General features: G+C 67.1%; 53 protein-coding genes, 6 tRNA genes, 1 pseudogene and 1 riboswitch (1 of these 61 only partly in view). Of the genes and pseudogenes, 24 read left to right on the top strand and 36 right to left on the bottom strand.

The features are described 5' to 3' along the window. The 4 genes from C5F75_RS36290 to trxB all read right to left on the bottom strand — a co-directional run. Positions 1–491, bottom strand: the 5' portion of a protein-coding gene (locus tag C5F75_RS36290; protein ID WP_146075204.1) for a PAAR domain-containing protein. It extends 79 nt beyond the left edge of the window; 491 of the gene's 570 nt are visible here — the first part of the coding sequence; it begins with the start codon at positions 489–491; the stop codon falls past the left edge of the window. 166 nt (positions 492–657) lie between these two features. Next, on the bottom strand, positions 658–1,308 hold the full coding sequence (locus C5F75_RS14330) for a trimeric intracellular cation channel family protein (RefSeq protein WP_059574124.1): 651 nt from the start codon (positions 1,306–1,308) through the stop codon (positions 658–660). Further along, on the bottom strand, positions 1,268–2,047 hold the full coding sequence (locus C5F75_RS14325; RefSeq protein WP_059574123.1) for a Smr/MutS family protein: 780 nt from the start codon (positions 2,045–2,047) through the stop codon (positions 1,268–1,270). The genes C5F75_RS14330 and C5F75_RS14325 overlap by 41 nt, the downstream gene beginning before the upstream one ends. 136 nt (positions 2,048–2,183) lie before the next feature. Then, positions 2,184–3,146 carry a thioredoxin-disulfide reductase gene (gene trxB, locus C5F75_RS14320; protein ID WP_059574122.1) on the bottom strand — a complete coding sequence of 321 codons (963 nt, stop codon included), beginning with the start codon at positions 3,144–3,146 and terminating at the stop codon, positions 2,184–2,186. A gap of 387 nt (positions 3,147–3,533) precedes the next feature. On the opposite strand from trxB, the gene C5F75_RS14315 reads away from it, so the two are divergent. The 3 genes from C5F75_RS14315 to C5F75_RS14305 all read left to right on the top strand — a co-directional run bounded on the left by C5F75_RS14315 (position 3,534) and on the right by C5F75_RS14305 (position 8,206). Continuing rightward, complete coding sequence (locus C5F75_RS14315) at positions 3,534–5,843, top strand: DNA translocase FtsK (RefSeq protein ID WP_059574121.1); 2,310 nt, start codon at positions 3,534–3,536, stop codon at positions 5,841–5,843. Positions 5,844–5,889: 46 nt separating this feature from the next. Further along, positions 5,890–6,579: an outer membrane lipoprotein chaperone LolA gene (gene lolA, locus C5F75_RS14310; protein WP_059574120.1), complete on the top strand. Its 690-nt coding sequence runs from the start codon at positions 5,890–5,892 to the stop codon at positions 6,577–6,579. A gap of 316 nt (positions 6,580–6,895) precedes the next feature. After that, the gene (locus tag C5F75_RS14305; RefSeq protein ID WP_059574119.1) at positions 6,896–8,206 is read left to right on the top strand and encodes a replication-associated recombination protein A; all 1,311 of its coding nucleotides are present in this window, start codon (positions 6,896–6,898) and stop codon (positions 8,204–8,206) included. Between the two features lie 52 nt (positions 8,207–8,258). On the opposite strand, the gene C5F75_RS14300 is transcribed toward C5F75_RS14305, so the two are convergent. Then, on the bottom strand, positions 8,259–8,528 hold the full coding sequence (locus C5F75_RS14300) for a DUF2164 domain-containing protein (protein ID WP_059574118.1): 270 nt from the start codon (positions 8,526–8,528) through the stop codon (positions 8,259–8,261). Between the two features lie 248 nt (positions 8,529–8,776). Here C5F75_RS14300 and serS point away from each other — a divergent pair, with 248 nt between their 5' ends. Both serS and C5F75_RS14290 read left to right on the top strand, forming a co-directional pair. Further along, a complete protein-coding gene (gene serS / locus C5F75_RS14295; protein ID WP_059574117.1) occupies positions 8,777–10,078 on the top strand; it encodes a serine--tRNA ligase in 1,302 nt (433 codons plus the stop codon). A gap of 115 nt (positions 10,079–10,193) precedes the next feature. Beyond that, positions 10,194–10,284 (top strand) — tRNA-Ser (locus tag C5F75_RS14290). 159 nt (positions 10,285–10,443) lie between these two features. Here the strand turns inward: C5F75_RS14290 and C5F75_RS14285 are convergent. Continuing rightward, entirely contained in the window at positions 10,444–11,604 is a 1,161-nt protein-coding gene (locus tag C5F75_RS14285) for an alkane 1-monooxygenase (RefSeq protein ID WP_059574116.1), read from the bottom strand. A gap of 316 nt (positions 11,605–11,920) precedes the next feature. Here C5F75_RS14285 and C5F75_RS14280 point away from each other — a divergent pair, with 316 nt between their 5' ends. The 6 genes from C5F75_RS14280 to C5F75_RS14255 all read left to right on the top strand — a co-directional run bounded on the left by C5F75_RS14280 (position 11,921) and on the right by C5F75_RS14255 (position 15,441). Then, complete coding sequence (locus tag C5F75_RS14280) at positions 11,921–12,196, top strand: hypothetical protein (protein ID WP_226093717.1); 276 nt, start codon at positions 11,921–11,923, stop codon at positions 12,194–12,196. Next, positions 12,159–12,782: a GNAT family N-acetyltransferase gene (locus C5F75_RS14275; protein ID WP_226093718.1), complete on the top strand. Its 624-nt coding sequence runs from the start codon at positions 12,159–12,161 to the stop codon at positions 12,780–12,782. Before C5F75_RS14280 ends, C5F75_RS14275 begins: the two co-directional genes overlap by 38 nt. 169 nt (positions 12,783–12,951) lie before the next feature. After that, a complete protein-coding gene (gene minC, locus C5F75_RS14270) occupies positions 12,952–13,737 on the top strand; it encodes a septum site-determining protein MinC (RefSeq protein ID WP_059574115.1) in 786 nt (261 codons plus the stop codon). Between the two features lie 59 nt (positions 13,738–13,796). Next, a complete protein-coding gene (gene minD / locus C5F75_RS14265; RefSeq protein WP_006476635.1) occupies positions 13,797–14,612 on the top strand; it encodes a septum site-determining protein MinD in 816 nt (271 codons plus the stop codon). 12 nt (positions 14,613–14,624) lie between these two features. After that, entirely contained in the window at positions 14,625–14,879 is a 255-nt protein-coding gene (gene minE, locus C5F75_RS14260; RefSeq protein ID WP_006476634.1) for a cell division topological specificity factor MinE, read from the top strand. 160 nt (positions 14,880–15,039) lie between these two features. Continuing rightward, the gene (locus tag C5F75_RS14255) at positions 15,040–15,441 is read left to right on the top strand and encodes a YXWGXW repeat-containing protein (RefSeq protein ID WP_059574114.1); all 402 of its coding nucleotides are present in this window, start codon (positions 15,040–15,042) and stop codon (positions 15,439–15,441) included. A gap of 116 nt (positions 15,442–15,557) precedes the next feature. Here the strand turns inward: C5F75_RS14255 and C5F75_RS14250 are convergent, their stop codons facing one another. Then, the gene (locus tag C5F75_RS14250) at positions 15,558–17,093 is read right to left on the bottom strand and encodes a chloride channel protein (RefSeq protein ID WP_059574113.1); all 1,536 of its coding nucleotides are present in this window, start codon (positions 17,091–17,093) and stop codon (positions 15,558–15,560) included. Between the two features lie 191 nt (positions 17,094–17,284). Between C5F75_RS14250 and waaC the strand changes: the two genes are divergently transcribed. Further along, entirely contained in the window at positions 17,285–18,283 is a 999-nt protein-coding gene (gene waaC, locus C5F75_RS14245; protein WP_059574112.1) for a lipopolysaccharide heptosyltransferase I, read from the top strand. Between the two features lie 19 nt (positions 18,284–18,302). On the opposite strand, the gene C5F75_RS14240 is transcribed toward waaC, so the two are convergent. From C5F75_RS14240 to rph, 9 genes are all read right to left on the bottom strand, one after another. Continuing rightward, a complete protein-coding gene (locus C5F75_RS14240; protein ID WP_059574111.1) occupies positions 18,303–18,482 on the bottom strand; it encodes a hypothetical protein in 180 nt (59 codons plus the stop codon). A 104-nt stretch (positions 18,483–18,586) separates the two neighbouring features. Continuing rightward, a complete protein-coding gene (locus C5F75_RS14235) occupies positions 18,587–19,897 on the bottom strand; it encodes an MFS transporter (RefSeq protein ID WP_059574110.1) in 1,311 nt (436 codons plus the stop codon). A gap of 305 nt (positions 19,898–20,202) precedes the next feature. Continuing rightward, a complete protein-coding gene (locus C5F75_RS14225; protein ID WP_059574109.1) occupies positions 20,203–20,694 on the bottom strand; it encodes an energy transducer TonB family protein in 492 nt (163 codons plus the stop codon). A gap of 310 nt (positions 20,695–21,004) precedes the next feature. Beyond that, positions 21,005–21,298 carry a hypothetical protein gene (locus C5F75_RS14220; protein ID WP_059574108.1) on the bottom strand — a complete coding sequence of 98 codons (294 nt, stop codon included), beginning with the start codon at positions 21,296–21,298 and terminating at the stop codon, positions 21,005–21,007. A 294-nt stretch (positions 21,299–21,592) separates the two neighbouring features. After that, complete coding sequence (locus C5F75_RS14215) at positions 21,593–21,982, bottom strand: hypothetical protein (protein WP_059574107.1); 390 nt, start codon at positions 21,980–21,982, stop codon at positions 21,593–21,595. A 142-nt stretch (positions 21,983–22,124) separates the two neighbouring features. Beyond that, positions 22,125–22,212: transfer RNA gene (locus C5F75_RS14210), tRNA-Ser, on the bottom strand. Between the two features lie 44 nt (positions 22,213–22,256). Further along, positions 22,257–23,471, bottom strand: a complete 1,215-nt coding sequence (hemW, locus tag C5F75_RS14205; RefSeq protein WP_059574106.1) for a radical SAM family heme chaperone HemW — start codon at positions 23,469–23,471, stop codon at positions 22,257–22,259. A gap of 34 nt (positions 23,472–23,505) precedes the next feature. After that, positions 23,506–24,135 carry an RdgB/HAM1 family non-canonical purine NTP pyrophosphatase gene (rdgB, locus tag C5F75_RS14200; RefSeq protein WP_059574105.1) on the bottom strand — a complete coding sequence of 210 codons (630 nt, stop codon included), beginning with the start codon at positions 24,133–24,135 and terminating at the stop codon, positions 23,506–23,508. Further along, positions 24,128–24,868 carry a ribonuclease PH gene (rph, locus tag C5F75_RS14195; protein WP_059574104.1) on the bottom strand — a complete coding sequence of 247 codons (741 nt, stop codon included), beginning with the start codon at positions 24,866–24,868 and terminating at the stop codon, positions 24,128–24,130. The genes rdgB and rph overlap by 8 nt, the downstream gene beginning before the upstream one ends. 173 nt (positions 24,869–25,041) lie before the next feature. On the opposite strand from rph, the gene C5F75_RS14190 reads away from it, so the two are divergent. The 4 genes from C5F75_RS14190 to C5F75_RS14175 all read left to right on the top strand — a co-directional run bounded on the left by C5F75_RS14190 (position 25,042) and on the right by C5F75_RS14175 (position 29,411). Continuing rightward, the gene (locus C5F75_RS14190) at positions 25,042–25,965 is read left to right on the top strand and encodes a YicC/YloC family endoribonuclease (protein WP_059574103.1); all 924 of its coding nucleotides are present in this window, start codon (positions 25,042–25,044) and stop codon (positions 25,963–25,965) included. A 70-nt stretch (positions 25,966–26,035) separates the two neighbouring features. Further along, complete coding sequence (gmk, locus tag C5F75_RS14185; RefSeq protein WP_059574102.1) at positions 26,036–26,719, top strand: guanylate kinase; 684 nt, start codon at positions 26,036–26,038, stop codon at positions 26,717–26,719. 58 nt (positions 26,720–26,777) lie between these two features. Continuing rightward, a complete protein-coding gene (gene rpoZ, locus C5F75_RS14180) occupies positions 26,778–26,981 on the top strand; it encodes a DNA-directed RNA polymerase subunit omega (RefSeq protein WP_006025620.1) in 204 nt (67 codons plus the stop codon). Between the two features lie 63 nt (positions 26,982–27,044). Continuing rightward, entirely contained in the window at positions 27,045–29,411 is a 2,367-nt protein-coding gene (locus C5F75_RS14175; RefSeq protein ID WP_027783823.1) for a RelA/SpoT family protein, read from the top strand. 185 nt (positions 29,412–29,596) lie between these two features. Here C5F75_RS14175 and C5F75_RS14170 read toward each other — a convergent pair. From C5F75_RS14170 to C5F75_RS14160, 3 genes are all read right to left on the bottom strand, one after another. Then, positions 29,597–29,673: transfer RNA gene (locus C5F75_RS14170), tRNA-Arg, on the bottom strand. Positions 29,674–29,739: 66 nt separating this feature from the next. Beyond that, positions 29,740–29,816 (bottom strand) — tRNA-Arg (locus tag C5F75_RS14165). 66 nt (positions 29,817–29,882) lie between these two features. Next, positions 29,883–29,959, bottom strand: a tRNA-Arg gene (locus C5F75_RS14160). A 129-nt stretch (positions 29,960–30,088) separates the two neighbouring features. Here C5F75_RS14160 and greB point away from each other — a divergent pair. Then, a complete protein-coding gene (gene greB, locus C5F75_RS14155) occupies positions 30,089–30,652 on the top strand; it encodes a transcription elongation factor GreB (protein ID WP_006486618.1) in 564 nt (187 codons plus the stop codon). An 82-nt stretch (positions 30,653–30,734) separates the two neighbouring features. Here the strand turns inward: greB and C5F75_RS14150 are convergent, their stop codons facing one another. Next, positions 30,735–31,880 carry a porin gene (locus tag C5F75_RS14150; protein ID WP_059898421.1) on the bottom strand — a complete coding sequence of 382 codons (1,146 nt, stop codon included), beginning with the start codon at positions 31,878–31,880 and terminating at the stop codon, positions 30,735–30,737. Between the two features lie 497 nt (positions 31,881–32,377). Continuing rightward, positions 32,378–32,644 carry a hypothetical protein gene (locus C5F75_RS14145; RefSeq protein WP_059574101.1) on the bottom strand — a complete coding sequence of 89 codons (267 nt, stop codon included), beginning with the start codon at positions 32,642–32,644 and terminating at the stop codon, positions 32,378–32,380. Between the two features lie 394 nt (positions 32,645–33,038). On the opposite strand from C5F75_RS14145, the gene C5F75_RS14140 reads away from it, so the two are divergent. Beyond that, complete coding sequence (locus tag C5F75_RS14140) at positions 33,039–33,242, top strand: cold-shock protein (protein ID WP_006476615.1); 204 nt, start codon at positions 33,039–33,041, stop codon at positions 33,240–33,242. Positions 33,243–33,383: 141 nt separating this feature from the next. After that, complete coding sequence (locus C5F75_RS14135; protein ID WP_059574100.1) at positions 33,384–34,511, top strand: exonuclease domain-containing protein; 1,128 nt, start codon at positions 33,384–33,386, stop codon at positions 34,509–34,511. A gap of 33 nt (positions 34,512–34,544) precedes the next feature. On the opposite strand, the gene C5F75_RS14130 is transcribed toward C5F75_RS14135, so the two are convergent. Further along, positions 34,545–35,135 carry a chorismate mutase gene (locus C5F75_RS14130; protein WP_059574099.1) on the bottom strand — a complete coding sequence of 197 codons (591 nt, stop codon included), beginning with the start codon at positions 35,133–35,135 and terminating at the stop codon, positions 34,545–34,547. 223 nt (positions 35,136–35,358) lie between these two features. Continuing rightward, on the bottom strand, positions 35,359–35,463 hold the full coding sequence (locus C5F75_RS36765) for a chorismate mutase (RefSeq protein WP_162484450.1): 105 nt from the start codon (positions 35,461–35,463) through the stop codon (positions 35,359–35,361). 239 nt (positions 35,464–35,702) lie between these two features. Between C5F75_RS36765 and C5F75_RS14125 the strand changes: the two genes are divergently transcribed. From C5F75_RS14125 to C5F75_RS14115, 3 genes and pseudogenes are all read left to right on the top strand, one after another. After that, positions 35,703–36,092, top strand: a complete 390-nt coding sequence (locus C5F75_RS14125) for a DUF2946 domain-containing protein (RefSeq protein ID WP_059574097.1) — start codon at positions 35,703–35,705, stop codon at positions 36,090–36,092. 128 nt (positions 36,093–36,220) lie between these two features. After that, positions 36,221–38,584, top strand: a complete 2,364-nt coding sequence (locus C5F75_RS14120; RefSeq protein WP_059574096.1) for a TonB-dependent receptor — start codon at positions 36,221–36,223, stop codon at positions 38,582–38,584. A 92-nt stretch (positions 38,585–38,676) separates the two neighbouring features. After that, positions 38,677–38,859: pseudogene (locus tag C5F75_RS14115) on the top strand (TlpA family protein disulfide reductase); the annotation flags it as partial. Between the two features lie 80 nt (positions 38,860–38,939). On the opposite strand, the gene C5F75_RS14110 reads toward C5F75_RS14115, so the two are convergent. The 5 genes from C5F75_RS14110 to pepN form a co-directional block, all read right to left on the bottom strand. Next, complete coding sequence (locus C5F75_RS14110) at positions 38,940–39,194, bottom strand: GlsB/YeaQ/YmgE family stress response membrane protein (RefSeq protein ID WP_006476609.1); 255 nt, start codon at positions 39,192–39,194, stop codon at positions 38,940–38,942. 137 nt (positions 39,195–39,331) lie between these two features. Beyond that, the gene (locus C5F75_RS37525; protein WP_316252116.1) at positions 39,332–39,673 is read right to left on the bottom strand and encodes a hypothetical protein; all 342 of its coding nucleotides are present in this window, start codon (positions 39,671–39,673) and stop codon (positions 39,332–39,334) included. A gap of 394 nt (positions 39,674–40,067) precedes the next feature. Continuing rightward, a tRNA-Thr gene (locus tag C5F75_RS14100) sits at positions 40,068–40,143 on the bottom strand. A gap of 206 nt (positions 40,144–40,349) precedes the next feature. Further along, positions 40,350–41,363 (bottom strand): class 1 fructose-bisphosphatase, encoded by a 1,014-nt coding sequence (locus C5F75_RS14095; RefSeq protein WP_059574095.1) that lies wholly within the window; start codon positions 41,361–41,363, stop codon positions 40,350–40,352. A gap of 285 nt (positions 41,364–41,648) precedes the next feature. Next, the gene (gene pepN / locus C5F75_RS14090) at positions 41,649–44,342 is read right to left on the bottom strand and encodes an aminopeptidase N (RefSeq protein ID WP_060011451.1); all 2,694 of its coding nucleotides are present in this window, start codon (positions 44,340–44,342) and stop codon (positions 41,649–41,651) included. Positions 44,343–44,529: 187 nt separating this feature from the next. Between pepN and C5F75_RS14085 the strand changes: the two genes are divergently transcribed. Continuing rightward, positions 44,530–45,240: a DUF4136 domain-containing protein gene (locus C5F75_RS14085; RefSeq protein ID WP_059574093.1), complete on the top strand. Its 711-nt coding sequence runs from the start codon at positions 44,530–44,532 to the stop codon at positions 45,238–45,240. A 50-nt stretch (positions 45,241–45,290) separates the two neighbouring features. Here the strand turns inward: C5F75_RS14085 and C5F75_RS14080 are convergent, their stop codons facing one another. From C5F75_RS14080 to C5F75_RS14040, 8 genes are all read right to left on the bottom strand, one after another. Beyond that, entirely contained in the window at positions 45,291–45,863 is a 573-nt protein-coding gene (locus tag C5F75_RS14080; protein ID WP_059574092.1) for a TMEM165/GDT1 family protein, read from the bottom strand. A gap of 94 nt (positions 45,864–45,957) precedes the next feature. Next, a riboswitch (yybP-ykoY riboswitch) is annotated at positions 45,958–46,079 on the bottom strand. A gap of 134 nt (positions 46,080–46,213) precedes the next feature. Beyond that, complete coding sequence (gene guaD / locus C5F75_RS14070) at positions 46,214–47,533, bottom strand: guanine deaminase (RefSeq protein ID WP_059574091.1); 1,320 nt, start codon at positions 47,531–47,533, stop codon at positions 46,214–46,216. Beyond that, a complete protein-coding gene (locus tag C5F75_RS14065; protein WP_081066589.1) occupies positions 47,530–47,874 on the bottom strand; it encodes a hypothetical protein in 345 nt (114 codons plus the stop codon). The genes guaD and C5F75_RS14065 overlap by 4 nt, the downstream gene beginning before the upstream one ends. Positions 47,875–47,901: 27 nt before the next feature. Further along, on the bottom strand, positions 47,902–48,927 hold the full coding sequence (locus C5F75_RS14060; RefSeq protein WP_059574090.1) for an adenosine deaminase: 1,026 nt from the start codon (positions 48,925–48,927) through the stop codon (positions 47,902–47,904). An 18-nt stretch (positions 48,928–48,945) separates the two neighbouring features. Continuing rightward, positions 48,946–49,950, bottom strand: coding sequence for a xanthine dehydrogenase accessory protein XdhC (gene xdhC, locus C5F75_RS14055; RefSeq protein ID WP_059574089.1), 1,005 nt, complete (start codon positions 49,948–49,950; stop codon positions 48,946–48,948). A gap of 624 nt (positions 49,951–50,574) precedes the next feature. Continuing rightward, positions 50,575–51,087 carry a disulfide bond formation protein B gene (locus C5F75_RS14050; RefSeq protein WP_059574088.1) on the bottom strand — a complete coding sequence of 171 codons (513 nt, stop codon included), beginning with the start codon at positions 51,085–51,087 and terminating at the stop codon, positions 50,575–50,577. A gap of 136 nt (positions 51,088–51,223) precedes the next feature. Continuing rightward, entirely contained in the window at positions 51,224–52,600 is a 1,377-nt protein-coding gene (locus C5F75_RS14045) for an amidase (RefSeq protein WP_059574087.1), read from the bottom strand. A gap of 6 nt (positions 52,601–52,606) precedes the next feature. Beyond that, positions 52,607–53,287: a GntR family transcriptional regulator gene (locus tag C5F75_RS14040; RefSeq protein ID WP_059574086.1), complete on the bottom strand. Its 681-nt coding sequence runs from the start codon at positions 53,285–53,287 to the stop codon at positions 52,607–52,609. A 287-nt stretch (positions 53,288–53,574) separates the two neighbouring features. Between C5F75_RS14040 and C5F75_RS14030 the strand changes: the two genes are divergently transcribed. Then, on the top strand, positions 53,575–54,756 hold the full coding sequence (locus tag C5F75_RS14030; RefSeq protein ID WP_059574085.1) for a gamma-glutamyl-gamma-aminobutyrate hydrolase family protein: 1,182 nt from the start codon (positions 53,575–53,577) through the stop codon (positions 54,754–54,756). Position 54,757 lies beyond the last annotated feature (1 nt).

The following is a 54,757-nucleotide window of genomic DNA, read 5'->3' as shown; positions in this document are numbered from 1 at the left end:
CGTCCGTATTCAAACGCCCCGGTGTCTCGCTGCAATGCGTAAGCGACGTCGCTCAGCGGGGTACCCGCGGTGTCCCGAAGAATGAAGCGATCGGTGTAGACGAGCTGGGCCGTTGGCGTGACCGTATCTGTTGCGACGAGCACGGATTCGATGCCAATGTTGCAATCCGAAGCGTCTATTTTCCATCGACGGCCGTATCGGGAAATGATGCGGGGAGGGCGCTCACAGCCACATCTGACCCAATCGTTGCTCAGGGCTTGAACTCGTCCCGCGGAAGTGAAGTCGCGCAGTCGCTTTTTGCTCGGCGCGCCAGGGGCCGCCTCAATTGTCCCGACGCTCTCGCATGTGCTGCACCACGCGCGTTGTCCGACGAACGTGATTTTCCGGCGTTTGCCGTCGTCATCGACGATCGTTCCGCACTTACCGCCATCGAGTACGTAGCCGCCGCTATCCAGCGGATCGCCTTCAACTACCGCGTAAAAAATAGTCATGCCGCACCCGTTCGCGTTTGTCGGGCGAAACGTAGCACGGGGTTGTCGATTGCGAAAGGGAATTGTAAAAAACTGTGTCCGATCGATCGGGCGTTTTCGGATCACCGGCGTGCGGCGACGAGAAGCCGGTTTCGACGGCCCCTCGTGCCTCAAACAATGCCCGGATTCAATGCGGCAACCGCACGTCGAACTTGAACGTCGCGAGCCGCGCGGCGAGGATGAAGCCGGTCGCGAGCAGCACGCTGTACACCGAGTCGAACTGCAGCCACACGAGCAGCAGGTAGAACCAGCAGCCGACGAACGCGCAGGTCGCGTACGGCCGCGAATCGCGCAGGATCAGCGGGATGTCGTTGCACAGCACGTCGCGGACGATCCCGCCGACCACGCCGGTAATCACGCCCATCATCACCGCGATGAAGCGCGGCATTTCGGCGTCGAGTGCGATCGACGTGCCCGAGATGCTGAAGATGCCGAGCCCGATCGCGTCGGCAATCAGCAGCAGCCGTTCGGCCGACAGCCGCGACAGCATCCGCAGCACGAACGGCGCGAACAGCGCGAGCACGAAGATCGCGATCACGTAGTCGTCGTGCACGACCCAGTAGAACGGCCGGCGCTCGAGCAGGATGTCGCGCAGCGTGCCGCCGCCGAAGGCGGTCGCGAGCGCGACGACGAACGTGCCGACCGAGTCGAGGCGGTTCTTGCGTGCCTCGATGAACCCCGAAATCGCGAATGCGAGCGTGGCGATCGCCTCCAGTACTGCGATCGCGAGCGTCAGCCTAGGATGCGGCACGCGGCCCCCGGTCGGCCGGCGTCGCATGCGGCTGCAGCAGCACGAGCACCGCGCCCGCGCCGCCGTCGTGGCCGCGCGCCTCGCAGAATGCGATCACTTCCTCCTTCTGCACGAGCCAGGCGCGCACCTTGCCCTTCAGCACGGGTTCCTTGCCGATCGAGCCGAGCCCCTTGCCGTGGATCACGCGCAGGCAGCGCAGCCCTTTCTTGCCGGCTTCGCGGATGAATTCGGCGAGCGCGTCGCGCGCCTCGTCGCGCCGCATGCCGTGCAGATCGATCTGTGCCTGCACGATCCACGCACCGCTCCTCAGCCTGCGCACGACGTCGCGGCTGATGCCGGGGCGGTGGTAATACAGCGAGTCGTCGCTGTCGAGCAGCGTCTCGGGATCGAACTCGTCGGACAGCGTCGCGTTCAGCACGGCTTGCTCGTCGCGCTGCGTCTGCTTCGGCACCGGGTCGGGCGGCGTGCGGCCCGACGACGCGCGCGGCGGCGCGTTCAGCGGCCGGATCGCGCCGATCTCGTTGCGGAACAGATTCGCGTCGGCTTCCGCCTTGCGCTCGGCCTTCTCGGTTTCGATGCGCGCGCGTTCGCGACGATCGGCTTCGCCTTGCAGCGACTTGCGCAACGCGCCGAGGCCCGCGAGGCCCTGGCCGCGCAACGCGGCCGCGTCGAGGGCGGGCGGCGGCGCCTCGGGCGCCGGGGTCACGGGGCGGGCGGCGATCTTCCGCTTCGCGGGATCGCTCGGGTGGGGCTGGTTCTTCGCCATGATTCGGTAACGGGGCAGGCGCGTTCGGGCGCGCGGGCAGAAAAAAAGCCGCTGCGCGGCGGCAGCGGCTTTCCGGTCGAGCCCGCTTCGCGGCAGCGGACGCCATTGTAGCGCCCGCCGCGGCGAGGCTCCCGGCTTACTTCTTGTCGTGCAGGCTCTCGAGGTAGCGCTGCGCGTCGAGCGCGGCCATGCAGCCCGTGCCCGCGCTGGTGATCGCCTGGCGATACACGTTGTCCTGCACGTCGCCTGCCGCGAACACGCCCGGCACGCTCGTCGACGTCGCGTTGCCTTGCAGGCCGCTCTTCGTCAGGATGTAGCCGTCCTTCATTTCGAGCTGGCCCTGGAACAGGTCGGTGTTCGGCTTGTGGCCGATCGCGACGAACACGCCCTGCACGTGCAGGTCTTCCGTCGCGCCGGTCTTCACGTTCTTGATGCGCAGGCCCGTGACGCCCGACTCCTCGCCGGTCACTTCGTCGAGCACGTGATCCCACTTGATGTCGACGACGCCTTCCTTCTGCTTCTCCAGCAGGCGGTCGATCAGGATCGGCTCCGCGCGGAACTTGTCGCGGCGGTGGATCACGGTGACCTTCTTCGCGATGCCGGTCAGGTACAGCGCTTCCTCGACGGCCGTATTGCCGCCGCCGATCACCGCGACTTCCTGGTTGCGGTAGAAGAAGCCGTCGCAGGTCGCGCAGGCGGACACGCCCTTGCCCATGAACGCTTCCTCGGACGGCAGGCCGAGATACTGCGCGGATGCGCCGGTCGCGATGATCAGCGAGTCGCACGTGTATTCGCCCGAGTCGCCGATCAGGCGGATCGGCTTTTCGTGCAGCTTCGCGGTGTGGATGTGGTCGAAGACGATTTCGGTGTTGAAGCGCTCCGCGTGCTCCTGGAAGCGCGCCATCAGTTCCGGGCCTTGCACGCCCTTCGCGTCCGCCGGCCAGTTTTCGACATCGGTCGTGGTCATCAGCTGGCCGCCCTGCGCGATGCCGGTGATCAGCACCGGGGACAGATTGGCGCGTGCTGCGTAGACGGCGGCCGTGTAGCCGGCGGGGCCGGAACCGAGAATCAGGACTTTGGCGTGTTTGGGCGTGGACATATGCGAATCCGTAAAAGGCGGCCGCGGCGGGCGGGGTAGGGCTCGCCGTACGATCCGGGTTGACCGGGATGCCGTCATAGATGGGTATCAGACGCGCATTATAAAGGCCCCGTTGCTGCGCTGCCGAACGAGAGTTTCAATCGTGGCGATAGCGTTTGGCGGCCTGTCGTCCGTACCGGGGCGGCGGGGCGGGCGGCGGTTTGCCATGTGGCGGCGCGTTGTCGCAGGGGCGGGCATCCGGCCGGCTGGCAGCCGCCGGCCGCGCCGGTTGGGCGCCCCGTTTCCGTCATGTAACCGTCATTTACACTTGGCGGCGCGATGCAGCGTTTACAATAAGCGCGATCGAACGACAGGCGGGCGCACGGCCCGTCCTCTTTATACGGATTCATGGCAAAAGCTCCTTATTCCGCCCAGGCACAGGCGTTGCCGCACCGGATGTCGAAGCTCCTCACGGAGATCCGCTGGATTCTCCAGGTCGCGCTCTGCGCCTTTCTGGTGATGGCCCTGCTGAGCTACAGCCGGCGCGATCCGAGCTGGACGCATGCCGCCCAGGTCGATCACATCTCGAACTGGGCCGGCCGCGTCGGCGCGTGGACGGCCGACATCATCCTGCTGCTGTTCGGCCTGTCGGCCTACTGGCTGATCGTGCCGCTCGGGCGGCGCATCGCCGTCAACTACCGCCGCATCACGCGTCACGAGGCGATTCCCGACGAACCGGAGCGGCCGATCGGCTGGCTCACCGAAATCTTTGCGTTCGTGCTGGTCGTGCTCGCCTGCGACGGCATCGAGGCGTTGCGCATGTGGTCGCTGAAGGTGCAGTTGCCGCGCGCGCCGGGCGGCGTCGTCGGCGAGGCCGTCGCGGGCGCGATGTCGCATGCGTTCGGCTTCACGGGCGGCACGCTGCTGCTGCTGATCGCGCTCGCGATCGGCCTGTCGCTGTATTTCCGCTTCTCATGGCTGTCGGTCGCCGAGCGCGTCGGCGGCGCGATCCTGTCCGCCGTCAACGTCGCGAAGCTGCGCCGCGAGGCCGAGCGCGACCGCAAGCTCGGCGAGGCCGCGGCGGTGCGCCGCGAAGGCAAGGTCGAAGAGGAGCGCGTGCGCATCGAGGATCACGAGCCGGTGACGATCGTGCCGCCGGTCGTCACGCCGGCGAAGTCCGAGCGCGTCGAGCGCGAGCGCCAGGTGCCGCTCTTTACCGACCTGCCCGGCGATTCGACGCTGCCGCCGGTGTCGCTGCTCGACCCGGCGCCGAAGACGCAGGAAGCGATTTCCGCCGATACGCTCGAATTCACGTCGCGCCTGATCGAGAAGAAGCTGAAGGACTTCGGCGTCGAGGCGAGCGTCGTCGCCGCGTATCCGGGCCCGGTCGTCACGCGCTACGAAATCGAGCCGGCCACCGGCGTGAAGGGCAGCCAGATCGTCAACCTCGCGAAGGATCTCGCGCGTTCGCTGTCGCTCGTGTCGATCCGCGTGGTCGAGACGATTCCCGGCAAGAACTACATGGCGCTCGAGCTGCCGAACCAGCGCCGCCAGACGGTGCATCTGTCCGAGATCATCGGCTCCGAGGTGTATGCGGCCGCGCCGTCGGCGCTGACGCTGAGCCTCGGCAAGGACATCGGCGGCAAGCCGGTGTGCGCGGATCTCGCGAAGATGCCGCACTTGCTCGTGGCCGGCACGACCGGCTCGGGCAAGTCGGTCGGGATCAACGCGATGATCCTGTCGCTGTTGTACAAGGCCACCGCCGAGCAGGTGCGCCTGATCCTGATCGATCCGAAGATGCTCGAAATGAGCGTCTACGAAGGCATTCCGCACCTGCTGTGCCCGGTCGTCACCGACATGCGCCAGGCCGGCCATGCGCTGAACTGGACGGTCGCGGAGATGGAGCGCCGCTACAAGCTGATGAGCAAGCTCGGCGTGCGCAACCTCGCGGGCTACAACAACAAGATCGACGATGCGGCCAAGCGCGAGGAGAAGATTCCGAACCCGTTCAGCCTGACGCCGGACGATCCCGAGCCGCTCGGCCGCCTGCCGAACATCGTCGTCGTGATCGACGAGCTGGCCGACCTGATGATGGTCGTCGGCAAGAAGGTCGAGGAACTGATCGCGCGGATCGCGCAGAAGGCGCGTGCGGCCGGCATCCACCTGATTCTCGCGACGCAGCGCCCGTCGGTCGACGTGATCACGGGCCTGATCAAGGCGAACGTGCCGACGCGGATCGCGTTCCAGGTGTCGTCGAAGATCGACTCGCGCACGATCCTCGACCAGATGGGCGCCGAATCGCTGCTCGGCATGGGCGACATGCTCTATCTGCCGCCGGGTAGCGGGTTGCCGGTGCGCGTGCACGGCGCGTTCGTCGCCGACGACGAAGTGCATCGCGTCGTCGAGAAGCTCAAGGAGCAGGGCGAGCCGAATTACGTCGAGGGCCTGCTCGAGGGCGGCACCGCCGACGGCGACGAGGGCTCGGCCGGTGCGGGAACCGGCGAAGGCGGCGGCGAGTCTGATCCGCTGTACGACCAGGCGGTCGAGATCGTCATCAAGAACCGCCGCGCGTCGATCTCGCTCGTGCAGCGTCATCTGCGGATCGGCTACAACCGCGCAGCGCGGCTGCTCGAGCAGATGGAGCAATCGGGGCTCGTGTCGGCGATGTCGTCGAGCGGCAACCGCGAAATTCTTGTGCCGGCGCGCGACGCGGAATGAGTCCGCGGCGCCCGCAGCGCCGGCCACCCAGGGAGAAAACCGCAATATGCAGCAACTTTCGTTCGTCCCTTCCCTTCGTTCGACGCGGCGCTGGCTCGGCGCGGCGCTCGCCGGCGCATCGCTGATGCTCGCGGCGACGCACGCGTTCGCGGGCGGCACCGAGCAACTGAAGGCCTTCGTGTCGCAGGTGCGTTCGGCGAAGGGCGATTTCACGCAGCAGATCGTCAAGGCGCCCGCCAAGGGCGCGAGCGCCGCGCAGGCCGCGCCGAAGCCCACCGACAATTCGAGCGGCACGTTCGTGTTCGCGCGGCCGGGCAAGTTCATCTGGACGTATCAGAAGCCGTACCAGCAGGTGCTGCAGGCCGACGGCGACAAGCTCTACGTGTACGACCGCGACCTGAACCAGGTCACCGAGCGCAAGCTGAACGGCGCGCTGGGCGCGAGCCCGGCCGCGATCCTGTTCGGCAGCAACGATCTCGACAAGAGCTACACGCTGCGCGATGCGGGCGAGAAGGGCGGCATCGAGTGGCTTGAGATGCTGCCGAAGGCGCAGGACACGCAGTTCCAGCGGATCGGCATCGGCTTCCGCAACGGCACGCTCGCCGCGATGGAGTTGCACGACGTGTTCGGCAACGTCACGCTCTTGACCTTCACGAACATCCAGACGAACCCGTCGCTGAAGGGCGATACGTTCAAGTTCGTGGTGCCGAAGGGTGCGGACGTGATCAACGGCTGACGTTCGTTGCGCCGTTTTCCCGACACGGGCCTGCCGTCAACGGCAGGCCCGTGTTGTTTGGGGGCGCGTGCAACAGACGCGTGTAACGGGCGCGTGCAACAGACGCGTGCAACGGACGCGTGCAACGGACGCGTGCAACGGACGCGTGTAACGGACGCGTGTAACGGACGCGTGTAACGGGCGCGTGCTACAGACGCGAGTACCGGCGCGGGCACCAGACGCGTGTACCAGCCCCGGCGGCGCGCTCGCTCGGCTGTCATAATGTCGGGTCCGGCGGCCGGTTCGGCCGCTACCGTTTGATGTGGAGCGAGGGTTCATGTCCGACCTGTTTCAAGTCGAGCCGCGCCGCCCGCTCGCCGAGGCGCTGCGGCCGAAAACGCTCGCCGAGGTGATCGGCCAGACGCATTTGCTGGGCGAAGGCAAGCCGCTGCGGCTCGCGTTCGAATCCGGCAAGCCGCATTCGATGATCCTGTGGGGGCCGCCCGGCGTCGGCAAGACGACGCTCGCGCGGCTCACCGCGCTCGCGTTCGACTGCGAATTCATCGCGCTGTCCGCGGTGCTCGGCGGCGTGAAGGACATCCGCGAGTCGATGGAGCAGGCGAAGGACACGCTGAACCGCACCGGCCGCCACACGATCCTGTTCGTCGACGAGATCCACCGTTTCAACAAGGGGCAGCAGGATGCGCTGCTGCCGTTCGTCGAATCGGGCCTCGTGACCTTCATCGGCGCGACGACCGAAAACCCGAGTTTCGAGGTCAATTCGGCGTTGCTGTCGCGGGCGCAGGTGTACGTGCTGAAATCGCTGAACGACGACGAGATGCGCCAGTTGCTCAAGCGCGCGCAGGAAATCGCGCTCGACGGCCTCGCGTTCGACGACAAGGCGGTCGATACGTTGATCGGCTATGCGGACGGCGACGCGCGCCGCTTCCTGAACCTGCTCGAACAGGCGCAGACGGCGGCGACGTCGGCCGGCGTCGCGACGATCGATGCCGATTTCGTCGGCAGCGCGATGACGCTGAATGCGCGCCGCTTCGACAAGGGCGGCGACAACTTCTACGACCAGATTTCGGCGCTGCACAAGTCGGTGCGCGGCTCGAGCCCGGACGGCGCGCTGTACTGGTTCTGCCGGATGATCGACGGCGGCGCGGATCCGAAGTATCTCGCGCGGCGCATCGTCCGGATGGCGTGGGAAGACATCGGTCTGGCCGATCCGCGCGCGTTGCAGGTGGCGAACGACGCGGCCGAAACCTACGAGCGGCTCGGCTCGCCGGAAGGTGAACTCGCGCTCGGGCAGGCCGTCATCTATCTCGCGTGCGCGGCGAAGAGCAACGCCGGGTACAACGCGTTCAACCAGGCGATGGCGTTCGTGAAGCAGGACAAGTCGCGCGAGGTGCCCGTGCATCTGCGCAACGCGCCGACCAAGCTGATGAAGGAACTCGGCTACGGCCACGCCTATCGTTACGCGCACGACGAGCCGAACGCGTACGCGGCCGGCGAGACGTATCTGCCGGACGGAATGCGCGAGCCGCGCTGGTACCAGCCGGTGCCGCGCGGGCTCGAATCGAAGATCGCCGAGAAGCTCGCGTGGCTGCGCGAGCTCGATCGCGAGGCCGGCAAGAAGGACTGATCGGACTGATGGCGCCGCGCGGGCCGGTTCGATCCGCGCAGCCGTGGACGCATCAGCGCTTGCGGCCCGGCTGCTGTTTCTTCCAGTATTCGAACGGCTCTTCGTGGCATTCGATATCGAGTTCGGCGACCCGCGCATGCAGGCGTTCCTGCGCGTCGGCGATCGCGAGGTTGTAGATCGCCGGTGCGATCTCCTGAATGAAGAAATGGAGCAGCGCGCCGGCCTGGATGTTGCCGATCGGCTCGTCCATGTTTTCCGTGAAATAACGTTGCAGCGACGTGATCGCGCGGTCGCGCACGTCCTTGTCGAGTTCGATGGTCATCGGATTCCTTCGCGTGCTGTGACGCGGAGCCGGCGCTCCGCCTGATACGGTTGCCGCCCGCCGGGGCGGACATGTTGCGATCCGTCATGACGACGCGCGCGGCAATTCGCCGTCCGCCGATGCGGCGGCCCGGCAATGCGATACTGCCATGGCCGGCCGTTTGCGGCATTGTCCGTCCGGCCAACGCCGTGGCGGCCGCGGGGTGCGTTAGAATTCCCGTCTTACACAACGATTTTCCAAGTCCTCCCATGCTCGACATCCAGTTGCTGCGCAAAGACCTCGACGGCGTCGCCAAGCGCCTCGCCGATCGCGGCTACACCCTCGACGTCGCCGCGTTCTCCGCACTCGAAGCGGAACGCCGTGCGATCCAGACCCACACCGAAGAGCTCCAGGCGCGCCGCAACAGCCTGTCGAAGCAGATCGGCGCGATGAAGGGGAAGGGCGAGGACACGTCGGCCGTGATGGCCGAGGTCGGCGGGATCGGCGACGCAATGAAGGCGTCGGAAGCCAGGCTCGGCGACATCCAGGCGCGCCTGTCCGAGCTGATGCTGGGCATGCCGAACGTCGCGCACGAAAGCGTGCCGGTCGGCAAGGACGAAGCCGACAACGTCGAGGTGCGCCGCTGGGGCACGCCGCGCCAGTTCGACTTCGCGGTGAAGGATCACGTCGACGTCGGCACGCCGCTCGGCCTCGATTTCGAGACGGGCGCGAAGCTCGCCGGCGCGCGCTTCACGATGCTGCGCGGCCCGATCGCGCGCCTGCATCGCGCACTCGCGCAGTTCATGATCGACACGCACACGCAGCAGCACGGCTATACCGAAACGTACACGCCGTACATCGTGAACCCGGAGATCCTGTACGGCACGGGCCAACTGCCGAAGTTCGCGGACGACATGTTCCGCGTCGAGAAGGGCGGCGAGGAGAACAAGGTCACGCAATACCTGATCTCCACGTCCGAGATTTCGCTGACGAACACCGTGCGCGAATCGATCGTCGACGCATCCGCGCTGCCGATCAAGCTCACCGCGCATTCCCCGTGCTTCCGCTCGGAAGCCGGGTCGTACGGCCGCGACACGCGCGGGATGATCCGTCAGCACCAGTTCGACAAGGTCGAGATGGTGCAGGTCGTCGCGCCCGAAACGTCGTATGCGGCGCTCGACGAGATGGTCGGCCACGCGGAAGCGATCCTGCAGAAGCTCGGCCTGCCGTACCGCGTGATCACGCTTTGCACGGGCGACATGGGCTTCTCGGCCGCGAAGACGTTCGACCTCGAGGTGTGGCTGCCCGCGCAGAACACCTATCGCGAAATCTCGAGCTGCTCGAACACCGAGGCGTTCCAGGCGCGCCGGATGCAGGCGCGGTTCCGCAACGCACAGGGCAAGCCCGAACTCGTGCACACGCTGAACGGTTCGGGTCTGGCGGTCGGCCGGACGCTCGTCGCGGTGCTGGAGAACTACCAGAACGCGGACGGCTCCGTCACGGTGCCGGAAGTGCTGCGTCCGTACATGGGCGGCATGGAGCGTATCGACGCGCCGGCGCAGGCGTCGTAACGCGGCCGTTCGGCGCCTTCGCAAAAAATTTGCAAAAAGGGCTTGTCGGCCACGAAGAGATCGTCTTATAATCTTTTTCTCGCGGAAACGACCAGCCGCGAAATGCAGTAGGGAAGGAGAGGTGGCAGAGTGGTCGAATGTACCTGACTCGAAATCAGGCGTACGGTTTCCCCGTACCGTGGGTTCGAATCCCACCCTCTCCGCCAAAATACGAAGCCCCTTGATCCGGAAGGATCAAGGGGCTTTTCGTTTTGGGTCGCCGGTGCAATGTGCCGATTGCCGATGCAGTGACAGCGGGCGGGCTACCGGCGCATCGACCGTTTCAAGCGGTGCCCGCCGGTTTCCACACCGTCCTCGCCGAACCGTCACGCCCCAGCCGGATACTGCGCCAGCACCTTGTCTCGGATCGACGGCTTGATGTTCGATTGCGCCATGTCGCCGCGATAGTGCGCGCGAACGCGCGGGTTCATCACGCGATACCAGAGCGGCGGCACGTACGCGAGCAGGATCATCGTCGCGTAGCCGGCCGGCAATTGCGGCGCATCGTCGAAGTGGCGCAGCGCCTGGTACGAGCGCGTCGGATTCGCGTGATGGTCGGCGTGTCGCTGCAACTGGTACAGGAACAGGTTCGTGACGACGTGATTGCTGTTCCACGAATGCTGCGGCGTGCAGCGTTCGTAGCGGCCGCTCGGCAGCTTGCGGCGGCCGAGCCCGTAGTGCTCGACGTAGTTCACCACTTCGAGCAGCGAAGCGCCGTAGACGGCCTGGATCACGAGGAACGGGATCACGATCTTGCCGGCCATCGCGATCGCGATGCCCCATACGACCGCGGTCATCGCCCACGCGTGCAGCACTTCGTTGCGCCACGTCCAAGGCGAACGCCCGAGGCGCTCGAGGCGGGTTTTTTCGAGTCGCCATGCCGAGCGGATGCTGCCCGTCACCGTGCGCGGCAGGAACGCCCAGAACGATTCGCCATAGCGCGCGCTGGCCGGGTCCTCGGCGGTCGCGACGCGCACGTGATGGCCGCGGTTGTGCTCGACGTAGAAGTGGCCGTACGCGACCGGTGCGAGCGTGATCTTCGCGAGCCAGCGTTCGAAGCGGTCGGTCTTGTGCCCGAGCTCGTGCGCGGTATTGATCGAGATGCCCGTCGCGGCGCCGAGCGACAGCGCGAAGCCGACATAGTCGTACCAAGCGAGCGCGTGCGTGCCGACGATCCACACGCACATGAAGAACGCCACGTATTCGACGAAAGTCGCGAGATAGACGATGTACCGGTAATAGCGTTCGCGTTCGAGATGCGGCACGACGGCTTCGGGTGGATTGTCGCGATCGTCGCCGATGAGCGTGTCGAGAATCGGGATCACGCCGAACGCGAACAGCGGACCGAACCACCAGAACACATGGAAGCCCGTCGACAGCGCGAGCTGCGCGGCGAGGATCGGCAGCGTGATCGTCAGCGCGCCGAGCAGCCACAGGTAACGCTTGCCATCCGACCAGCCCGAAGCCGATCCGTCGGTCGTTGCCATTGTCTCCCTCCAGCCGGCCGGCCCGCAGGCGACCGCATGCAAGATCTTCGAATCCTCGTGGTCCGCGACGCGCGCGGCGGCCCCCGGATCGTCGCCCGGATCTGCCTGTTATACGACCGGCGTGCGCGCTTGCCAAACCCCCGCGCTAGGCGTGACGCTCCAAACGCCGGAGCATGCACCACGCGCGTATCGAAGCGCCCAGGCGCGCCGATTGAAACATGCAGGTAGGGGCGAATCTGTCCGTGGGTTGGCGCGTTCGTCAGATGAATGGCCCGGCGCGTGATGCGCGCATGCCGATGTGATGCGGCGGCAACAAATGTTGCATCGCAATAAAAAGGCCAGCGAAGTATTGCTGCAGCGCGTGTTTCGTTTGCTTGTATTACGTCGCATTACGGCCGCGGCAAGGCAATGCAACGCGGCTCGAAACCGGGGGGCCGCGCATCGCAAGGAGAACGAGGCGAAGCGCTGGATCACGACAGCACATTTACCGTCCAACAATCTGCGCCGATGCGCCGATGCTGCACGTGCACACCGATCGGTGCGGGTCGTCGCCGATGACCTCCGCCGCCTTTCGATCCGCGCCGCCGTTTGAAAATTACGATTTGACTCATGCCCCGCTTTCGGTTGAAGCTACTAGCTTGCTGTCCGAAGGGGGCTGTGCCTGCATGAGTTCGACCTTGACCGTTCGTCGTATCGCTGCCGATCAGGGCGGCGTGTATCGCGAACTCCGCGCTGCATCGCTGCGTGAGCCCTACGCGCCCGGCGAAGCGCCGGAGGCCGAATTGCTGACCGTCGAAACGGACGCAGCGTCGGCGATCGCCGCGCAGCGCGCCGTGTCCGACGAGTCGACGACTTTCCTGCTGTACACCGAAGGCCATCCGGCCGGCATGATCGGCGCGTATTTCGACAACACGCCCGATCGGCGCGCGTTCGTCAGCGAACTGTGGGTCGCGCATGCGGTGCGTCACCTGCGCGGTGGCGTGCTGCTGCTGGAGACGGCCACTGCATGGCTCGCCGAGCGCGGCGCCACCGACGTCTACGCGTGGATCGCCGATGCGAACCGCAACGCGATCCGTTTCTACGAGCGTGCGGGTTTCGGCAACACCGGCGAACATGCGCCGATCGCGCGGATGCCCGGCGCGATGAAATCGCTGTTCGTGTCGCAGGTAAAGCACTGACGCTGTCCCGACACGCCAGCCGGGCGGCGCGATGACAGCGCGATCGGCCGCTGGCCTGCCCGCCTGCCGGTTGCGCGTCCGCCCGGGCCGCCGCAACCCCGAGTCCCAAAAATAATGGCCGCACGCGTGGACGCCTGTAAAATACGCAAAAAATTTTTGCAGAGTGTCCATGTCGCTTAAAAAATCGCCATTCTTCGAGCTGCGCAGCGGATCGGTCGATACGTTGCTGTTCACCGTGAAGACGACCGATCTCGATGCGTTGCGTGCCGAACTGGTCAAGCGCTTCGAAGCGACTCCCGAGTTTTTTGCCGACGATGTCGTCGCGATCGACGTCCGCCGCCTGGCTGACGGCGAACGCGTCGCGCTCGCGGACATCCGCCAGATGCTGAACGACGTGCGGATGCGTCCGGTGGGCGTCGTCGCGCTGGCCACGCAGGGCTGGGCGGGGGAAGCCGGCCTGCCGTTGCTGGAGGCGCGCGATCGCCGCGCGCCGGCCGCGAAACCTGCCGACGAAGCGGAACCGGCGGCCGTGCCAGCCGTCGACACCGCCGCCGCTGGGGAAGCCGAAGCGGCGCCCGAACAGTCGCCGGAACCCGCGCCGGCGCTCGGGCAAGCCGGTGCGCAGACGCTGGTGATCGACCGGCCGTTGCGTTCGGGGCAGCAGATTTACGCGAAAGGGGACCTCGTGGTGCTCGCGCCGGTCAGTCACGGCGCGGAGATCATCGCGGAAGGCAATATTCATATCTACGCGCCGTTGCGCGGCCGTGCACTCGCCGGCGTGCACGGCAATCACGACGCGCGCATTTTCTGCACGTGTCTCGAACCGGAACTGATTTCGATCGCGGGTATCTATCGAACCACCGAGAACCCGCTGCCCGCCGACGTACTGGGCAAATCGGTGCAGATCCGGCTCGAAGAGGAAAAACTGATGATCGAACCGCTGCGCCTGACGTAATCCACGCGGTGCGCTCCGGATCGATCGGCTCTCATTGACGAACACAGGGTATTGGGTAAATGGCAAAAATCATCGTGGTGACCTCGGGCAAGGGCGGCGTGGGCAAGACGACGACGAGCGCGAGCTTCGCGTCGGGTCTCGCGCTGCGCGGCCACAAGACGGCCGTGATCGACTTCGACGTCGGCCTGCGCAACCTCGATCTCATCATGGGCTGCGAGCGTCGCGTCGTGTATGACCTCGTGAACGTGATCCAGGGCGAAGCGAACCTGAACCAGGCGCTGATCAAGGACAAGAAGTGCGAGAACCTGTTCATCCTGCCGGCGTCGCAGACGCGCGACAAGGATGCGCTGACGCGCGACGGCGTCGAGAAGGTGCTGAACGATCTCGTCGCGATGGACTTCGAATACATCGTCTGCGATTCGCCGGCCGGTATCGAAGCCGGTGCGCTGCACGCGATGTACTTCGCGGACGAAGCGCTGATCGTCACGAACCCGGAAGTGTCGTCGGTGCGCGATTCGGATCGCATTCTCGGCATCCTGTCGTCGAAGACGAAGCGCGCGACCGAAGGCAAGGAGCCGATCAAGGAACACCTGCTGATCACGCGTTACAGCCCGAAGCGCGTGAGCGAAGGCGAGATGCTGTCGCTCGAGGACATCAGCGAGATCCTGCGCATCAAGCTGATCGGCGTGGTGCCCGAGTCGGAAGCCGTGCTGCACGCATCGAACCAGGGTCTGCCGGCCGTGCATATCGACGGTACCGACGTCGCCGAAGCGTACAAGGACGTCGTCGCCCGCTTTCTCGGCGAGGACAAGCCGCTGCGCTTCACCGATTACCAGAAGCCGGGCCTGCTGCAGCGCCTCTTCGGCAGCAAGTAACGGAGGCCGCCCATGTCCATCCTTTCGTTTCTCCTCGGCGAGAAGAAGAAGTCCGCATCGGTCGCGAAGGAGCGCCTGCAGCTCATCATCGCGCACGAGCGGGTCGGCGGCCGGCCGCCGGCCGATTACCTGCCGGCGCTGCAGAAAGAGCTCGTCGCGGTCATCTCGAAGTACGTCCATATTTCCGACGATGACATCCGCGTGAGCCTCGAGCGCCAGGACGATCTCGAAGTCCTCGAAGTGAAGATCGAGATTCCGCAAGCCTGACGCTTGCGCGTGTCCCTCCGCACGGCGGCGCCCGCCGCCGTGCGCGTCTTACGCCCTGTTGCACTTTCGGGCACGCCGTAACACGGCGCCTGTCGGCCGTCATCCCCCGTCGCGCATTGAACGAATACGCTCGCGTAACTTGTTCAACCAGGAGGTTGTGATGGCTGTCTCTACCGTTTCACGTCGTCTCGTTTCGCTCGCGCTGTTCGCCGCGGGCCTGTCAGCCGTCGTCGCGCCGTTTGCCGCGCATGCGGACGAAATTCTCGTCGGCACGCCCGTGATCGCGCCGCAGGGGCGCATGGTCATCGCCGAGCCGGTCGCCGTGCGTACCGAGGAAGTCGTCGTCGTCGCGCCGAATGCGCCGCCGCCCGTGCGCTACGAGGTCGTACCGGCCACGCGCGTGGGCTACGTGTGGGAGCGCGGGCACTGGCGCTGGGATCATGGCCGCTACGTGTGGATCGGCGGTCACTGGGAAACCGAACGCGTCGGCATGCACTGGGTGCCGGGCCACTGGGATCAGCGCGGGCCGAACTGGTTCTGGACGCGTGGCCACTGGGCTTGAGGCAGGCGTGCGATGAAAAGAACCGCAATCGCCATCGCGCTCGTCGCGATCACGCTGGCCGGGTGCATCGTCGTGCCGGCGCGGCCGGCCTACTACCGGCCGGCGCCCGTCGTGATCTATTGAGTGTCGCGCGGGCCGGGTTGGGCCGGGGCGTCTGCGCCGGTCGCAGCCGGCGGCCCGGTATCGTCCGACGCCGGTGTCGGCGCGGCGCGGTCGGCCGCCGCCGCGGCGGCCGGCTCGTCGCCGCCTTCGTCGCGCAGCGTATCGAGCGGGTCGGCGGGGGCCGCGTTTTCATCCTGGGGTTCGGCAACGTTGCTCGCGGTGGCTGCCGTCGCCGCAGCGGCCGCGACGGGAGGCGCGAGATAGCGCTGCGCAAGTGTTTCGTAGAGCGGCGGCGCGAAAAAGCGCGAGACCCGGCTCGATACCAGCGCGGTCGCCATCAGCGAAATCACGAGCGCATGCCCGTTGATCATTTCCATCACGATCACGAACGACGTGATCGGCGACTGCGTGACGGCCGCCAGATAGCCGACCATCGCGAGTGCGATCAGCATCGGCAGGCTCATGTTGCTGAACACGGCGTGCAGCAGATTGCCGAAGCCGGCACCGATCGACAGCGACGGCGCGAAGATCCCGCCCGGGATGCCCGGCAGGTACGACGCGACCATCGACACCATCTTCAGGAACGGATAGAACACCGACAGATGCTGACTGCCGTCGAGGAGGCCGCGCGCCTCGGCGTAGCCGCTACCGAACGTCGTGCCGCCGGATACGAGCCCCACGACGGCGATCAGGAAGCCGCACAGCGCGGCGAACCTGATCGGCCGCTCGCGATACAGGCCCAGCAGTTGCGCGGGCAGCCAGCGCCCCGTGTTGAGCAGCAGCCAGCAGAACAGGCCGCCCGCGATGCCCGTCACGATCGCGGTGACCAGCACCGCCACCGCCAGCAGTTTCGGGAAATGGAGGCCGGCGTTGATCGTGCCGAAATACGTGTAGTTGCCGTTCAGCCCGAGCGCCACGACGCCGGCGAGGATGATCGCGGTGATCAGTACGCCGCTGGCGCGCGCGGAGAAGCTGCGGGTCAGTTCCTCGATCGCGAACACAATGCCGGCGAGCGGCGTATTGAACGCGGCCGACAGCCCGGCTGCCGCGCCGGCCAATACGAGCTGGCGTTCGATCTGCGCGTTCGAGCGCGGGTAGAAGCGCCGCAGGTTGAACATCAGCGCCGCGCCGACCTGCACGGTCGGCCCTTCGCGGCCGATCGTGAAGCCGCCGAGGATGCCGAGGAACGAGATCAGTACCTTGCCGAACAGGATGCGCAGCGTCAGCAAGCGGGCGCCGAACGCGCTCGGCCGCGCATGCAGTGTCGCGATCACCTGCGGGATGCCGCTGCCCTCGGCGCCGCGGAAGAAGCGGCGCGTGATCCATGCCGACAGCGCGGCGATCGCCGGCGTCAGCAGCAGCGGCAGCCACACGGCGTGATCGCGCATCGCGCGGAAAGACTCGTAGCCCCAGTCGATCAACCGGGCGTACAGGACGGCCGCGAGCCCGACGACGATCGCCCCGAGCCAGAAGACACCATATTGGCGCCAGATTCGCAGCGAGCGGCGGGTGAGGGCGGGAAACAGCGCGGGAAGGGCGGGGCGCGGCATTGGCTCGGGCCGGAGGGCAAAGAGGGAATTATAAAAAGAACCGGATGCCAGCGGGACCTCGGAAGCCGGTAGGGAATGACAAAAATCCACAAAAGAGATGCAATTTGTTGCAAATGTAATGCTCGCGTAATGTCTGTACATAGCAACCGTCGTTAGCATGCCGAGATAACCCGTCGAGAACCCCGCCAATCGTGAAACGCATCCTCATCGTGAAAGTGACGTCGCTCGGCGACGTCGTCCAGACGCTGCCTGTCGTCGCCGACCTGCATCGCGCCTTCCCCGGCGTGACGGTCGACTGGGCCGTCGACGAATCGTGCGCGGAGGTCGTACGCTGGCATCCGGGCGTGAGCGCCGTCCTGTGCGCGCCGCTGCGCCGCTTCAAGAAAATGCGCAATGTCGGCGACCTGAAGGCGATCTCGGCATCGATCGGTGCGTTGCGTGCGCACCGCTACGATGCGGTCATCGATCTGCACGGCGTCTACAAGAGCGCGATCATTTCGTCGCTGGCGCGCGCCGCGCGCCGTGTCGGCTACCAGACGCAGGATCTTGGCGAAACGGGCGCGCGCTTCGCGTATTCGCACCGTTTCGGTCCGCGGCCGGACTGCGACGCATGGCACGGGATGCGCGTGAGTGCCGGCGAAGCGCTCGGCTACGTGCCCGAAGGGGCTGCCGCGTACGGCATCGTCGCGCCGCAGGACGCGAGCCTGCCGGCGGCCGTGACCGACGGCGGGCCGTTCATGCTGCTGTTCCATGCGACGTCCAACCCCGACAAGAAGTGGCCGGCCGAACACTGGGCCGCCCTTGCCACGGAGATGATGGCGCGCGGCGTGCGCGTGTTGCTGCCGTGGGGATCGGCGGCCGAGCACGACGATGCGCGGGATATCGCCGCTCGTGCGCCGGGCGCGATCGTGTTGCCGGCGATGACGGTGCGTGAACTGGGCGCGGCGCTGGGCCGGGCCGCGCTCGTGGTGGGGGTCGATACGGGGTTCGTGCACATGGCGCACGCGTTGCAGCGGCCGACCGTGATGATTTTCGTCGCGACGTCGCGCCACCATTGCGGGATCGGCGGCGCGCCGCATGCGCTGTCGATCGGCGAGCCGGGCGCGATGCCGACCGTCGACGAAGCGCTGGACGCGATCGATACGGTCTGCCCGGCCTACGGCGCGTTGCGCGCGCGGCTGTCCGCCTGACGCGGCGCGGCGGCCGTGGTCAGGCCAGCAACATCTCGACCGTGACGACGGCGGCGATGGCCGCCAGATTCGCCAGCAGCGCCTCGAACACGAGGCCGCGCCAGGTCTTCGGCCGGAACCGTAGCGCGAGCAGCAGCGCGCCACCCAGCGCGAGCGCGAGGATCACGACGAGATCGGCATTGGCGAGACGGATATTCATGGCGGCGGCTCCTGTCGGGGCGGGATATCCGGGCGCGCGACGACGCGCCCAGGATCGAGTATAGAGCGCGCCTGCCGCCGTACAACCCGGGTCGCCCCGGAGGGTCAGACGAGCGACGCGTCGCGCGTTTCGCGCATCAGCAATACGCCGATCAGGCTGATCGCCGCCGCGACCGACACGTAGCCGCCGACCCACGACAGCCCGCCGCGCGCAGCCAGCAGTTGCGCGATATACGGTGCGATCGACGCGCCGAGGATCCCGCCGAGGTTGTACGCGACGCCCGCGCCCGTATAGCGGACGTTGGTCGGGAACAACTCCGGCAGCAGCGCGCCCATCGGCGCGAACGTCACGCCCATCAGGAACAGTTCGATCGTCAGGAACAGCGCGACGAGCGGCATCGAGCCGCTGCCGAGCAGCGGCGCCATCGCGAACCCCGACAGCAGCGCGGCGAGCGCGCCGGCGACCAGCACCGGCTTGCGGCCGAAGCGGTCCGACGCCCATGCGGACAGCGGCGTCGCGAGCCCCATGAAGACGACCGCGAAACACAGCAGGCCGAGGAAGCTCTGGCGCGGAATATGCAGCGCCGACACGCCGTACGACAGCGAGAACACCGTCGAGATATAGAACAGCGTGTAGCAGACGACCATCGCGAGCGCGCCGAGCAGCGTGGGCTGCCAGTGCTGCGTGACGAGCGTCGCGACCGGCACGCGCACGCGCTCGTTGCGGTCGAGCGCCGCCTGGAACGCGGGCGTTTCGGTGATCTTGAGCCGCACGTACAGGCCGAGCGCGACGAGCACCGCGCTGACGAGGAACGGGATGCGCCAGCCCCAACTGCGGAACTGCTCGTCGGACAGCGACAGCGCGAGCGCGAAGAACAGCCCGTTCGACATCAGGAACCCGACCGACGGCCCCAGTTGCGGGAACATCCCGAACCAGCCGCGCTTGCCCTGCGGCGCATGCTCGGTCGCGAGCAGCGCCGCGCCGCCCCATTCGCCGCCGAGACCGATCCCCTGGCCGAAACGCAGCACGCACAGCAGCACCGGCGCGAGCGTGCCGATCGCGTCGTAGCCGGGCACGAAGCCGATTGCGGTGGTGGATACGCCCATCACGAGCAGCGAGGCGACGAGCGTCGACTTGCGGCCGATACGGTCGCCGAAGTGTCCGAACAGGAACGAGCCGATCGGGCGCGCGATGAACGCGATGCCGAACGTGACGAATGCGGACAGCGCCTGCGCCGTTGCGGAGCCGTGCGGAAAGAACACGGGGCCGATGACGAGCGCGGCGGCCGTTGCGTACACGTAGAAATCGTAGAACTCGATCGCGGTGCCGATGAAGCTCGCGAACACGATGCGCCGGTGGCTGACGGCGCCGGCCGAACCGGTTGCGTGTGCAACGGCCGGGGGGGATGCGGACATGGATGTCTCCGTTTTGTCGTTGGGGCAGCCGGCTGAGCGTGCGTTCGGCGGGCGACGGCCTGCCGGGCGCTGCCGGGCAAATGATCGATGCGGATGACGCGATGGCGGCGTGGACGCGCGCCGTGGCGCGGACGTCACGCGCCGGTCGACGATGGAGACGGGTACGTCGCCGCCGCCCGGTGCCGGCGTGGTCGGCTCGCTTGCCGGGTGCGGCGCGCGAACGCACGCGCGGCGTGATGGCCGCGCGAGTGCGGAAAATTATAGCCAGCAGCGCCGTGCACCGGCAATCGGGCCGCGGCGGCGCGTCAGTCGATCGACTGCGCCTGCGCGGACGCGGTGCTTTGCAGCTGGAAGTGGCCGTCGTCGTTGAAGAGCCAGCCTTCCATCAATTCGAGCCGGCCGTTGCCGTCGAGCAGCCGTGACGGCGGCGCCGGCAGCGGCGCCGAGCGGCGCAGCGACGCGAGCGCGAGCGCTTCCGCCTCGCTGTCGCCGTTGCTGCGATAGACGGACGCGTTGATCACGCGGCCGCTGCCATCGACGGTGAAGGCCACGACGACGAGCGAGCGCAGCATGGCCTGCGGCGTGCCGTGCAGCATTCCGGACGGATTGCGCTCGGCGACGCGATGCGCGACCTCGACGCGATACTGGTCGAGCGTGCCGCTGCGTATGACCGACGGAATCGTCAGGACCGAGCGTAGCGACGAAGGCGGCGTGATCGTGCACGCGGCGAGCAGGGCGACGACGGCTAGCGCAGCGACACGCAGCCGGACGACGCGCGGACGGAGAAGGGGGCGCATGACGGGATGGCCGGGAGGGACGATAGAAAAATGATAGGCGTACCGACGCGAGACGATATGGGGGGAAACGCATAGCGCGCGGGATCGGTTGCTGCGATCGCTGATGATGACGGCCGGGCGCTGCGTCGAGCGACGTGCATCGCGCGCGGTGCGTCGCGAGGTGACGCGACATATGACAGCGTCAGCGATGGACGCGCATGTTGCAAGGTTGAAAGCCGCGGCACGCTGCGATCATCCGGCCGCGCGGCCAGCCGATGCGGCGACCTCGACCGGCCTTCCGCGCCATCGCCGGCGATGCTTTGCGGCCGCGTCAGAAGCCGTGCGTCACGAGCGACAGTACCGACAGGTCGGGGTGCGTGCCGTCGATGATGCTCTTGCCGATGTGCACGGCTTCACGGGTCGCCTCGTCGATGCTCGTGAAGCTCTCCTCGCCGTCCGCGTGGAACGGCACCGCATGGCCGGGCAACGCGGGATTCACGCCCGGATGGCACACGTAGCCGGTGTAGGTATAGCGCGTGTCGCTGCCGGGCATCGCGGCCGGCACGACATGGATCTCGAAGCCTTCGTAATCGACGTGGTCCGTCGCGCTCGACAGGTCGGTCATGGCGATCTCCGTGTGCCGCGCGCACGGGTGGCGCGTGCGGCATCGAATACGCGGCGGCGTTTGTCGCCGTGTTGAACGAATTCTAGGTGATGGCGAGCGGGGTGGGGAGGCGTGCGGCTATGCGCGGCGGCATGCGCCCGGGCGCGCGTACCATGCCGATCCGGTGCCGATTCCTGAGCGCGATTGCGTTTGCGTTGGGCGCCGTGGTGTCGGTCGTCCTGCTGCTCCGCCTGCCGCTGCCCGGCGCGCATGCGCGTCCGTCTCGACTGATGAACGTGTCGCGTCGCGACTTCATTACTTGCAGCGCGCGTCCTTGCGCTGCACGACGACGATCACCGGATACTTCTGGCCGTGATCGAGTTCCACGCGCGCGACGACGGTCAGCGTCGCCGGATCGGAATCGTCGTATACGCTGACCTGTTCGTTGCGCAGATAGGTCACGCCGGTGCAGTTCGACGTGCGTCCGTCGTCACCCACCTTGCATTGAAGCTCGTTGTCCTTCAGGTAGTTGTATGGCGACGGGCTCGCGAGGTATTCGCTCAGGCCGCGCGGCGAACCGCCGACGCCGGTCACGTACGCGATCGCACACGATGCTTGCGCGTCGCCGGAGGCGGTGTCGGCCGCCGCATGCGTGCTGACGGCAACCAGCAGCGGGGCGAGCGACGAGACGAGGAAGGGCTTCATGACGTGGAGTTCCCGTTTCGCGAATCGGAGCGCGGGATTGTAACGGCATCCGGCGCGACGTGTCGGCTCGTGCGGGGCGCACGCGGGCGGACAAACAAAAAACCCCGTCATTCTGCGAATGGACGGGGTTCGGCGAATTTCCTGGCGGAAGCGGTGAGATTCGAACTCACGGACAGTTTCCCGTCGCTGGTTTTCAAGACCAGTGCCTTAAACCGCTCGGCCACGCTTCCACACGAGGCGGCATTGTAACCGAAATGCCGCCTCGTTCATTCGTTCAGTCGTCGCGCAGGAACAATTCCTGCAGGTCGTTGAGGAAACGCTGGCCGAGCGGCGTGGGCGCGATTTGCGTGAAATCGCGCGTGATCAGTCCGCGCCGTTCCGCTTCCTTCAATGCCGGCTCGATCGTACTCATCGGCAGGCCCGTGCGTTCCGCGAAGCTGTGCACGGGGAAACCGTCGACGAGCCGCAGCGTGTTCAGCATGAACTCGAACGGCAGGTCGCGCGCGCCGACCTCACGCTCTTCCTGCACGGCCGTGCCGGCCTTCGCCTGTTCGATGAAGGTCGCCGGATGCTTGTAGCGCGCCTGCCGCAGGATCCGGTTCGGGAACGACAGTTTCGTGTGGGCACCCGCGCCGATCCCGAGATAGTCGCCGAAGCGCCAGTAGTTCAGGTTGTGCTTGCACTGATGATTCGGCTTCGCGTACGCGGATACTTCGTAGCGCCCGTAGCCGGCTTCGGCCGTGCGCGCATGGATCCATTCCTGCATGTCGGCCGACGCGTCGTCGTCGGGCACGACGGGCGGGAATTTCGCGAACAGCGTATTCGGCTCGAGCGTCAGGTGATACAGCGACAGGTGCGGCGGCGCGAACGACAGCGCCGTCTCGATGTCGGCGCGGCATTCGTCGAGCGTCTGGTTCGGCAGCGCGAACATCAGGTCGAGGTTGAAGTTGTCGAAGTTCTTCGCGGCGATCTCGACGGCCGCGCGTGCCTGCGCGGTGTCGTGAATCCGGCCGAGCGCCTTCAGGTGCGCCTCGTTGAAGCTCTGGATGCCGACCGACAGGCGGTTCACGCCGCTTGCGCGGAACTGCGCGAACTTCGCGGCTTCGAACGTGCCCGGATTCGCTTCCAGCGTGATCTCGGCATCGGCGTCGAGCGGCAGCAGCGCGCGCACGTCGGACAGCATCCGGTCGAGGCCGGCCGCCGACAGCAGGCTCGGCGTGCCGCCGCCGATGAACACGGTATGCACCTGCCGGCCCCACACGAGCGGCAGCGCCTGCTCGAGGTCGGCGCGCAACGCGTCGAGATACTCGGCTTCCGGAAACCGTTCGCCTTTCCATTCGTGGGAGTTGAAGTCGCAGTACGGGCACTTGCGCACGCACCACGGGAAATGCACATATAGCGCGAGCGGCGGCAGCGACGTGAGGCGTACCTGGCCGGGCGACGTGAAGGTCGCGACGACCCGTGCGCCGGTTTCCGCGGCCTGGCTCATGCGGCCTCCCGCTGCGAATGCGTGATGAAGACGATCATGCGGGTTCCTCTGCGAGCCGCGCGAGCAGCGCCTTCAGCGCGAGCGCGCGATGGCTGTGCGTGTTCTTGACGGCCGGCTCGAGTTCGGCTGCCGTCGCGCCGAGCGACGGCAGGTAGAAATACGGGTCGTAGCCGAATCCGTGCCCGCCGCGCGGCGTATCGACGATCTCGCCGGCCCAGCGGCCTTCGGCGAACAGCGGCTCGGGATCGTCCGCGTGACGCACGAGCGCGAGCACACAGCAATAGTATGCGCGCCGGTCGTCGACGCCGCGCAGTTGCTCGACCAGGTACGCATTGTTCGCCGCATCGCCCTTGTCGCGGCCCGCGCGCTGCGCGTAGCGCGCCGAATAGACGCCTGGTGCGCCGCGCAGCGCGCGCACGCACAGGCCGGAATCGTCGGCGATCGCCGGCAGCCCGGTGAGCCGCGACGCGTGACGCGCCTTCGTCAGCGCATTTTCGATGAACGTGCCGAACGGCTCTTCCGCCTCGGGCACGGCCAGGTCGCCCTGCGGCACGATCTCGATGCCGACCGTGGAAAACAGCGCGGTGAATTCGCGCAGCTTGCCGGCGTTGTTCGACGCGAGCACGATGCGCGACAGCGGCGCGAGGGTGCGGTCGTCACGCATGGTTCGTGCCCAGGACAGCTTTCTGCAACTGCACGAGCTCGGCGATCCCGCCTTGCGCGAGGTCGAGCAGCGCATTCATCTCGGCGCGCGAGAACGGCACGCCTTCGGCCGTGCCCTGGACTTCGACGAAGCCGCCCGCGCCCGTCATCACGACGTTCATGTCGGTGTCGCAGCGCGAATCTTCCGCGTAGTCGAGGTCGAGCACCGGCGTGCCTTCGTACACGCCGACCGAGATCGCGGCGACGTGGTCGGTGATCGGCGAGCGCGCGAGCTTGCCGGCCGCGATCAGCGTCGACACGGCGTCGTGCGCGGCGACGAACGCGCCGGTGATGCTGGCCGTGCGCGTACCGCCGTCGGCCTGGATCACGTCGCAGTCGATGTGGATCGTGCGCGGGCCGAGCGCCTCGAGATCGAACACCGCGCGCAGCGCGCGGCCGATCAGGCGCTGAATTTCCTGCGTGCGGCCCGTCTGCTTGCCGCGCGCGGCTTCACGGTCGCTGCGCGTGTGCGTCGCGCGCGGCAGCATCCCGTATTCGGCGGTCAGCCAGCCTTGCCCGCGCTCGCGCAGGAATTCGGGCACGCGCTCGGCGACGCTTGCGGTGCACAGCACCTTGGTGTCGCCGAATTCGACCAGCACGGAGCCTTCGGCGTGTTTCGTGTAGTGGCGCGTGAGGGCGACCTTGCGCAGTTCGTCGGCGCGGCGGCCGCTCGGGCGGGAAACGGAAGACGTCATGGGGAAATCGCGGAAGGAGAGGAAACCCCGATTTTAGCGCCGAACGCCGCGCGCGCCCGGCGGGGTGTCCCGCAAAAATGGGATAATGCGCGCTTGCCGCCCCGCGCTTTCCGATGCGCCGGGCGCCTCGACATATCCCCCGCCCGCGAGGGCACCAGACGGCGAGACGAACCATGATCTACAGCATGACGGGCTACGCGAGCGCGACGCGCGAACTCGCGACGGCCACCGGCAACGGCGGCACCAGCGTGTCGGTCGAACTGCGCACCGTGAACTCGCGCTTCCTCGATCTCAATTTCCGGATGCCGGACGACGTGCGCGCGTGCGAATCCGCGCTGCGCGAAATGCTGATGAACAAGCTGTCGCGCGGCAAGGTCGACGTGCGTATCAACCTGCAGCGCGGCGAGCAGAGCATCGGCGCGGGCGCGCTGAACCAGTCGGCGCTCGGCCAGCTTGCCGAACTCGAACGCGCGGTGCTCGATTCGTTCCCGGGCGTCGGCCGCCTGCGCGCGGGCGAGATCCTGCGCTGGCCCGGCGTGCTCGCCGAGAGCGGCGTGTCGGCCGAGGCGATCCGCGATGCGGTGCTCGCCTGCGGGAAGGAAGCGATCGGCGAGCTCGTCGTCGTGCGTTCGCGCGAAGGCGCGCAACTGGCGGCAATGCTGCTGTCGAACGTCACCGAGATGGAGGCGATCGTCGCGCGCATCACGCCGCTCGTGCCGGAGCTGATCGCGAAGCATCAGCAGAAGATCGTCGAGCGGCTGCAGGAAGCGCTCGGCATCGCGGCGCCCGAAGGCGGCTCGACGGTCGTCACGCGCGAGGAAGCCGCGGAGCGCATCCGTCAGGAAGTGACGATGTACGGGATCCGGATCGACATCGCGGAAGAGCTGTCGCGGCTCACCGCGCACCTGAACGAAACGCGTCACGTGATCGAGAAGGGCGGCCGCGTCGGCAAGCGTCTCGACTTCATGATGCAGGAACTGAATCGCGAAGCGAACACGCTCGGCTCGAAGGCGGCGGCGAAGGAACTCGCCGACGCGTCGATGGCGCTGAAGCTGCTGATCGAGCAGATGCGCGAGCAAGTGCAAAACCTGGAGTAAAAGAGATGAAACGACCCCCACGCTCACTATGTTTGCTGCCCTCCGAGGGGGCGGCCCGGCGGAGGCTGTCATGACCGATTCCCATCGCGACGGCCACGCGTCGCATTCGCTGCACGGCGGCGTCTATCCCGGTAACCTGTTCATGGTCGTCGCGCCGTCGGGCGCCGGCAAGTCGACGCTCGTGAATGCGCTGCTGTCGAAGGACAGCGACATCTGCCTGTCGATCTCGTACACGACGCGCAAGCCGCGCCCCGGCGAGCAGGACGGCCAGCACTACCACTTCACGACCGTCGAGGATTTCCGCGCGCGTCACGCGGCGCACGAATTCCTCGAGAGCGCGGAAGTGCACGGCAACTACTACGGCACGTCGCGCGTCTGGATCGAGGAGCAGATGCAGAACGGCCACGACGTGCTGCTCGAAATCGACTGGCAAGGCGCGTTGCAGGTGAAGAAGCAGTTCCGCAACGCGGTCGGCATCTTCATCCTGCCGCCGTCGCTCGACGCGCTCGAGGAGCGCCTGAAGAAGCGCGGCCAGGACGAGCCGAACGTGATCACGCGACGCCTGCTGGCGGCCGGCAGCGAGATCGCGCACGCGTCGGAAGCGGAATACGTGGTGATCAACGAGAATTTCGAGCGTGCGCTCGCGGAACTCGAATGCATCGTCGCGGCGACGCGCCTGCGTTTTGCTTCGCAGTACGCGCGACACACGGAGCTGTTCATCGAGCTCGGCATCCATCTGCCCCACGCGGAATGACGCGGGGCACGAGGGACATAAGGTAGAATAAGGACTATATTCAGAAGGAATCACCAACATGGCTCGCATTACCGTCGAAGACTGCCTGAAGCAAATCCCGAATCGCTTCGAACTGGCGCTCGCCGCCACCTATCGCGCGCGGCAGCTCGCGCAAGGCCATACGCCGAAAATCGAAAGCCGCGACAAGCCGACCGTCGTCGCGCTGCGCGAAATCGCTGCCGGCCAGGTCGGCGTCGAGATGCTGAAGAAGGTGCCGGTGTAACGCGCATCCGGCCCGTTCCAGCCATGTAGTCCACGCGCGCAACGACTCGACCTGGAGGCGAATATGAGCACCACCCCATCGTCCGCCTCCGCGGATCCGACCACCGAAGCCACGGCTCAGTCGCCTGCGCGCCAGTACATCGACGCGGTCCTCGAACAATCCTTCCGGCATCTGTTCGGGCCGACCGCCACCCCGGAGCAGCCGCGCAAGCACGGCGTCGTTTCGATCGCGAAACTGACGGCCGCGCTTGCCGAGTATCTCGCTCCGGACGAAATCAAAGAGGTCAAGGCGGCGTTCCACTTCAGCGACGAAGCCCACCTCGGTCAATATCGCCAGAGCGGCGAACCCTACATCACCCATCCCGTCGCCGTCGCGGAAATCTGCGCCGGCTGGAAGCTCGACGCGCAGGCCGTGATGGCCGCGTTGCTGCACGACGTGATGGAAGACCAGGGCGTGACCAAGAACGAGCTGGCCGAGCGGTTCGGCCCGAAGGTCGCCGAACTGGTCGACGGCCTGTCGAAGCTCGACAAGATGGAATTCCGCAGCCGCGAGGAAGCGCAGGCGGAAAACTTCCGCAAGATGCTGCTCGCGATGGCGCGCGACGTGCGCGTCATTCTCGTGAAGCTCGCCGATCGCCTGCACAACATGCGCACGCTCGGCGCGGTACCGATGGAAAAGCGCCGCCGCGTCGCGCGCGAAACGCTCGACATCTACGCGCCGATCGCACACCGGCTCGGGTTGAACAACACGTATCGCGAGCTGCAGGACATGAGCTTCGCGAACTTCAACCCGCATCGCTACGCGACGCTCGAGAAGGCCGTGAAGGCCGCGCGCGGCAATCGCCGCGAAGTGATCAGCAAGATCCTCGAGGCCGCGCAGCGTGCGATGGCCGACGCGAAGATCGACGCCGAGATCACCGGCCGCGAGAAGACCATCTACAGCGTCTATCGCAAGATGCGCGACAAGCAGTTGTCGTTCTCGCAGGTGCTCGACGTGTACGGCTTTCGCGTCGTCGTCGACAGCCCGCTCGACTGCTACACGTGCATCGGCGCGCTGCACGCGCTGTACAAGCCCGTGCCCGGCAAGTTCAAGGATTACATCGCGATCCCGAAGATCAACGGCTATCAGTCGCTGCACACGACGCTCGTCGGCCCGTTCGGCGCGCCGATCGAGTTCCAGGTGCGCACGCGCAAGATGCACGAGATCGCCGAGGCGGGCGTCGCCGCGCACTGGCTGTACAAGAACGGCAGCGCCGATCTCAGCGACGTGCAGAAGCGCGCGCACCAGTGGCTGAAGTCGCTGCTCGACATCCAGAGCGAAGCGGGCGATTCGAGCGAATTCCTCGAGCACGTGAAGATCGACCTGTTCCCCGACGCGGTCTACGTGTTCACGCCGAAGTCGAAGATCATGGCGCTGCCGCGCGGTGCGACGGCGCTCGATTTCGCGTATTCGATCCACAGCGATCTCGGCAACCAGTGCGTGGCCGTGAAGATCAACAACGAGCTGCTGCCGCTGCGCACCGAGCTGAAGAGCGGCGACATCGTCGAAGTGATCACCGCGCCGTATTCGAAGCCGAATCCCGCGTGGCTCGGCTTCGTGCGTACCGGCAAGGCGCGCTCGGCGATCCGCCACTACCTGAAGACGATGCGCCTGAACGAGTCCGTGCAGCTGGGCGAGCGGCTCGTCGACCAGAGCCTGAAGGGCTATGGCCTCGCGCTGGCCGATGTCGAGCCGGAAGTGTGGGAGAAGCTCGTGCAGTGGACGGGCAACAAGAGCCGGCAGGAAATCTTCGCGGACATCGGCCTCGGCCGCCGCGTCGCCGCGGTGATGGCCAAGCGCATCGAGGTGCTGATGAGCGGCCGCGACGCGGACGACGATCTGCCGAAGTCCGAGCGGCATCCCGCGCATCATGCGCCGCCGGTCGTGATTACCGGCACCGAGGGGATGTCCGTGCAGTTGTCCGCATGCTGCCGACCGATCCCGGGCGACGCGATCATGGGTTACATCGGCATCGGTCTGGGCATGGCGATTCATACGACGGATTGCCGTGTCGCGCAGCGCATCCATCGCCGCGATCCGGGCCGCTGGATCGACGTCGAATGGGCGCCGCAGCCGGGCCGCCTGTTCGATGTCGCGGTGAAGGCGCTCGTGAAGAACACGAAGGGCATCTTCGCGCGCGTCGCGGCGGACATCACGTCGGCCGACGCGAACATCGTCCATATCGCGATGGACGAGGATCTGACCCACGAATCGACGGTGCTGCGCTTCGTGATCCAGGTCAGCGACCGCGTGCATCTCGCGAACGTGATGCGGCGCGTGAGAACCAATCCGGACGTGATGCGGATCATGCGAGAGCGCTCGACCGACGACGGGGCGCATGCGCGCCACGACGGTGGCATGCGCATCGAGCGCGAGCGGCAGGATTACTGACATTCACGCGCCCCTTCGCGGGGGGAGTGCGGTGATCCACGGACGGCGGCCAATGGCCGCCGTTTTCGTTGAGGCGGGCGAAACTGCACGCGACGTTTGCCGAAGGCGTGCGAGGCGATGGTGCGGACGAGGGGAGGCGGGCGCAAAAAGAAAAAGGGCTTTCCCGGAGGAAAGCCCTTTTAAGGTGGCGCGGCTGGCAGGATTCGAACCCACGACCCCTTGGTTCGTAGCCAAGTACTCTATCCAACTGAGCTACAGCCGCACGCAACAACACACTTCTACTGCTTCGAACTGAAAGGGCCTTCGGTTCGGAAGGCCCCCAAATAAGTGGCGCGGCTGGCAGGATTCGAACCCACGACCCCTTGGTTCGTAGCCAAGTACTCTATCCAACTGAGCTACAGCCGCACGCAACAACACACTTCTACTGCTTCGAACTGAAAGGGCCTTCGGTTCGGAAGGCCCTCGAAAAGGTGGCGCGGCTGGCAGGATTCGAACCCACGACCCCTTGGTTCGTAGCCAAGTACTCTATCCAACTGAGCTACAGCCGCACGCAGAAGCGGAAGTATAGCAGAGTCGTATAAAAAGGGAAGCCTTATTCGCGAATTTGGTGCGATGGCCTTGGCCGGGCGCCCTTCGTGTACCCTTGGAGCATCAGTCATTCACGTTGAATCCGCATCATGAACAAGGCGTTTGTCAAAGAGTCGGACGGTGACGACGACGATCTCGACCCGGCTCAACCCGCGATTCCGGCGGGCGCGAAGAACTACATCACGCCGGCCGGCCACAAGCGGCTGAGGGACGAGCTGCTGAACCTGATCGACGTCGAACGTCCCGAGGTCGTGCGGCTCGTGTCGTGGGCGGCCTCGAACGGCGACCGGTCGGAGAACGGCGATTACATCTACGGCAAGCGGCGGCTTCGCGAGATCGATCGCCGCATCCGCTTCCTGACGAAGCGGCTCGACCTCGCCGAGGTCGTCGACGCGAGCCGGCAGGAGAACGTCGACCAGGTATTCTTCGGCGCGACGGTCGATTACGAGACGCCGGACGGCGAGGACCACACGGTGACGATCGTCGGCATCGACGAGGTCGATCTCGACCGCGGCTGCGTCAGCTGGATTTCGCCGGTCGCGCGTGCGCTGATCAAGGCGAAGATCGGCGATACCGTCACGCTGATGACGCCGGCCGGCCCTCAGCCGATCGACATACTCGACGTCCGGTATCCGGCGCGCGGCGACGCCTGAGCGTCGGCCGGCGCGACGCGGCAAAGCAAAAGCGCCCCGTCGGGGCGCTTCGTCTTTCCGCGTACGGCGATGTGCCGGTCGCTCAGAAGCGATGGCGCAAGCCGGCCGTGACCGCGATCTGCTTGTTGGTCGACGATGCGGCGCCCAGCCCGTTGATGTTGGCGCCGAGGTCGAGCCCGTCGCTGTTGACCTTCTGGAACTCGCCCTGCAGGTACACGTCGGTGCGCTTCGACAGCGCGTAGTCGGCTTGCAGGTTGAACTGGTGCCAGGTCGGCTTGTCGCCGGACAGGCGGCCCTGCGTATACGTGTAGGAGCCGGCGAGCGACAGGGCCGGCGTCAGCGCGTAGCGGCCGTTGACTTCGTAGTTGCTGAAGCGGCCGCTGTCGCCAAGGCCCGTGATGCCGCCCGTCACGCCCGATTGGCCGGCGCTGATCGCGCGCAGGCCGCTAAGGCGCGTCTGCGTGAACACGAAGCCGACCGTCGCGGGGCCGAACCCGTAATTCAGGCCGGCGCCCCAGGTACGCTGCACGCGCGACGCGAAGGTCCAGTCGCCGGTGACCGCACCCGGATCGGAGGCGGCCTGCGCGAGCGCGTTGACGTCGCTGTTCAACTGCAGGTAGGCCGCGGCGAAATTGAAGCCGAGGTAGCTGTACGACACGCCGCCGCTATACGCGCGGTTGTTCGCGAACGCCGACGAATTCGAGAACCCGTACAACGCACCGAACTTGAGGCCGCCGTAGTTGGCGCTCTGGTACTTGACCGAGTTGTTGATCCGGAACGAGTTGTTCAGGTTGTCGTTGTCGAACGGGTGGGCGAACTGGGTGCCGCCATACTGGGTACCGGTCAGCGACAGCGGCCCGAGATAGTCGACCACGCTGTCGTATTGACGGCCCAGCGTCAGCGAGCCGTAGGTGGTGTGCGCGAGGCCCACGAACGCCTGCCGGCCGAATTCGCGGCCGTTCTGCTTGAGCGTGCCGTTGTTGATGCCGAAACCGTTTTCCAGCGTGAAGATAGCTCTCAGGCCGCCGCCGAGATCCTCGGTGCCGCGCAAGCCCCATCGGCTGCCGTTGATCGAACCGCTCGTTTCCTGCCAGGCGCTGTGGCCATGCTGATTGTTCGTGTAGGTGATGCCTGCGTCGATCAGGCCGTACAGCGTCACGCTGCTTTGCGCATGGGCTGCGGTGACGAATACACCCGACAACGCGGCGACGATCAAGGTCTTTTTCATGGATCTGTCTCCAAACAGGATGTCGATCGAACCTGCGGCGGACTGGCCGTGTTCGCCTGACGCCGTAGTCGCTCCGGCGGCGCGGCCGTGCGATCGTCAGAAAGCCACCTTCAGTGTATGAAGGGCGTCGAGCGAGGGCGGCTGGCGCTTTAAGAAATAATGTATTTTGGAATCCGCAAAAATCGACGGGTGCGCGCGAACGCTTGTCCCGCAAGGATCTGCGGCGGTGCAGCGAAAGGAAGCAGCAATGGGAACGACGTAACGGGCGTTGCGCGGCCGCGACAGACAGTCAGCAGCGAGCGGGGGCTTCTATAGCGCGATTATTGACACATCGGCAATAGAGGTTTGTGTGGAGCATGGATAATGAAAGGTAGTTCTCTCGCTATACTGCGATCTCTGCTTTCCGAAGCAGACTTTTTCGTTGACGGAAAAGATCTCCAAACCTTTGTCGGCGCGACTTCCCAGTCGCGCTTTTTTTTGCCCCGCTGCGCGGTGCGCTACCGCGTGTACGAGCGGCGCTTGCGCTTGCCTGCAGGCGCGGCTTCTTCTGCTTCGATCGGCGGCGGCGTGTAGGTCCAGTCTTCCATCACGTAGTGACGGGCATCCAGAGGCGATGCGAGCAGGTTCTGCCAGTGATCGCCGTGCCACGTCATATCGAATTCGGCGTCGCACGGCGCTTCGCGCGCGGACTCGGCCAGGGCGCGGGACTTGCGACGTACGCGCCCGAGCCGGCTCGCGAAGCGCTTGATTCCGTCCAGCCACATGACCCTCTCCTTCCTTTCGGCGTTGCTTCAGGATCGCAATGTCTCCGCATTTCCGCAACCCGGAAAAAACCCGAGGATTTTACCGGGTCGATTTGTCCCCGGTAGAAATTTCGCGCCCGATGATTATCGAGGATCCGATCCCGGTAATGTTGACAGGTTTTTGATGCGAATCAATTAATCAAGGATGATGGTGTACCGATTCCAGCGGTATTAGCATCTTTTCGATAAAGCACACGTCAAAAATTTTCTTGACGCACCCGGATTGTCCAATTTATAAAGTCAGCACTCCGTCCTCGGGCGGCGTGCCGGTGCGGATGCCGGCGCAATGTTTCGGGATTTCGGGTAACGGCTATAAAAATAGCTTTTTTGATCTTATCGAGTGGGGAACGCAGACATGGATACCGGTATCGTGAAATGGTTTAACGATGCTAAAGGTTTTGGGTTTATTACGTCGGACAATGGCGGTGAAGATTTGTTTGCGCACTTTTCCGAAATCCGGATGGACGGCTTCAAGACGCTGAAGGAAAACCAGCGTGTTTCGTTCGACGTCAAAGTCGGGCCGAAAGGCAAGCAGGCAGCGAATATCCAGGCGGTCTGACGCGCCTCGCATTGCCGATCACGTCCGGCCCCCGCATCGCGGGGGCTTTTTGTTTTCCGGGGACGGAGCATGCCGGCTCGGGCTGGCCGCGAGTACGCATGCCGGTGCATACTCACGAAAGCACCGTTTCCCAGTCTTTTCATGTCCGATTCCCGTCCGCCCGATCCCGCCAGCGAACAGCCGCTAGTCTTCGTCGACCTTGAAACCACCGGCGGCTCGTCCGCCGACCATCGCATCACCGAAATCGGCGTGGTCGAAATCGGGCCGCTCGGCGTGTCGACGTGGTCGAGCCTCGTCAATCCGGGGCAGGCGATTCCGCCGTTCATCCAGCAACTGACGGGCATCTCGGACGCGATGGTGCGCGATGCGCCGACGTTCGCGTCGCTCGCGCCGGCGCTGTTCGAGCGGCTCGACGGCAAGCTGTTCGTCGCGCACAACGCGAGCTTCGATCGCGGCTTCCTGCGCGCCGAATTCGAGCGAGCCGGGCTCGCCTTCAATCCCGATGTGCTCTGTACTGTAAGGCTGTCGCGCGCGCTGTTTCCGCGCGAATCGCGGCACGGGCTCGATGCGTTGATCGAGCGGCATGGGCTCGTGCCGGCCGCGCGCCACAGGGCGCTGGCCGATGCCGACCTCCTCTGGCAGTTCTGGCGCCAACTGCACGACATCGTGCCGCTCGAGCGGCTGCGCGACCAGATCGCGCGGACGACGCGCCACTTCCGTCTGGGCGGCGACCTGACCGAGGCGTGGCTGGATACCGCGCCGGCAGGGTGCGGCGCGTATGCGCTGTTCGGCGAGCGCGACGAAGCGCTGTATGTCGGCCGCAGCGTGCGCGTGCGGCAGCGGCTGCGCGCGCTGCTGACCGGCGAGCGCCGGTCGTCGAAGGAAATGCGGCTGGCGCAGCAGGTGCGGCGCGTCGAGTGGCGCGAGACCGGCAACGAGCTCGGGGCGATGCTTGCCGAAGCGCAATGGATCGCGCGGTTGCGTCCGTCGTACAACCGGCGCCCCGCAGCCGACGCCGCTCGCGCGGGCGGTGCGCCCTGGCCGTTCGACGGCGCCGTCGCGTTCGAGGCGAACGGCGAGCGCCGCCTGTTTCACGTGATCGACGGCTGGTGCTATCTCGGTTCGGCGGAATCGCTCGATGCGGCCGCGCGGCTCGTGGCCGACACGGCGGGCGGGGCGTTCGAACCCTTCACCCATCGCCTGCTGCAGACGCATCTCGCGCGCGGCTTGCAGATGATTCCGCTCGCGGCGCTCACGCCGGCCGATTGAGCGCGGCGGCCCGGGTCCGTCGCCTCGCCTGCGTCAGCCGATCGCGCTGGCCCCGCCGGCGGCGCACACGTGTGACAGCGCGGTATCGAGGGCCTGCGTCTGCCTCGAATCGTAACGCGTGAGCGTCTTCCAGTTCGCGATGCTGCGCGCGAGCCGCGCCTGGCAATCGGGCGCCTCGCGCAGCGGGGCGACCTGCGCGAGACCGGCGAGCATTTTCTGCGTCAGCCGGTCGAGTGCCGGCCGCGTGCTGGTCGCGAGGTCGGGCGGCGTGCCTTCCGGCGGCCGCGTCGTGCGCCAGGTCGCGAACAGTGCGTTCTGCACGTCCTTGCTCGCCGTGATCTGATCCTCGAAGAAGGTTCGGGCAAACGCGGGATCGACGCCGGCCTGGACGGCGCGTTTTTCGACCGCGGTGAGCAGCGCCGCTTCGCGCGGCTGGTCCTCGATGGCCTTGTGATTCGCCCATTTCCATCGCGCGACCGGTTCGGCGAGCGCGAGCCGCTGCGACGCGAGCGCGACGATGTTGGTGAGGGCGGTGTCGTCGCCGTCTGCACGGGCGGTATGCGGGGAGAAGAGGGCGACGCCGAGCGCGGCGACAGCGAGGCTGGCACGAATGGCTTGCTTCATCGGAACGATCGGGAGAGCCGGGCGGGCCGGACGTGGAAAACCAGAAGGATAGACGAAGACAGTCGCGCGGCGTAGCGTCGCGACAGCAGAATCAGCAGGCGAGCCGATCCGGCACCGTCAGGCTGTTGCGGCCCGGGTGCGAGGCGAATGGCGCGCGAGGCGCACGGATGAACCGCACGATAGCGATGATCGACACGTGGCGGTTACAGAACCGAACTGACGTTCACTTCGGCGAGTACAGCTTGTGCTGCTCGTCGAAGAATGCCCGAACGTGCTCGGGCAACTCGGCGAGGAATTCCACGCCGACGGGTTCCGGATCCGGGCTCATCACTTGCTCGGGTGGTGGCATGCGAGTTGGTCTTTCGTCCATGATCGTTTCTCCAGCAGGTTCAATGATTATCAACCTCGCGCTCGGATTTATGCCAGCGTCGAATCGTTAGATTTTGTCTCTGTTGTATTAACGGCACATGCGCTCCGACGCGCGGTGCGATGCCCGGTATGGCAACCGCGCGATCGGCAACGATCGGGCCGCTTGCTATACTTGCGCGCACTTTTTCCTGGACCGCGATGAGACGAACGACGCGATGGATCGGCCTCGTATGGCTGGCGCTGGTACTGAACGTACTGTCGCCCGTCGTCGGCTACGCGCGTCTTGCGTCGAACGGCTCCGGCACGCTCACGCTCGAGTTGTGCAGTGCAGCGGGCGCCCGTCAGGTCGTGCTCGCGCAAGCGGGCGACGACCGCGACACGTCGTCGTTCGACCACGCCGGCGTCCCGCATTGCGTGTACTGCCCCGGCTTCGCGGCGAACGTCGCGCTGGGCGCGAGCCTGCCCGCGATGCCGGGTTTCGTGCGCACGTTCGCGTATCGGGTGGCTGCGCCGCTCGTTCCCGACGTGCGCTGCAAGGGCATCCGTCTCGCGCAGCCGCGCGCCCCGCCTGAAAACGTTCCGGTCTGATTGATGTCGTCCGCGCGCCCTGGTGGCGTGCGAGCCGCCCGCGGCCCCGGCCCGCGCGTCGCGTCGTTCGTGCGCGATTCGCGCCCCGGTGTCCGGCGGCGTCCGATCACGTTTTCAGGAACTCACTCATGTCGTCTCCCCTTGCCGCGCGGCCGTCGCGCGGCCAGCTCGCGCTCGCATGCGCGGCCGCTTTCGCATGGCCGGCCGCTTACGCGGCTCCAGCCGACGATGTCCGTGCCGAGGCCGCCCGCGGCGGTCACGCCGATCGTCCTGCCGCCACCGCGCCGGCCTCCGCCGGTGTCGCCGCATCGGCCCCGCCGGCCGGCGAGACGCTGTCCGCCGTCAGCGTGACCGCGCAGCGGCAACCCGTCGATCCGGATACGCCGGCCGTCGTCACGTCGATCACCCGCGAGCAGATCGATGCGCACACCAACGTCACCACCGAGGACGCGCTGAAGTACGCGCCGAACCTGATGATTCGCAAGCGCTACATCGGCGACCGCAATAGCGTATTCGCAGGCCGCGACTTCAATGAACTGCAGAGCGCGCGCGGGCTCGTCTATGCCGACGGCGTGCTGCTGTCGAACCTGCTCGGTTCGAGCTATGCGTACCCGCCGCGCTGGTCGCTGATTCCGCCCGACGACATCGCGCGCGTCGACGTGCTCTATGGCCCGTTTTCCGCGCTGTATCCGGGCAACTCGATCGGCTCGACCGTGCTGCTCACCACGCGCCGTCCGGAACAGCTCGAGGCGTCGCTGTCGACGCAGTTCTTCACGCAGCGTTACCACGACGGCTACGGATTCGCGGACAGCTTCGGCGGCAATCACCAGACCGCGCGGATCGCGAACCGCGTCGGCCGGTTCTGGTTCGCGCTGTCGCTCGACCGGCTGGAAAACGACGGCCAGCCGATGCAGTATGCGAGCCCCAATTCCGCCTACAACCCGAAGCTGGGCGCCGCCGTCCCGGTGGCGGGCGCGGCGACCGACATCGGACCCAACGGCAAGCGGCGGACCATCGTCGGCGCGCAGACGATCGAGCGGACCGAGCAGCTCAACGAGACGGTGCGGATGGGCTATGCGTTTTCCGATCACGTCGATGCGACGTTGACGCTCGGGCATTGGGAGAACCATTACCGGCAGCACGGCGAGACCTTCCTGCGCGACGCGACGGGCAAGCCGGTCTACGGCGGCAACGTGTCGATCGGCGGCCAGAACATGACTGTCGCGCCGAACGCGTTCGCGCCGCAGCGCGGCGACCAGGAGAACTGGCTGTACGCGCTCGGGTTGAACGGCCGGCTCGATTCCGGCTGGCGGCTGTCGGGCGTCGTGTCCGCGTACGACGTCTCGCGCGACGTGCTGCGCGCGGCCTCGACCGTGCAGGGCGGGGCGGGTACGCTGTTCGAGGGCGACGGCACCGGCTGGCGCACGCTCGACCTGAAGGCCGAGGCGCCGGAAGTGAAAGGCCATACGTTCACGTTCGGCTATCACTACGACAACTACTTCCTGCGCAACGCCACGTACAACACGGCCGACTGGCTGGCCGGGCCGACCACGTCGCTCGCGAGCGTCTATCGCGGCGATACGCGCACGCAGGCGCTGTTCGGGCAGGACGCGTGGCGCTTCGCGCCGGGCTGGCTCGCGACGCTCGGGCTGCGCTACGAGCGCTGGGACGCGTATGGCGGCGCGCTCGGCAATGCGAACGGCACGCTCGGCTATGCGGACCGGAGCGCGAACGCGCTGTCGCCGAAAGTCGCGCTGCAATGGGACGCGACGGATGTCTGGCGCTTCCGGCTGTCGTTCGCGACCGGCACGCGGTTTCCGACGGTCGGCGAGCTGTTCCAGGGCACGATTTCGAATAACGCGATCGTCAACAACAACCCGAACCTGCGGCCGGAAAAGGCGATCGACTGGGATTTCACGGCCGAACGCGACGTGGGTGTCGGCGTCGTGCGCGCCAGCGTGTTCCAGAGCGACCTGCGCGATTCGATCTACAGCCAGACGACGGTGGCGGGTGCGACCACCGTCACCAACGTGTCGAACGTCGACCGCGTGCGCGTACGCGGCGTCGAACTCGCGTTCAGCGGCGAGAACGTCGGGCTGCGCCGGCTGAACATCGACGCGAACGTATCGGCGAGCAACGCGCAGATTCTCGCCGATGCCGCGAACCCGGCCTACGTCGGTTCGCGCTTTCCGCGGATTCCGCGCATGCGCGCGAACCTGCTCGCGTCGTATCGCTTCGACGAGCACTGGCTGGCGAGCGTCGGCGTGCGCTACTCGGGCCGTCAGTTCAACACGCTCGACAACAGCGACGTGAATCCGGACGTCTACGGTGGCACGAGCTCGTTTACGGTCGTCGATCTGAAGGCGCGCTACCGCTTCGATCGTCACTGGAGCGCGTCGGCGGGCATCGACAACCTGACGGACCGCCGCTACTACGTGTTCCACCCGTATCCGGGCCGCACGTTCTATGGAGAACTGAAGTGGTCGCTGTGAAACCGTTCGCGGCAGGCTGCGCGCCGCGGCTCGCGACGCCGTCGTCCGCCGGCGCGCACGAGGCGCTCGGCGGGCCGAAAGCCGCCGATTCGCAGGGCGTGCAGTATGCGAACGCGGAGCCGATACCCCAGCGGCTGCGGGTGGCGCTCGATGCGCAATGGAGAGGGGAGATGCCGCGCACCCTGTGGATCGGGTGCGATGGTGTGCGTGAAGCTTGCAGCGGATTGCGGAGGGCCGACGTGCTCGACGGCGGCTTGCGGCACGCGAAGCGTTGACGGAGCCGGTGGCGCGCGGCGAACGCGCCGCGCGCCGGCCCGATGCGAAAACGCGCCCGAAGGCGCGTGGAGAGAAAACGTCAGGCCGCTCGCCTGAATAGGCGGATCACGAACAGCAGGATCACCGCGCCGATGACCGCGACGATCACCGAGCCGATGAAGCCGCTGCCGATGCTGATGCCGAGCAGTCCGGCAAGCCAGCCGCCGATCACCGCGCCGACGATCCCGACGATGATGTCGACGATCAGCCCGAAGCCGCCGCCCTTCACGAGCAAGCCGGCAAGCCAGCCGGCGATCGCGCCGATGATGAGCCACATAATCAAGCCATGAGTCATGGTGGTGCTCTCCTTGGGTTGAGTCGAAATGACCGGGCACGGGCGGTCGCGCGCCGCAAGCTGGTTGAAAGCGGCTGCGGCCGCCGCACCGCCCACGCAATGTAACGCGATAGGCGGGTCGGAATCGTTAAGTAATGTTATGCACCCTTAAGGAGATTTTCCAGGGAGATTTGTCTGCGTACGGCTCGATTCGTGCGCGCACCGCGCATGGCGCGCGGCCAAGCCGGTCTGCAGGAATGAGGCACGGCCGAAAATGCGTCGATCGGGCGCATCGTGGCGTGCATGGGCACCTCGGGCCGTCCGTCGGCAGCGTCGGCTGTCAGCCGCGCAACGGTGGCGGCATCGCCGATCGCCTCGATCGCCAGTGTGAAACGGGCTAGCAAGGGCGAGCAAGAGCGACGTATCGGCTTCACCGATCCGGGGCATCGTTTGGCCCGCGCGGCGGTGTAGAGGGCGTCGCATTCGGCGTCCGTCGTCATTCGGTGTCCTTACTAATTGGCATTGGTCGAAGTAGGTGGATGGAGCGCGATCGAGCGCGGCGGCCATGTCGTCGGTGTGCGAGGCGTGCCGGCGGCCGGGCACGTGATAGATGATGCTGTTGCTTGCGCCGTACAGGTCGGACAGCCGGCCGTCGGGGCCATGGCCGCCGCGGGCCGAGCCGCTGCGCACCGCGATGGGTGATCGATACGATCGGCTGGCCGCCGCCGAGTGGGGAGAAGTCGTGCGGGAGGTGTCGGCGAGGTGGCGCAGATAACGGCCGCCGCGAGGATCGCGCGCTGCGCGATCGGCAGGGCGTCGTCGACCGGCCTCACGATTTCGGCGCCGGAAAAGAGAAAAGGTCTGACAAGCGATGCTTGTCAGACCTTTATGTCTTGGTGCCGGAGATAGGAGTCGAACCTACGACCTTCGCATTACGAATGCGCTGCTCTACCAACTGAGCTACACCGGCAGCAGAGAAATGAAATTATATGGTCAAATCCGCGATCTTGGCAATAGGTTTTGCGAAATTTTTTCAGCTTGCTGCTACTGCTTCGCGAAACCCTCGATCCGGCGGACTTTCCGCTTTCACTTCACCGCGATGCGACCCGTTAGGGCCACATCGCGAAGGCGCGATTGTACTGATGTCTCGCGCCTCCGTCCAGTGCTGCAGTGCAATTATTTTGCTTCGTCGTGATAGCCGGTCACGCGCTCGACTTCGTTCTTCGAGCCGAGGAATACGGGCACGCGCTGGTGCAGGCCGGTCGGCTGCACTTCCATGATGCGCTGCGTGCCGGTCGTCGCGGCGCCGCCCGCCTGTTCGACGATGAACGCCATCGGGTTCGCTTCGTACATCAGGCGCAGCTTGCCCGGACGATCGGGCGTGCGCTTGTCGGCCGGGTACATGAAGATGCCGCCGCGGTTCAGGATCCGGTGCACGTCCGCGACCATCGACGCGATCCAGCGCATGTTGAAGTTGTCGCCGCGCGGGCCGTCCTTGCCGGCGTTCAGCTCGTCGACGTAACGCTTGACCGGGTCGTACCAGTGGCGGGCGTTCGATGCGTTGATCGCGTATTCGCGCGTGTCGGCCGGGATCTGCATGTTGCTCTGCGTGAGCACCCACGAGCCGACTTCGCGGTCGAGCGTGAAGCAGTTCACGCCGTTGCCGGTCGTCAGCACGAACACCGTCTGCGGGCCGTACACGGCATAGCCGGCCGCGACCTGCTGCGTGCCCGGCTGCAGGAACGATTCCTCGGTCGCCTGCTTGCCGTCCGGGCAGCGCAGCACCGAGAAGATCGTGCCGATCGACACGTTCACGTCGATGTTCGACGAACCGTCGAGCGGGTCGAACACGAGCAGGTATTCGCCGCGCGGGTAGTTCGCCGGGATCGGGAAGAACGTTTCCATTTCCTCCGACGCCATCGCGGCGAGGTTGCCGCCCCATTCGTTCGCGTCGAGCAGGATTTCGTTCGACAGGATGTCGAGCTTTTTCTGCACCTCGCCCTGGACGTTCTCACTGCCGGCGGTGCCGAGTGCTTCGCCGAGCGCGCCCTTCGACACGTTGTAGCTGATCGCCTTGCACGCGCGGGCGACGACTTCGATCAACAGGCGCAGGTCGGCGGGGAGGTTGTTGGTCTCACGTTGCTGTTCGATCAGGAACTTCGACAGCGTGGTGCGGCGGGCAATGGACATGACAGACTCCGAAAGGCGAAAGAATCCTTGAATGGGCGCAATTTTACCCGTCGCGCCTGCGGGGCCGCCGGCTTTTTTCGTCCGGTTACATGGGCGGGCCGCCGAATCGGCCCGGTATCGGGCGACGCTGGCGGGCGGGGGCGTTCATCGCAGCCGCGGCCGGTCGGGCGGTCCGACCCCGCGATCGCGAGCGGTTTCAGCCGCGCCCGCGCAATGAAAAAGCCGGCGCCGCGTGAGGCGGCACCGGCTCGATCGCGCGGACGCGACAGCGGGCGATCGCGTGACTTACGCGAGCGCCTTCTCGACGATCTCGCGCACGTCGCGCGATTTCGCGCCGGCGGCGACCTGCTCGAGCGCTCCGCGCATCCGGTCGCGCAGCGCCGGCGTGAAGCGGCGCCACAGTTCGAGCGAGCGCGCGAGGCGCGCCGCGACCTGCGGGTTGATCGCGTCGAGCGCGAGCACCTGTTCCGCCCAGAACGCGTAGCCCGACCCGTCGGCCGCGTGGAATTGCGCGGGGTTCGCCGCGCAGAAGCTGAAGATCAGCGAGCGCGCGCGGTTCGGGTTCTTCAGGTTGAACGCGGGGTGCGCGAGCAGCTTGCGCACCTTCGCGAGCGTCGGCTGCGCGGGCGTACCGCGTTGGGCCGCCTGCATCGCGAACCACTTGTCGATCACGAGCGCTTCCTTTTCGAAGCGACGGTAGAAGTCGTCGAGCGCATGCTCGGCCGGCCCGTTCGCCCCTGCGGCGGACGCCGACAGCAGCGCGCCGAGCGCGGCCGCGCGATCGGTCATGTTGTTCGCCGCGTCGTACTGGGCCGTGGCGAGGCGTACGGCATCGGCCGGATCGTCGAGCTCGGCGAGATACGCGAGCGCGAGGTTCTTCAGCGCGCGGCGGCCCGACGCTTCCGGCGTCGGCTCATAGGCGCCCGGCGTCTGCTGCTGCTCGTATGCGGCGAGCCAGTCGGCGCGCAGCGCGGTTGCGAGCTGGCGGCGCACGAACTGGCGCGCGCGATGCACGGCGGCCGGGTCGGCCTCGGCCATCTGGTCGGCGAGGTAGGTTTCCGACGGCAGCGTGAGCGCGAGTTCGCGGAACGCCGGCGACAGGCTTTCGTCGGTCAGCACGCGGCGGAACGCGGCGACGAAGTTCTCGCCGAGCGCGAGCGGCGCGTCGGCCGCGGCACGCGCGGCGAGCGTGAGCAGCGCGCGTGTCGCGAGGCGCTGGCCGGCTTCCCAGCGGTTGAACGGATCGCTGTCGTGCGCGAGCAGGAACGCGAGATCGTCGTCGCTGTAGTCGTACTCGACGATCACCGGCGCGGAGAAGTTGCGCAGCAGCGACGGCAGCGGCGCTTCCGGCACGTCGACGAACGTGAAGGTCTGCTCGGTGTCGGTGAACTCGAGCACGCGCGTCGTGCCCGATGCGGCGGCCTCGCCGTCCAGACGCAGCGGCAGGTCGCGCCCGTTGCGGCCGATCAGGCCGATCGCGAACGGGATCAGCAGCGGGCCCTGCTGCGTTTCGCGCGCGGCCGGCGACGCGTCGCCGTAGCCTTGCGCGAGGGTGACCGTATAGCGGCGCGCGGCCGCGTCGTACGCGGTGCGCACCGACACGCGCGGCGTGCCGGCTTGGCTGTACCAGCGCTCGAACTGCGCGAGGTCGCGCCCGTTCGCGTCGGCCATCGCGTGGCGGAAGTCGTCGCAGGTCACCGCGTGGCCGTCGTGGCGCTTGAAGTAGAGATCCATCCCCTTGCGGAAGCCGTCGCGGCCGAACAGCGTCTGGTACATCCGCACGACTTCCGAGCCCTTCTCGTAGACGGTCATCGTGTAGAAGTTGTTGATCTCGACGTAGCTCTCCGGGCGCACCGGGTGCGCCATCGGGCCCGCGTCCTCGGCGAACTGCAACTGGCGCAGCACGCGCACGTCCTCGATGCGCTTGACCGCGCGAGCCGCCGATTCGACGTCGTCGCCGGCCGCCATGTCGGCCGAGAATTCCTGGTCGCGGAACACCGTCAGCCCTTCCTTCAGGCTCAACTGGAACCAGTCGCGGCAGGTCACGCGGTTGCCGGTCCAGTTGTGGAAGTACTCGTGGCCGACCACCGACTCGATGTTCGCGAAATCGGTGTCGGTGGCGGTCTCGGGGTTCGCGAGCACGTACTTCGTGTTGAAGATGTTGAGCCCCTTGTTCTCCATCGCGCCCATGTTGAAGTCGCCGACCGCGACGATCATGAAGCGGTCGAGATCGAGCTCGAGGCCGAAGCGCTTCTCGTCCCAGCGGATCGAGTGGATCAGCGAATCCATCGCGTGACGCGTCTTGTCGAGGTCGGCCGGCTCGACCCACACCTGCAGCAGCTTGTCCTTGCCGGAGCCGGTCGTGATCTTCTCCTCGATCGCGACGAGCTTGCCGGCGACGAGCGCGAACAGGTAGCTCGGCTTGCGGAACGGGTCTTCCCACTTCGCGAAGTGGCGGCCGTCGGGCAGGTCGCCCGAATCGACGAGGTTGCCGTTCGACAGCAGCACCGGGTATGCGGCCTTGTCGGCGCGCAGCGTGACGGTGTACGACGCCATCACGTCGGGGCGGTCGAGGAAGTAGGTGATGCGGCGAAAGCCCTCGGCTTCGCACTGCGTGAAGAAGTTGCCGCTCGACACGTAGAGGCCGGACAGCGTCGTATTCTGGTCGGGCGCGCACGCGCTTTCGAGCGTCAGCTCGAAGGCGTCGGGCACGTTCTCGACCGTCAGCCCGTGTTCGTGCGCGCGCACCGCGCCGTGCGGCGCGCCATCCAGCCGCGCGCCGAGGAATTCGAGCGCCTCGCCCATCAGCTCCAGGTGCGGCGCGGGCGCGGCGTCCGGATTGCGGCGCACGCGCATCGTATTCCTGACGATCGTGCGGGCCGGGGCGAGATCGAATTCGAGTGCGACGGAATCGATGAGGAAGGCCGGCGGCGTGTAGTCGGCGCGGCGGATCACGGTGGAGGAGGCGTTGTCGGACATGGTCGTCGAGATCGGTGGAGTGGGGGACGGGCCCGTCGCGCGGGCCAGGCGAACCGGGTCATTGTACAAAGGCTTGCGGCGGCGTGTCGGGCGAACTTTTTACCGCTTCCGGCAGTCCGCGTATTATCGACATCCCGTTGTCGTTCGCGCGGTGCGACGAACGGGTGACGGATCGACGAGGATCAACATGAAACGCGAATGGATTTTTCGCGGTGCGGGCTGGGCGGCGGTGCTGTGCGTCGCGCTGCTGACCGGCTGCACCAGCTACGTGACCACCCGGGTCACGGCCTTCTCCGACTGGAGCGGCAGCGACGCGACCCGCACCTATGCGTTCACGCGCACGGACGCGCAGAAGAACAGCATCGAGCAGTCGACCTACGAGCCGATCGTCGCGAACGAATTGTCCGCGTATGCGTTCCGGCAGGTCCCGCAGTCGCAGGCACGCTATCTCGTCGGGCTGACCTATTCGGTCGGCAGCGATCTCGTGACGGTGCCGCAGCCGGTCTACTATGACCCGTGGTTCATGGGGCCGGGGCCGTACTGGCGAGGCGGTCCGTGGAGCCCCTGGGGCCCGTGGGGGCCCTGGGGGCCGATGCCGGCCGGCTACGTCGCGCAAACGTACCAGGTCTTCGACTACGTGCTCGGCATCCGTATCACCGAGCGCGCGACGGGCAAGGAGGTCTACAACGTGACCGCGCGCACGACCGGCGACAACGGCACGCTGCTGTACGCGATGCCGTTCCTCGCGCGCAGCGCGCTCGCCGATTTCCCGTTGTCGAACGGTGCGGTCCGTACGGTCCGGCTGCCGGTCGACAAGCGTGGCGGGCCGGCGGCGCCGGCCGCCAACGAGCGCGCGGTGCCGGCGGCGCCGGCCTCGGGCGCGGCCGTCGCAAAGTAGCGCGGCATCCGCGTCGGCGCGGCTGCCCGGCCGCGCCGGCCCGATTCCTTTCAGATTCCGATGCCGAACAGCGCCAGCGCGCCGAGCACGACGAACAGCACGGCCGCGATCCCGTGCACGAGCTTCGTCGGCAGGCTGTGCGCGAAGCGGTCGCCGAGCAGGATCGCCGGCACATTGGCGAGCATCATCCCGAACGTCGTGCCGGCCACGACGCCGATGTAATCCTGGAAGCGCGCGGCCAGCGCGACGGTCGCGATCTGCGTCTTGTCGCCCATTTCCGCGAGAAAGAACGCCACCAGCGTCGCGCCGAACACGCCGAGCCGCGAGCGGGTCGCATGGGCTTCGTCCTCGTCGAGCTTGTCCGGCACCAGGATCCACAAGCCCATCGCGATGAACGAGAACGCGAGCGCCCAGCGCATGATCGACGGCGTGACGAGCACGCCCAGCCATTCGCCGAACGCACCGGCGAAACCGTGGTTGACGAGCGTCGCGACGAGTACGCCGAGAATGATCGGCACCGGCTTGCGATAGCGCGCGGCCAGAACGAGGGAAAGCAGTTGGGTCTTGTCGCCGATTTCAGCGAGGGCGACGGCGCCGGTGGAGATCAGGAAGGCTTGAGACACGTATGGGGTTCCACGGGCCGATGTTGTGCAAGCGAGCGACGATCCACCGCGCGCCGGGCCCTGATGCGGCGCGCAGTGAACCATCGGTCTCGCCAGGCCAACGTGGCTGCGCCCGCCATGGCCGAACGGCCAAGTCTGTTGACGGACGCCTCCGTCACGATGCGCGCCGGGGGCGCGGGACATCGAGCGGAGCGGCTACTCCCCAATGAGCGGCGAATTCTAGCACGGCGCATCGCGCGTCGGAAAGCGGCCGGGCCGCGGTGCGCCGCGCCGCACCGCATTCGACTGCCGGCATGACGACACGGCGAAGCGGCGAAGCGGCCGTGCCTGCCGGAGCGCGGCGCGGGTCGCTACGCGGCGGCCGGGCCGCGCGCGGCGCCGCGCTCGTGCACGAGTTTGCCGGCCGCATAGGTACGGTACACCGCGCGGTCGTCGCCGAGCAGCGCGAACGCGAACAGCAGTTCCTCGAGCGAATCCGCGCGCTTCGTGCGGCGCGCGAGCAGCGGCGTCGCCTGCGGATCGAGCACGACGAAGTCGGCCTCGGTGCGCGGCGCGAGCGTGCCGACCGTGTCGGCGAGGTCGAGCGCCTGCGCGGCGCCGGCCGTCGCGAGCCAGAACATCCGCGTGGCGCTCAGGTGGTGGCCCGACAGCCGCGCGACCTTGTGCGCCTCGTTCATCGTCTGCAGCATCGAGAACGACGTACCGCCGCCGACGTCAGTCGCGAGCGTGACGGGCACGTCGTATTCGCCGGCCTTGTCGAAATCGAACAGGCCGCTGCCGAGGAAGAAGTTCGACGTCGGGCAGTGCGCGACGACGGTGCGCGTCTCGGCCATCCGGCGGCGATCCTCGTCGTCGAGGTGGATGCAATGGCCGTACACCGCGCGCGGACGCAGCAGCCCGTAGCGGTCGTAGATGTCGAGATAGCTGCGGTGGCCGGGGAACAGCTCGGCCGCCCATTTCACCTCGTCGACGTTTTCCGCGACGTGGCTTTGCACGAACACGTCCGGATGGCGGCGCGCGAGTTCGCCGCACGCCTCGAGCTGCGCCTCGGTCGACGTCGGCGCGAAGCGCGGCGTGAGCGCGTACATCTGGCGGCCCTTGCCGTGCCAGCGGCCGATCAGCTCGGCGCTGTCGTCGTAGCCCGACTGCGCGGTGTCGCGCAGGAATTCGGGGCAGTTGCGATCCATCAGCACCTTCCCCGCGATCATCCGCAGGTCGCGCGCGTCGCTCGCCGCGAACAGTGCATCGGCCGACTGCTTGTGCACCGTGCAGTAGACGAGCGCGCTCGTGGTGCCGCACGCGAGCAGTTCGTCGACGAAGAAGTCGGCGACTTCGCGCGCATGCTCGGGGTCGCCGAACCGGCGCTCGGTCGGAAACGTGTACTTGTCGAGCCACGGCAACAGGCCCGGCGCCGGCGACGCGATCATGTCCGTCTGCGGATAGTGGATGTGCGTGTCGATGAAGCCGGGCACGATCAGCTTGTCGCGCAGGTCGTGGACCGCCGCATCGCGCGCGAGCGTCGCCGCGAGCGGCGCATACGGGCCGGCCGCGACGACCTTGCCGTCGTCGACGATCAGGAGCCCGTCGGTCTCGTAGTTCGCGGCCTGGCTCGATTGCGCCGGGTCGCCGTTGAAGGTCAGCAGTTGGGAACGGAAAGCGGTTTGCGTCATGACGAAGGGTCCTGCATCAAGGTAAGGCGAACAGAAGAAAACGGTCGACACCGCACGGGGGCGGCGCGGTGCTGCGCGAGCGGCAGCATGCTGCGTGCGCCACGACCGGCGGCGATGGCGCGGGCGAACGTGGCGGCCGAAGCCGCCAGCGCGTGGTTGCCCGCGCACCTCGCGGCCGTTGCGCGCGCAACCGGTGCGGCGGCGAACGGTACGGCAAGCCACGACGGAGCGCGCATGCGGGCGACGACGCGCCGCGCCGTCGCTTCGCGAGCACGCAGGCGGCCGGCCCGGCGCGAGGCCGAACGGGGAAACGCGAAGCGGATGCCGTTGCCGTGTTTCATCTGTCTAGCGGGCCTCGATGCGGGCCGTCACGCGGCCTGCCAGTACGCGTCGAGGCGCGCGTACAGTGCGTCGCGCTGCGCCGGTTCGATGAACGACGCCTCGAAGCCGTTGCGGATCACCGCATGGACTTCGGCATCCGTCAGTTGCAGCCCTTCGGCCGTCGCGAAGTAGTTTTCGTTGACGTAGCCGCCGAAATAGGCCGGATCGTCGGAGTTGATCGTCACCGCCACGCCGCGGTCGAGCAGTGCCTTCAGCGTGTGCTTCGTCATGTCGTCGAACACGCACAGCTTCAGGTTCGACAGCGGGCAGACGGTGAGTGCCGTGCGCGTTTTCGCGAGGCGCTCGACGAGTGCTGCGTCCTCGATGCTGCGCACGCCGTGGTCGATCCGGTCGACCTTCAGCACGTCGAGCGCTTCGTAGATGTACGCGGGCGGACCTTCCTCGCCCGCATGCGCGACGAGCTTCAGCCCGAGCGCGCGCGCCTTGTCGAACACGCGAGCGAACTTCGCCGGCGGATGGCCGAGCTCGGACGAATCGAGGCCGACGCCGATCAGCCGATGGCGATAGCGCTCGAACAGCGGCAACGCGGATTCGAACGTCGCGAGCGCGTCCGCTTCGGACAGGTGGCGCAGGAAGCACAGGATCAGCTTGCTCGACAGCCCGCGTCGCTCGGCATCGGCGAGTGCGCGCTCGATGCCCGCCACGACCGTCTCGATCGGCACGCCCCGCTCGGTGTGTGTCTGCGGGTCGAAGAACAGCTCGGTATGGACGACGTTGTCGGCGAGCGCACGCTCGCAGTACGCGGCCGTCATGTCGTGGAAATCCTGCTCGGTGAGCAGCACGCTCGCGCCGGCGTAGTAGATGTCGAGGAACGACTGCAGGTCGGTGAACGCGTACGCGGCGCGCAGCGCATCGATCGAATCGTACGCGAGCTTCACGCCGTTGCGCTGCGCGAGCGCGAAGATCAGTTCGGGCTCGAGCGAGCCTTCGATATGGATATGCAGCTCCGCTTTCGGCGCGCGGGCAATCTTGTCCTTGAATGTCGGGGTCATGGCGTCGTTCTTGGTCGGTCAGTAGGTAGGGGAAGCTTGCGCGGCCGCATTCGCCTCGACGGCCTGCAGCAACTGCGCGGCCACCGAGATCGCGATCACTTCGGGCGCCTTGTCGACGATGCCTTCGACACCGATCGGGCAGCGCATCCGCGCGACCTGGGCCGGGTCGATGCCGATCGCCGCGAGCCGGTGATCGAACTGCATGCGTTTCGTGCGCGAGCCGGTCATCCCGAAGTACGCATAGTCGCCGCGTCGCAGGATGCGCTCGGCCAGCACGAAATCGAGTGCGTGGTCGTGCGTCATCACGACGAAGTAGGACCGCGGCGGCGCCGCGTCGACCGCGTCCGCCGGGGAAGCGGTCGCGTCGATCGTGACGTTGCCGATGCCGGCGAGCGCGTCGGCCGGCGGGAACGCGGCGTCGGCCCCGTCGATCCAGCGTACGTGGCACGGCAGCGTCGCCAGCACCTTCACGAGCGCGGTGCCGATGTGCCCCGCGCCGAACAGCACGACGGGGAACGCATACGGCGCGATCGTTTCGGTCATCAGCGACACGCCGCCGGTTTCCCACAGCAGGCAGTCGGCCCGCGCGGCTTCCGATTCGGGCTCGCTCAGCAGCGGCGCGCCCGGCGAGGGGCCGAATGATACGCTACGCACGGTCGCGGCGCCGGCCGCGACGCGCTTGGCGAGCGACATGATCCAGCCGAGGTCGCCGACGTCGAGCCGTTCGAACGCGAGCACCACGGCGCCGCCGCAGCACTGGCCGAGGCTTGGGCCGAGCGCGAGCCGCTCGAGCCGGCGTGCGTGCGGCACGTGCGCGCCGTCCTTCAGCAGGTGCCGCGCGATCTCGATCGCCTTCCATTCCAGATGACCGCCGCCGATCGTATGGCGGGCCGTGTCGCGCGTGACGAGCATCTTGGTGCCGGCTTCGCGCGGCGCGGAGCCGTCGGTGTGCGCGACCGTCACGAGCACGGCCGCTTCGCCGTGCGCGAGCAGTTGCTGCAGATCGCCGAGCCAGGCTTCCATCAGCACGCTCCGTTCGGGACGACGCGGCACGACGCGCGGCGCGGGCTGGCGGGCGGGGCGGCAACGAGGACGGACGGGAGCGGGGCAGGCCGGCGGCACGGCTCATGCCATGCGACGGCCGCGGACCGGCGGCGTGCGCGAACGGCGCCGCCGGACGCGCGGACGCCATGAGGGTGACGGATGCGGATGGTTTGCGTTGTCATGATGAATCCAGTCGACATTGCGGATCGGGCGCGCGTTACGCAGGCAGCGGTGAGACCGCCTGGCCTCGCGCACGTAGATCGCCATCCAGTCCCGAAGATAGCATCGCCACGCGGCGGGAACATGGCTGGGCGGTGATCCGGGGTATCAGGCGGCGATCATGTCGATCATAGGCCCGCCGCGCCGGATCGGGGTGCCGATGCATGCGCATCGAGCCGAAACGCACGTGTGACGGGGCGAGGCGCGGCGATGGGGCGCCGCGCCGCCGGCCCGGACATCCGGCCGGCGGCGGGGTAGGTGTTTACGCGCGACGACGGGGCGGGGCCGGCGCACGCATCGGCCGGCGCCCGGTGGCGACTCGCCGGCGGCGCGCGGCCCATTCGGTCGGGCCGTGCATGCTGTCGGCCGGCAACGCGGGCTCGGTCAGCCCGCGAGCTTGCGGCGATGGCGCCAGAGGCTCGCGACGACCGCGATCAGGATCGCGGCGAAGCCGATCAGCGCCCAGCCGGGCAGCAGGATGCCCAAGATCGGCGGGTAGACGGTCTCGCACAGCCCGGCGACCTTGAACATGCCGGGGAACCACTGCGCGGGCGGCAGGCTGTCGACGATCGGCTGCAGCGTGTCGAAGCCGCAACTGAAGCCCGGATTCATCTGAATCGACAGGTGCCGCGCGGCCGTGCCGACACCGCCGGCCGCGGCGATCGCGATCAGCAGCTCGAGCACCCAGACACCGCGCCAGTTGCGGATCCCGGCGGCCAGGAACGCGAAGATCCCGATCGCGCAGAAGAAGTAGCGCTGGATGATGCACAGCGGGCACGGGTCTTCGTTCTTCACGTACTGCAGGTACAGCGCACCGGCCAGCAGCGCGATGCACACCCATCCGAGCAGCATCAGCAGGTGGCGTTCGCGGCGTAGTGCAAGCGTGTAGTCGTTCATGTCGGCGGGGTTCCTCGTCGGTCGGTCCGGAAAACAATCGCGCGATTTTAGCGCGAACGGTCTGGCACGAAACTGACAGCGCGCGTGCGGCAACCTGCCGCACCGCGCGCGTTGCCCGCCGGCGGCTGACTGGCGGTCAGCGAATCGTGTTCAGCACGGCCTCGACCGATTGGCCGATCGCCAGCAGCGCGTCGTCGCGATGCGGCGCCGCCGCGAGCATCAGGCCGACCGGCGCCGCGTCGCGCGCGTGGCACGGCAGCGACAGCCCGCACGCATCGAGGAAGTTGAACGCGCTCGGGTTGCGCAGGATCAGCGCGTTGGTGCGCGTGAACGCGTCGTCGTCCGTTTCGAGGTCGGCGATGCGCGGTGGCACGACGGGCACCGTCGGCGCGACGAGCGCATCGAAGCGCGCCCAGACCGTGTGCGCGGCTTCGTCGAGCATCGCGGCGCGCGCGGCGAGCAGGTCGAGATAGTCGGCCGCGCTCGCGGGCTCGCCCTTCAGGATCCGCGTCAGCACGCGCGGGTCGTACTGGTCGCGATGCTTGGCGAGCAGCGGACGATGCCATGCGTACGCCTCGATCGGCGAGAAGCCGAAACGGTTGATCTCCGGCAACCGGTCGAGCGCGGGGAAGCGCACTTCGGTGACGATCGCGCCGGCCGCTTCGAGATGCTTGAGCGCGGTGTCGAGCGCGGCCGCGACGTCGGCATCGACGCCGTCCGTCACGTAGTTCGTCAGCACGCCGAGCCGTACGCCTTCGAGGGGCCGGGCGGCCGGCACGTGCGGCTCGAGCCCCGCGAGCATCCGGTCGACGAGCGCGCAGCACGCGACCGTCAGCCCGATCGGCCCGAACGAGTCGAGCGTCGTCGACAGCGGCACGCCGCCTTGCGTCGGGATCCGGCTCGCGGTCGGCTTGAAGCCCGTCAGCCCGCACAGCGCGGCCGGAATCCGGATCGAGCCGCCGGTGTCAGTGCCGAGCGCGACGGCCGCCATCCCGTCGGCGACCGACGCGGCCGCGCCCGACGACGAGCCGCCCGAAATTCGCGCATCGCCCGGCACGTCGCGGCGGTACGGCGAGCGCGGGTTGCCGAAGTGCGGATTCAGCCCGAGCCCGGAGAACGCGAACTCGCTCATGTTGGTGCGGCCGACCAGCACCGCGCCCGCGCGCCTGAGCCGCGCGACGGCGACCGCATCGGTGCGCGCGGCCGGCGCGCCGTCGAGCACGCGGGACCCCGCGCGCGTGACCTGGCCCGCGACGTCGAACAGGTCCTTGACCGACACGGGGATGCCCGCGAGCGGCGACAGCACGGTGCCCGCGGCGCGCAGCCGGTCGTGCGCGTCGGCGGCCGCGCGTGCGTCGTCGGCATCGACTTCGGTGAAGACGACGGCGCCCTGGCCCGACGGATCGGCGATCCGGTCGAGCGCGGTGTCGACGAGCGCGCGGCTCGTGGTCCGGCCGGCGGCGAGGTCGGCGGCGAGCTGGGCGAGCGGGGGGAACGGCGTGAAAGTGGTCATGGCGGCTCAGGGGCGAAGATGTTGAACAAGCGTGGAGCGGAACGAATCGATATGGCTTTCGACGGCTGCGCGCGCGCCGGCGGCGTCGCGTGCGGACAGCCGGTCGAACAGCGCGCGGTGCTCGTGCTGGACGTCGGCGAGATGGTGCGGTTCGGACAGCGTGACGAACCAGAAGCGCAGCGAGCGCTCATGCAGCGCGCGCAGGATGTCGGCCAGCACCGCGTTGCGCGCGGCCGCGGCGATCGTCTGATGAAACGCGCGGTCGAGCTCCATCATGCCCTCGACGTCGTGTGCGTCGACGCAGGCCTGCCCGTCGTCGAGCAGCGCGGCCAGGCGGGCGAGATCGTCGGGCGTCGCATGGCGCGCGGCGAGTTCGACGCAGTGCGCTTCGTTGATGCGCCGCACGTCGATCACCGCGACGATGTCGTCGAGCGACAGCGGCTGCACCATCAGGCCCTTGCGCGGCATCACCGACAGCAGCCCCTCGAGCACGAGCCGATGCACGGCCTGGTGCACCGGTGTGCGGCCGATTCCCGTCCGTGCGACGAGTTCGGCTTCGTTGAGCGCGGCGCCCGGTTTCAGGCGCATCGTGACGATGTCGCGCTGGATCAGCGCGTACGCGCGGTCGGCGAGACTCGCCGGCGACGCGGCGGGGCGGTCGCGGGTGACGTCGGTCAGGGTGCTCATATGGGGTTCGGCACCGGGGCCGGAAGGCGCGCGATCATGACGCGGCGGGCTCGGGAAGCGTGGGCGATCTCTGGATATTACTGTGATATATCACAGGTGTCCAGCCCAAGAGCGGCACGGGCAGCGGGGGCCGGGTGCGCGAACGGGGCCGCATGCCGCGGCGGCGGCCCTGCCACCGACTTGCAACAATATCGACAGGATGTTGCAGGTTTGCCGCGTGATCGTGCACTGAAGCATAATGAATCCTCGTCTATTCATACGCGTGAGCGACGTACCAGACCATCGTCATGAGCGAAAACACGCCTTCCCCGGCCGGTCTGCCCGGCACCTTTTCCGCTTCTTCCGATTCCCCGCGTCCCGATCCGGCGAAAACGCACGATGCGCAGGCCGCCGTGCAGAACGCCGCCGACGACGGCGCGTCGCCCGTGACGGCCGCATCCGAGCCCGGTGCACCCGGTGCCGCGGGCGCGATCGGGGACGGCGCCGCCACGGCCTCGCCGCCGAAGCCGGGTGCGCCGCCGCCCGGATTCGGCGCGCAGCCCGATTTCGACACGCCGCGGCCGCCTCCCGCGAACGCGCAGAATGCGCCGCCCGCCTACCTGAAGCAGAGCGACACGCCGTGGTCGGTATTCGGCCGGATCGTCGCGGCGCGCGCGCGGCGGCTGTTCGACCGCGCCGGCCAGCGCATCACGCAGCGCACGCTACGCATCGGCGTGTCGGCGCGGATCTTCCATCCGGAGCCGGGCGCGAAGGGGCTGCGCGGCAAGACGCTGCAGTATCTCGAGGAATCAATCGCCCACTGGGTGATGTCGCGCGACGTGCTCGTGTTCATGATTCCGACCGTCGGCCATCAAGGCATGATCCATCCGAGCAACATCCGCCTGCGCGACTACGCGAAGCATCTCGACGGCCTGCTGCTGCAAGGCGGCGCCGACGTGTCGCCGCAGACCTACGCGGCGTCGGATGCGCGACCCGAATGGCCGGGCGATCGCGTGCGCGACATGTACGAGCTCGAGCTGCTGCACGAATTCGTCGAGTCCGGCAAACCCGTGCTCGGCGTGTGTCGCGGCTGCCAGTTGATCAACGTCGCGTTCGGCGGTTCGCTGTACCAGGACATCGCCACCGACGTGCCGACCGCCCATGCGCACGTGAGCGAGCATTACGACCAGCATCGTCACGCGATCCGTTTTCCCGACACGTCGACGCTCGCGAGCATGTTCCCGGGGCGCAGCGAAGCGATCGTCAACTCGATTCACCATCAGGCGATCCGCGATCTCGGCCGCGATCTGAACATCGAAGCCGTGTCGGCCGGCGACGGGATCATCGAAGGCATTCGCCATCGGCGTTCGCCGTTCGTCGTCGGCGTGCAGTGGCATCCGGAGTTCCATCGCGCGGGCGGCTCGGAGCTGCTCGACTGCACGCCGCTGCTCGATGCATTTCTGCGCGCCGCGCGCGAAACGCGCCTGTAGC

This window comes from Burkholderia anthinoferrum, from assembly GCF_002925705.1.
Classification (GTDB): domain Bacteria; phylum Pseudomonadota; class Gammaproteobacteria; order Burkholderiales; family Burkholderiaceae; genus Burkholderia; species Burkholderia semiarida.
Note: the sequence above shows the minus strand (reverse complement) of the source record. Positions and strands in the feature narration are given on the sequence as shown.

What these genes read in the sequence shown, in the direction of transcription:
- minE (WP_006476634.1), top strand. Translation starts at nt 14,625, where the DNA reads ATGTCCATCCTTTCGTTTCTCCTCGGCGAGAAGAAGAAGTCCGCATCG.
- C5F75_RS14275 (WP_226093718.1), top strand. Translation starts at nt 12,159, where the DNA reads ATGACCTCCGCCGCCTTTCGATCCGCGCCGCCGTTTGAAAATTACGAT.
- C5F75_RS14255 (WP_059574114.1), top strand. Translation starts at nt 15,040, where the DNA reads ATGGCTGTCTCTACCGTTTCACGTCGTCTCGTTTCGCTCGCGCTGTTC.
- minD (WP_006476635.1), top strand. Translation starts at nt 13,797, where the DNA reads ATGGCAAAAATCATCGTGGTGACCTCGGGCAAGGGCGGCGTGGGCAAG.
- C5F75_RS14135 (WP_059574100.1), top strand. Translation starts at nt 33,384, where the DNA reads ATGTCCGATTCCCGTCCGCCCGATCCCGCCAGCGAACAGCCGCTAGTC.
- trxB (WP_059574122.1), bottom strand. Translation starts at nt 3,146, where the DNA reads ATGTCCACGCCCAAACACGCCAAAGTCCTGATTCTCGGTTCCGGCCCC.
- C5F75_RS14300 (WP_059574118.1), bottom strand. Translation starts at nt 8,528, where the DNA reads ATGACCATCGAACTCGACAAGGACGTGCGCGACCGCGCGATCACGTCG.
- guaD (WP_059574091.1), bottom strand. Translation starts at nt 47,533, where the DNA reads ATGACGCAAACCGCTTTCCGTTCCCAACTGCTGACCTTCAACGGCGAC.
- C5F75_RS37525 (WP_316252116.1), bottom strand. Translation starts at nt 39,673, where the DNA reads ATGACGACGGACGCCGAATGCGACGCCCTCTACACCGCCGCGCGGGCC.
- C5F75_RS14330 (WP_059574124.1), bottom strand. Translation starts at nt 1,308, where the DNA reads ATGCGACGCCGGCCGACCGGGGGCCGCGTGCCGCATCCTAGGCTGACG.
- C5F75_RS14125 (WP_059574097.1), top strand. Translation starts at nt 35,703, where the DNA reads ATGAGACGAACGACGCGATGGATCGGCCTCGTATGGCTGGCGCTGGTA.
- C5F75_RS14305 (WP_059574119.1), top strand. Translation starts at nt 6,896, where the DNA reads ATGTCCGACCTGTTTCAAGTCGAGCCGCGCCGCCCGCTCGCCGAGGCG.
- C5F75_RS14045 (WP_059574087.1), bottom strand. Translation starts at nt 52,600, where the DNA reads ATGACCACTTTCACGCCGTTCCCCCCGCTCGCCCAGCTCGCCGCCGAC.
- minC (WP_059574115.1), top strand. Translation starts at nt 12,952, where the DNA reads ATGTCGCTTAAAAAATCGCCATTCTTCGAGCTGCGCAGCGGATCGGTC.
- gmk (WP_059574102.1), top strand. Translation starts at nt 26,036, where the DNA reads ATGACCGATTCCCATCGCGACGGCCACGCGTCGCATTCGCTGCACGGC.
- C5F75_RS14150 (WP_059898421.1), bottom strand. Translation starts at nt 31,880, where the DNA reads ATGAAAAAGACCTTGATCGTCGCCGCGTTGTCGGGTGTATTCGTCACC.
- greB (WP_006486618.1), top strand. Translation starts at nt 30,089, where the DNA reads ATGAACAAGGCGTTTGTCAAAGAGTCGGACGGTGACGACGACGATCTC.
- C5F75_RS14140 (WP_006476615.1), top strand. Translation starts at nt 33,039, where the DNA reads ATGGATACCGGTATCGTGAAATGGTTTAACGATGCTAAAGGTTTTGGG.
- rdgB (WP_059574105.1), bottom strand. Translation starts at nt 24,135, where the DNA reads ATGCGTGACGACCGCACCCTCGCGCCGCTGTCGCGCATCGTGCTCGCG.
- C5F75_RS14235 (WP_059574110.1), bottom strand. Translation starts at nt 19,897, where the DNA reads ATGTCCGCATCCCCCCCGGCCGTTGCACACGCAACCGGTTCGGCCGGC.
- lolA (WP_059574120.1), top strand. Translation starts at nt 5,890, where the DNA reads ATGCAGCAACTTTCGTTCGTCCCTTCCCTTCGTTCGACGCGGCGCTGG.
- C5F75_RS14095 (WP_059574095.1), bottom strand. Translation starts at nt 41,363, where the DNA reads ATGTCCATTGCCCGCCGCACCACGCTGTCGAAGTTCCTGATCGAACAG.
- C5F75_RS14030 (WP_059574085.1), top strand. Translation starts at nt 53,575, where the DNA reads ATGAGCGAAAACACGCCTTCCCCGGCCGGTCTGCCCGGCACCTTTTCC.
- xdhC (WP_059574089.1), bottom strand. Translation starts at nt 49,950, where the DNA reads ATGGAAGCCTGGCTCGGCGATCTGCAGCAACTGCTCGCGCACGGCGAA.
- rph (WP_059574104.1), bottom strand. Translation starts at nt 24,868, where the DNA reads ATGACGTCTTCCGTTTCCCGCCCGAGCGGCCGCCGCGCCGACGAACTG.
- C5F75_RS14065 (WP_081066589.1), bottom strand. Translation starts at nt 47,874, where the DNA reads ATGAAACACGGCAACGGCATCCGCTTCGCGTTTCCCCGTTCGGCCTCG.
- C5F75_RS14050 (WP_059574088.1), bottom strand. Translation starts at nt 51,087, where the DNA reads ATGAACGACTACACGCTTGCACTACGCCGCGAACGCCACCTGCTGATG.
- C5F75_RS14220 (WP_059574108.1), bottom strand. Translation starts at nt 21,298, where the DNA reads ATGACCGACCTGTCGAGCGCGACGGACCACGTCGATTACGAAGGCTTC.
- C5F75_RS14130 (WP_059574099.1), bottom strand. Translation starts at nt 35,135, where the DNA reads ATGAAGCAAGCCATTCGTGCCAGCCTCGCTGTCGCCGCGCTCGGCGTC.
- C5F75_RS14285 (WP_059574116.1), bottom strand. Translation starts at nt 11,604, where the DNA reads ATGGCAACGACCGACGGATCGGCTTCGGGCTGGTCGGATGGCAAGCGT.
- C5F75_RS14110 (WP_006476609.1), bottom strand. Translation starts at nt 39,194, where the DNA reads ATGACTCATGGCTTGATTATGTGGCTCATCATCGGCGCGATCGCCGGC.
- serS (WP_059574117.1), top strand. Translation starts at nt 8,777, where the DNA reads ATGCTCGACATCCAGTTGCTGCGCAAAGACCTCGACGGCGTCGCCAAG.
- C5F75_RS14040 (WP_059574086.1), bottom strand. Translation starts at nt 53,287, where the DNA reads ATGAGCACCCTGACCGACGTCACCCGCGACCGCCCCGCCGCGTCGCCG.
- C5F75_RS14190 (WP_059574103.1), top strand. Translation starts at nt 25,042, where the DNA reads ATGATCTACAGCATGACGGGCTACGCGAGCGCGACGCGCGAACTCGCG.
- C5F75_RS14120 (WP_059574096.1), top strand. Translation starts at nt 36,221, where the DNA reads ATGTCGTCTCCCCTTGCCGCGCGGCCGTCGCGCGGCCAGCTCGCGCTC.
- C5F75_RS14315 (WP_059574121.1), top strand. Translation starts at nt 3,534, where the DNA reads ATGGCAAAAGCTCCTTATTCCGCCCAGGCACAGGCGTTGCCGCACCGG.
- hemW (WP_059574106.1), bottom strand. Translation starts at nt 23,471, where the DNA reads ATGAGCCAGGCCGCGGAAACCGGCGCACGGGTCGTCGCGACCTTCACG.
- C5F75_RS14060 (WP_059574090.1), bottom strand. Translation starts at nt 48,927, where the DNA reads ATGACCCCGACATTCAAGGACAAGATTGCCCGCGCGCCGAAAGCGGAG.
- C5F75_RS14280 (WP_226093717.1), top strand. Translation starts at nt 11,921, where the DNA reads ATGTTGCATCGCAATAAAAAGGCCAGCGAAGTATTGCTGCAGCGCGTG.
- C5F75_RS14325 (WP_059574123.1), bottom strand. Translation starts at nt 2,047, where the DNA reads ATGGCGAAGAACCAGCCCCACCCGAGCGATCCCGCGAAGCGGAAGATC.
- C5F75_RS14240 (WP_059574111.1), bottom strand. Translation starts at nt 18,482, where the DNA reads ATGAATATCCGTCTCGCCAATGCCGATCTCGTCGTGATCCTCGCGCTC.
- C5F75_RS36765 (WP_162484450.1), bottom strand. Translation starts at nt 35,463, where the DNA reads ATGAGCCCGGATCCGGAACCCGTCGGCGTGGAATTCCTCGCCGAGTTG.
- C5F75_RS14085 (WP_059574093.1), top strand. Translation starts at nt 44,530, where the DNA reads ATGAAACGCGAATGGATTTTTCGCGGTGCGGGCTGGGCGGCGGTGCTG.
- C5F75_RS14225 (WP_059574109.1), bottom strand. Translation starts at nt 20,694, where the DNA reads ATGCGCCCCCTTCTCCGTCCGCGCGTCGTCCGGCTGCGTGTCGCTGCG.
- C5F75_RS14145 (WP_059574101.1), bottom strand. Translation starts at nt 32,644, where the DNA reads ATGTGGCTGGACGGAATCAAGCGCTTCGCGAGCCGGCTCGGGCGCGTA.
- C5F75_RS14175 (WP_027783823.1), top strand. Translation starts at nt 27,045, where the DNA reads ATGAGCACCACCCCATCGTCCGCCTCCGCGGATCCGACCACCGAAGCC.
- rpoZ (WP_006025620.1), top strand. Translation starts at nt 26,778, where the DNA reads ATGGCTCGCATTACCGTCGAAGACTGCCTGAAGCAAATCCCGAATCGC.
- pepN (WP_060011451.1), bottom strand. Translation starts at nt 44,342, where the DNA reads ATGTCCGACAACGCCTCCTCCACCGTGATCCGCCGCGCCGACTACACG.
- C5F75_RS14250 (WP_059574113.1), bottom strand. Translation starts at nt 17,093, where the DNA reads ATGCCGCGCCCCGCCCTTCCCGCGCTGTTTCCCGCCCTCACCCGCCGC.
- C5F75_RS14215 (WP_059574107.1), bottom strand. Translation starts at nt 21,982, where the DNA reads ATGAAGCCCTTCCTCGTCTCGTCGCTCGCCCCGCTGCTGGTTGCCGTC.